53 protein-coding genes and 1 riboswitch (1 of these 54 running past the window's edge) are annotated in these 57,671 nt (G+C 41.6%); of the genes, 4 read left to right on the forward strand and 49 right to left on the reverse strand.

Annotation, left to right across the window (positions count from 1 at the left end):
- Nucleotides 1–146: 146 nt before the first annotated feature.
- The 4 genes from tkt to yneA all read right to left on the reverse strand — a co-directional run bounded on the left by tkt (nt 147) and on the right by yneA (nt 3,672).
- Nucleotides 147–2,153: a transketolase gene (tkt, locus tag DFR59_RS00005; RefSeq protein WP_114743575.1), complete on the reverse strand. Its 2,007-nt coding sequence runs from the start codon at nt 2,151–2,153 to the stop codon at nt 147–149.
- Nucleotides 2,154–2,356: 203 nt separating this feature from the next.
- Nucleotides 2,357–2,590 (reverse strand): DUF896 domain-containing protein, encoded by a 234-nt coding sequence (locus DFR59_RS00010; RefSeq protein WP_114743576.1) that lies wholly within the window; start codon nt 2,588–2,590, stop codon nt 2,357–2,359.
- Nucleotides 2,591–2,644: 54 nt separating this feature from the next.
- On the reverse strand, nt 2,645–3,319 hold the full coding sequence (locus DFR59_RS00015) for a YneB family resolvase-like protein (protein ID WP_114743577.1): 675 nt from the start codon (nt 3,317–3,319) through the stop codon (nt 2,645–2,647).
- Between the two features lie 11 nt (nt 3,320–3,330).
- A complete protein-coding gene (gene yneA, locus DFR59_RS00020; protein ID WP_114743578.1) occupies nt 3,331–3,672 on the reverse strand; it encodes a cell division suppressor protein YneA in 342 nt (113 codons plus the stop codon).
- 158 nt (nt 3,673–3,830) lie between these two features.
- Between yneA and lexA the strand changes: the two genes are divergently transcribed.
- Nucleotides 3,831–4,451, forward strand: coding sequence for a transcriptional repressor LexA (gene lexA / locus DFR59_RS00025; RefSeq protein ID WP_114744219.1), 621 nt, complete (start codon nt 3,831–3,833; stop codon nt 4,449–4,451).
- 51 nt (nt 4,452–4,502) lie between these two features.
- Here lexA and DFR59_RS00030 read toward each other — a convergent pair whose 3' ends face one another.
- The 5 genes from DFR59_RS00030 to hflX all read right to left on the reverse strand — a co-directional run bounded on the left by DFR59_RS00030 (nt 4,503) and on the right by hflX (nt 9,848).
- The gene (locus DFR59_RS00030; RefSeq protein ID WP_114743579.1) at nt 4,503–5,249 is read right to left on the reverse strand and encodes a GH25 family lysozyme; all 747 of its coding nucleotides are present in this window, start codon (nt 5,247–5,249) and stop codon (nt 4,503–4,505) included.
- A gap of 132 nt (nt 5,250–5,381) precedes the next feature.
- A complete protein-coding gene (gene glnA / locus DFR59_RS00035) occupies nt 5,382–6,716 on the reverse strand; it encodes a type I glutamate--ammonia ligase (RefSeq protein ID WP_114743580.1) in 1,335 nt (444 codons plus the stop codon).
- Nucleotides 6,717–6,751: 35 nt separating this feature from the next.
- On the reverse strand, nt 6,752–7,159 hold the full coding sequence (locus DFR59_RS00040; protein WP_114743581.1) for a MerR family transcriptional regulator: 408 nt from the start codon (nt 7,157–7,159) through the stop codon (nt 6,752–6,754).
- 154 nt (nt 7,160–7,313) lie between these two features.
- Nucleotides 7,314–8,582, reverse strand: coding sequence for a methionine gamma-lyase family protein (locus DFR59_RS00045; RefSeq protein ID WP_114743582.1), 1,269 nt, complete (start codon nt 8,580–8,582; stop codon nt 7,314–7,316).
- Nucleotides 8,583–8,594: 12 nt separating this feature from the next.
- A complete protein-coding gene (gene hflX, locus DFR59_RS00050; RefSeq protein ID WP_114743583.1) occupies nt 8,595–9,848 on the reverse strand; it encodes a GTPase HflX in 1,254 nt (417 codons plus the stop codon).
- Nucleotides 9,849–10,038: 190 nt separating this feature from the next.
- Between hflX and DFR59_RS00055 the strand changes: the two genes are divergently transcribed.
- The gene (locus DFR59_RS00055) at nt 10,039–10,653 is read left to right on the forward strand and encodes a trimeric intracellular cation channel family protein (RefSeq protein ID WP_114743584.1); all 615 of its coding nucleotides are present in this window, start codon (nt 10,039–10,041) and stop codon (nt 10,651–10,653) included.
- A 42-nt stretch (nt 10,654–10,695) separates the two neighbouring features.
- Here DFR59_RS00055 and spoVK read toward each other — a convergent pair whose 3' ends face one another.
- The 11 genes from spoVK to mutS all read right to left on the reverse strand — a co-directional run bounded on the left by spoVK (nt 10,696) and on the right by mutS (nt 25,703).
- The gene (gene spoVK, locus DFR59_RS00060; protein WP_114743585.1) at nt 10,696–11,643 is read right to left on the reverse strand and encodes a stage V sporulation protein K; all 948 of its coding nucleotides are present in this window, start codon (nt 11,641–11,643) and stop codon (nt 10,696–10,698) included.
- 300 nt (nt 11,644–11,943) lie between these two features.
- Nucleotides 11,944–12,177 (reverse strand): RNA chaperone Hfq, encoded by a 234-nt coding sequence (gene hfq, locus DFR59_RS00065; RefSeq protein ID WP_114743586.1) that lies wholly within the window; start codon nt 12,175–12,177, stop codon nt 11,944–11,946.
- 28 nt (nt 12,178–12,205) lie between these two features.
- Nucleotides 12,206–13,156, reverse strand: coding sequence for a tRNA (adenosine(37)-N6)-dimethylallyltransferase MiaA (gene miaA / locus DFR59_RS00070; protein ID WP_114743587.1), 951 nt, complete (start codon nt 13,154–13,156; stop codon nt 12,206–12,208).
- 154 nt (nt 13,157–13,310) lie between these two features.
- Nucleotides 13,311–15,692, reverse strand: coding sequence for a penicillin acylase family protein (locus DFR59_RS00075; RefSeq protein ID WP_114743588.1), 2,382 nt, complete (start codon nt 15,690–15,692; stop codon nt 13,311–13,313).
- Nucleotides 15,693–15,813: 121 nt separating this feature from the next.
- Nucleotides 15,814–17,469, reverse strand: coding sequence for a glycerol-3-phosphate dehydrogenase/oxidase (locus DFR59_RS00080; RefSeq protein ID WP_114743589.1), 1,656 nt, complete (start codon nt 17,467–17,469; stop codon nt 15,814–15,816).
- 138 nt (nt 17,470–17,607) lie between these two features.
- On the reverse strand, nt 17,608–19,098 hold the full coding sequence (gene glpK, locus DFR59_RS00085) for a glycerol kinase GlpK (RefSeq protein WP_114743590.1): 1,491 nt from the start codon (nt 19,096–19,098) through the stop codon (nt 17,608–17,610).
- Between the two features lie 18 nt (nt 19,099–19,116).
- Nucleotides 19,117–19,941 (reverse strand): MIP/aquaporin family protein, encoded by an 825-nt coding sequence (locus DFR59_RS00090; protein ID WP_114743591.1) that lies wholly within the window; start codon nt 19,939–19,941, stop codon nt 19,117–19,119.
- Nucleotides 19,942–20,168: 227 nt separating this feature from the next.
- Nucleotides 20,169–20,729: a glycerol-3-phosphate responsive antiterminator gene (locus tag DFR59_RS00095; protein ID WP_114744220.1), complete on the reverse strand. Its 561-nt coding sequence runs from the start codon at nt 20,727–20,729 to the stop codon at nt 20,169–20,171.
- A 139-nt stretch (nt 20,730–20,868) separates the two neighbouring features.
- Nucleotides 20,869–21,009, reverse strand: coding sequence for a hypothetical protein (locus DFR59_RS19980; RefSeq protein WP_158538280.1), 141 nt, complete (start codon nt 21,007–21,009; stop codon nt 20,869–20,871).
- 128 nt (nt 21,010–21,137) lie between these two features.
- Complete coding sequence (gene mutL, locus DFR59_RS00100) at nt 21,138–23,069, reverse strand: DNA mismatch repair endonuclease MutL (protein WP_114743592.1); 1,932 nt, start codon at nt 23,067–23,069, stop codon at nt 21,138–21,140.
- Between the two features lie 33 nt (nt 23,070–23,102).
- Entirely contained in the window at nt 23,103–25,703 is a 2,601-nt protein-coding gene (gene mutS, locus DFR59_RS00105; protein WP_114743593.1) for a DNA mismatch repair protein MutS, read from the reverse strand.
- 188 nt (nt 25,704–25,891) lie between these two features.
- Here mutS and DFR59_RS00110 point away from each other — a divergent pair, with 188 nt between their 5' ends.
- Entirely contained in the window at nt 25,892–26,326 is a 435-nt protein-coding gene (locus tag DFR59_RS00110) for a GNAT family N-acetyltransferase (RefSeq protein ID WP_114743594.1), read from the forward strand.
- A 51-nt stretch (nt 26,327–26,377) separates the two neighbouring features.
- On the opposite strand, the gene DFR59_RS00115 is transcribed toward DFR59_RS00110, so the two are convergent.
- From DFR59_RS00115 to thiW, 3 genes are all read right to left on the reverse strand, one after another.
- A complete protein-coding gene (locus DFR59_RS00115) occupies nt 26,378–26,746 on the reverse strand; it encodes a VOC family protein (protein WP_114743595.1) in 369 nt (122 codons plus the stop codon).
- Between the two features lie 172 nt (nt 26,747–26,918).
- On the reverse strand, nt 26,919–27,461 hold the full coding sequence (locus DFR59_RS00120) for an outer spore coat protein CotE (RefSeq protein ID WP_114743596.1): 543 nt from the start codon (nt 27,459–27,461) through the stop codon (nt 26,919–26,921).
- A gap of 131 nt (nt 27,462–27,592) precedes the next feature.
- Entirely contained in the window at nt 27,593–28,117 is a 525-nt protein-coding gene (gene thiW, locus DFR59_RS00125) for an energy coupling factor transporter S component ThiW (RefSeq protein ID WP_114743597.1), read from the reverse strand.
- Nucleotides 28,118–28,305: 188 nt separating this feature from the next.
- Nucleotides 28,306–28,417, reverse strand: a riboswitch (TPP riboswitch).
- 138 nt (nt 28,418–28,555) lie between these two features.
- Between thiW and DFR59_RS00130 the strand changes: the two genes are divergently transcribed.
- Nucleotides 28,556–28,735: an H-type small acid-soluble spore protein gene (locus DFR59_RS00130; protein WP_114743598.1), complete on the forward strand. Its 180-nt coding sequence runs from the start codon at nt 28,556–28,558 to the stop codon at nt 28,733–28,735.
- A gap of 53 nt (nt 28,736–28,788) precedes the next feature.
- On the opposite strand, the gene DFR59_RS00135 is transcribed toward DFR59_RS00130, so the two are convergent.
- The 26 genes from DFR59_RS00135 to DFR59_RS00265 form a co-directional block, all read right to left on the reverse strand.
- Nucleotides 28,789–29,217, reverse strand: coding sequence for a YlbF/YmcA family competence regulator (locus tag DFR59_RS00135; protein WP_114743599.1), 429 nt, complete (start codon nt 29,215–29,217; stop codon nt 28,789–28,791).
- A gap of 1 nt (nt 29,218) precedes the next feature.
- Nucleotides 29,219–30,763, reverse strand: coding sequence for a tRNA (N6-isopentenyl adenosine(37)-C2)-methylthiotransferase MiaB (miaB, locus tag DFR59_RS00140; RefSeq protein ID WP_114743600.1), 1,545 nt, complete (start codon nt 30,761–30,763; stop codon nt 29,219–29,221).
- Nucleotides 30,764–30,976: 213 nt separating this feature from the next.
- Nucleotides 30,977–31,843 (reverse strand): 2-oxoacid:ferredoxin oxidoreductase subunit beta, encoded by an 867-nt coding sequence (locus DFR59_RS00145; protein WP_114743601.1) that lies wholly within the window; start codon nt 31,841–31,843, stop codon nt 30,977–30,979.
- Nucleotides 31,844–33,586, reverse strand: a complete 1,743-nt coding sequence (locus DFR59_RS00150) for a 2-oxoacid:acceptor oxidoreductase subunit alpha (RefSeq protein WP_114743602.1) — start codon at nt 33,584–33,586, stop codon at nt 31,844–31,846.
- Between the two features lie 127 nt (nt 33,587–33,713).
- The gene (locus tag DFR59_RS00155) at nt 33,714–34,637 is read right to left on the reverse strand and encodes a dipeptidase (RefSeq protein ID WP_114743603.1); all 924 of its coding nucleotides are present in this window, start codon (nt 34,635–34,637) and stop codon (nt 33,714–33,716) included.
- A 149-nt stretch (nt 34,638–34,786) separates the two neighbouring features.
- On the reverse strand, nt 34,787–35,047 hold the full coding sequence (spoVS, locus tag DFR59_RS00160) for a stage V sporulation protein SpoVS (RefSeq protein WP_003211281.1): 261 nt from the start codon (nt 35,045–35,047) through the stop codon (nt 34,787–34,789).
- Between the two features lie 374 nt (nt 35,048–35,421).
- Entirely contained in the window at nt 35,422–36,219 is a 798-nt protein-coding gene (locus DFR59_RS00170) for a TIGR00282 family metallophosphoesterase (RefSeq protein ID WP_114743605.1), read from the reverse strand.
- Nucleotides 36,220–36,341: 122 nt separating this feature from the next.
- Nucleotides 36,342–37,901 (reverse strand): ribonuclease Y, encoded by a 1,560-nt coding sequence (rny, locus tag DFR59_RS00175; RefSeq protein WP_114743606.1) that lies wholly within the window; start codon nt 37,899–37,901, stop codon nt 36,342–36,344.
- 298 nt (nt 37,902–38,199) lie between these two features.
- A complete protein-coding gene (recA, locus tag DFR59_RS00180) occupies nt 38,200–39,246 on the reverse strand; it encodes a recombinase RecA (protein ID WP_114743607.1) in 1,047 nt (348 codons plus the stop codon).
- 245 nt (nt 39,247–39,491) lie between these two features.
- A complete protein-coding gene (locus tag DFR59_RS00185; protein WP_114743608.1) occupies nt 39,492–40,733 on the reverse strand; it encodes a competence/damage-inducible protein A in 1,242 nt (413 codons plus the stop codon).
- A gap of 12 nt (nt 40,734–40,745) precedes the next feature.
- A complete protein-coding gene (gene pgsA / locus DFR59_RS00190; RefSeq protein WP_114743609.1) occupies nt 40,746–41,324 on the reverse strand; it encodes a CDP-diacylglycerol--glycerol-3-phosphate 3-phosphatidyltransferase in 579 nt (192 codons plus the stop codon).
- A gap of 172 nt (nt 41,325–41,496) precedes the next feature.
- Nucleotides 41,497–42,435, reverse strand: a complete 939-nt coding sequence (locus DFR59_RS00195; RefSeq protein ID WP_245948341.1) for a helix-turn-helix domain-containing protein — start codon at nt 42,433–42,435, stop codon at nt 41,497–41,499.
- Between the two features lie 9 nt (nt 42,436–42,444).
- The gene (locus DFR59_RS00200; protein ID WP_114743610.1) at nt 42,445–43,236 is read right to left on the reverse strand and encodes a DUF3388 domain-containing protein; all 792 of its coding nucleotides are present in this window, start codon (nt 43,234–43,236) and stop codon (nt 42,445–42,447) included.
- A 267-nt stretch (nt 43,237–43,503) separates the two neighbouring features.
- A complete protein-coding gene (locus tag DFR59_RS00205) occupies nt 43,504–43,761 on the reverse strand; it encodes a DUF3243 domain-containing protein (RefSeq protein WP_114743611.1) in 258 nt (85 codons plus the stop codon).
- Nucleotides 43,762–43,840: 79 nt separating this feature from the next.
- On the reverse strand, nt 43,841–44,563 hold the full coding sequence (ymfI, locus tag DFR59_RS00210) for an elongation factor P 5-aminopentanone reductase (protein ID WP_114743612.1): 723 nt from the start codon (nt 44,561–44,563) through the stop codon (nt 43,841–43,843).
- Nucleotides 44,564–44,646: 83 nt separating this feature from the next.
- The gene (gene yfmH / locus DFR59_RS00215) at nt 44,647–45,933 is read right to left on the reverse strand and encodes an EF-P 5-aminopentanol modification-associated protein YfmH (RefSeq protein ID WP_114743613.1); all 1,287 of its coding nucleotides are present in this window, start codon (nt 45,931–45,933) and stop codon (nt 44,647–44,649) included.
- The gene (gene yfmF / locus DFR59_RS00220; RefSeq protein ID WP_114743614.1) at nt 45,930–47,216 is read right to left on the reverse strand and encodes an EF-P 5-aminopentanol modification-associated protein YfmF; all 1,287 of its coding nucleotides are present in this window, start codon (nt 47,214–47,216) and stop codon (nt 45,930–45,932) included. The genes yfmH and yfmF overlap by 4 nt, the downstream gene beginning before the upstream one ends.
- Nucleotides 47,217–47,377: 161 nt before the next feature.
- Nucleotides 47,378–48,337, reverse strand: a complete 960-nt coding sequence (locus DFR59_RS00225) for an ABC transporter permease (protein WP_114743615.1) — start codon at nt 48,335–48,337, stop codon at nt 47,378–47,380.
- Nucleotides 48,338–49,387 carry an ABC transporter permease gene (locus tag DFR59_RS00230; protein ID WP_114743616.1) on the reverse strand — a complete coding sequence of 350 codons (1,050 nt, stop codon included), beginning with the start codon at nt 49,385–49,387 and terminating at the stop codon, nt 48,338–48,340. It lies immediately after the preceding gene.
- Nucleotides 49,380–50,915: an ABC transporter ATP-binding protein gene (locus tag DFR59_RS00235; RefSeq protein WP_114743617.1), complete on the reverse strand. Its 1,536-nt coding sequence runs from the start codon at nt 50,913–50,915 to the stop codon at nt 49,380–49,382. Before DFR59_RS00235 ends, DFR59_RS00230 begins: the two co-directional genes overlap by 8 nt.
- Before the next feature lie 245 nt (nt 50,916–51,160).
- The gene (locus DFR59_RS00240; RefSeq protein WP_114743618.1) at nt 51,161–52,255 is read right to left on the reverse strand and encodes a BMP family lipoprotein; all 1,095 of its coding nucleotides are present in this window, start codon (nt 52,253–52,255) and stop codon (nt 51,161–51,163) included.
- Nucleotides 52,256–52,320: 65 nt separating this feature from the next.
- Entirely contained in the window at nt 52,321–53,049 is a 729-nt protein-coding gene (locus DFR59_RS00245) for a GntR family transcriptional regulator (protein WP_114743619.1), read from the reverse strand.
- Between the two features lie 427 nt (nt 53,050–53,476).
- Nucleotides 53,477–55,819, reverse strand: a complete 2,343-nt coding sequence (locus tag DFR59_RS00250; protein ID WP_114743620.1) for a DNA translocase FtsK — start codon at nt 55,817–55,819, stop codon at nt 53,477–53,479.
- Nucleotides 55,820–56,057: 238 nt separating this feature from the next.
- Nucleotides 56,058–56,267 carry a YlzJ-like family protein gene (locus DFR59_RS00255; protein ID WP_114743621.1) on the reverse strand — a complete coding sequence of 70 codons (210 nt, stop codon included), beginning with the start codon at nt 56,265–56,267 and terminating at the stop codon, nt 56,058–56,060.
- Complete coding sequence (locus DFR59_RS00260) at nt 56,264–56,995, reverse strand: ClpP family protease (protein ID WP_425454685.1); 732 nt, start codon at nt 56,993–56,995, stop codon at nt 56,264–56,266. The genes DFR59_RS00255 and DFR59_RS00260 overlap by 4 nt, the downstream gene beginning before the upstream one ends.
- Nucleotides 56,996–57,247: 252 nt before the next feature.
- A protein-coding gene (locus DFR59_RS00265; RefSeq protein ID WP_114743623.1) for a ribonuclease J crosses the window boundary here: on the reverse strand, nt 57,248–57,671 show its end. The gene runs 1,244 nt beyond the window's last position; only the last 424 of its 1,668 coding nucleotides appear in the window; its start codon lies off the right edge, out of view — the gene reads right to left on this strand; the stop codon is at nt 57,248–57,250.

Below are 57,671 nucleotides of genomic sequence, written 5' to 3' on the forward strand. Positions count from 1 at the left end.
CAGACAATGCACTACCTGTCAGCTAGACACTTCCGCCACTGCGGTGTGTCAGGGACTTTCACCCATTAGTCCGATGCGCTGCCAAGCGCACAAAAAACAAGGGCTGCATCAACAGCCCTTGTAACATCTATATATCATCATAAAATTTATTTCTGAAGTAATGCTTTTACACGTGCAACTACGTTCTCAACAGAGAAGCCAAATTCTTTCAATACAACATCTCCAGGAGCTGAAGCACCGAAGTGGTCAATGCCTAATACTTCCCCTTCGTCTCCTGTATAGCGTTCCCAGCCGAATGGAGCGGCCATTTCGATTGCCAAACGCTTTTTCACGTCTTTAGGAAGAACAGATTCTTTATATGCAGCATCTTGTTTTTCGAAACGATCCCATGAAGGCATGCTGATGACAGAAACATTGATTCCTTCTGACGCTAATGCAGTTTGTGCATCCACAGCAAGGCTTACTTCAGAACCCGTTGCAAGAAGTAGCGCATCTGGAGAACCTTTTCCTGCAGGCGAGACGACATATGCTCCTTTTTCTACACCTTGCTGAGCTTTTTCAGCAGAATTCTTTAATGTAGGAAGTCCCTGTCTTGTAAGCACCAAAGCAGTAGGGTTTTCTTTAGATGTCACAGCAATTCTCCATGCTGCAGCGGCTTCATTTCCGTCAGCAGGACGGATAACGGACAAGTTTGGCATTGTACGCAATGAAGGAAGCTGTTCAATCGGTTCATGAGTAGGTCCATCTTCACCAACAGCCACACTATCATGTGTGAAGACATATGTTACCGGTAGTCCCATAAGGGCTGCCAATCGGATTGCAGGACGAAGATAATCCGAGAATACGAAGAATGTACCTCCGAATACGTTCACTCCTCCATGCAGCGCCATTCCATTCATAGCTGCTCCCATAGCGAATTCACGAACACCAAACCAGATATTGCGTCCTTCAAATGTCTCAGGAGTAAAATCTTTTTCCCCTTTGATCATTGTATTGTTAGAACCCGCAAGATCAGCAGATCCGCCGATTAATGTAGGAAGGTTTTTAGCAATTCCATTCATTACCTCTCCACTGGAAGCACGGCTTGCTAATTTTGAACCTTCTTCATAAACCGGGATATCTTTATCCCATCCATCAGGAAGTTTTCCTGAAATAGCTGCTTTTAGTTGTGCGCCAAGTTCAGGATATTCTTTTGAATAGCTCTCAAAAAGATTTTCCCATTCAGCCTGTACTTTCTCCCCTTTTGATACAACTTCTTCTTTAAAGCGGCTGTATACTTCATCAGGAACATAGAAGTCTTCTTCAAACGTCCATTTGTAAGCTTCTTTCGTTAACTTTCTTTCGTCGGCGCCAAGTGGAGCACCATGAACAGCTGATTTTCCGGATTTATTCGGAGCCCCATATCCGATGACTGTTTTTACTTCGATCAATGTCGGACGGTTCTCATCAGCTTTTGCTTCTTCCAATACTTTCGCAATAGCTTCCAGGTCGTTTCCATCTTCCACTCTTAGGTATTGCCAGCCATAAGCTTTAAAGCGGCCTTCAACACTTTCAGAGAATGAACGGTCCAGATCACCGTCAAGAGAAATATCATTTGAATCATAAAGAACAACAAGGCGGCCTAATTTCAAATGTGCTGCCAGGGATGCTGCTTCAGCAGACACACCCTCCATCAAGTCTCCATCACCACAAATGCTGTATGTATGATGGTTGATCACTTCATATTGACCCTTATTATAGACACCTGCAAGATGACGTTCTGCCATTGCCATTCCGACAGCCATCGCAATTCCTTGACCGAGCGGGCCAGTAGTGGCCTCAACACCAGCAGTATGTTTATATTCAGGATGCCCCGGAGTCTTGCTTCCCCATTGGCGGAAGTTCTTGATTTCATCCATGCTTAAATCATACCCGGAAAGGTGAAGCAGGCTGTATAAGAGCATTGATCCATGTCCTGCTGAAAGAACAAAACGATCCCGGTTAAACCATTGTGGATCTTTTGGATTGTGATTCATGAAACGCGTCCAAAGGGTATAAGCCATTGGAGCAGCCCCCATAGGCATTCCAGGGTGGCCTGAATTAGCTTTTTCAATTGCATCGATTGATAGCGTTCTTATTGTATTGACTGATAGTTGATCCATTTTATCAAACATGAAAATACATCCTCTCATTAAGGGAATTCATTCCCTACTATATTAAAACTCTTTTTTCGTTTTCTCAACTAAAACGTCTGACCTCTCAAATATACCAATAATTAGTATTTCTGATCTCATTAATTTTATGTATGGTGAAATACATGTTTTTAATGCACTTATTCCAAAAATGCAAAAAGCCGAGGTCTCCCTCAGCATACGCGTTAATTTAAATTATTTTTATCTTGAATATCGCGGATTTTCTTTGGTGTGACATCTTCTCCATTTGGATCAATCACTCGAACATTTTCAATAGTATTTTTCATGGAAGAACGGAAGGTTTCAAGATATTCCCGGCGCAAACGAGATTGCTCCTTTGCTTCTTCATTTGAAAGACCTATCCCTTTGGATTTCTTCGAAAGTTCATTGATGCGGGCAATCTTTTCCTTTGAAAGCATAGAAAAAGCTCCTTTTCAGTAATTTGGAATACCGACATGTTACTAAAAAAGGGCTCACTTTACAAGCGATTCGTTTGATTCATCATCTTCTATAGATTCAATATATTCTTTATACCTTCTATGGACGGTTGCTTTAGACACATCATAGCCGAACCCTCTCATCGTAGCGGCAATCTCAGCAAAAGTAAGTTTACTTCTCCTTAGGCGGACAATTTCCGAGACGGGAATCTCCTTCTTCTCTCTACCTTCTTCATTTCCTCTATTTTTAAGATTTTTTTGAGGCTTATACCCATTTTCAACTGCCCTTTTCATTCCCCGTTTTATTTTAAGGTTATGAATTTTTCGCTGATATTCCTCTACCATACTTACAATCTGCAGTACCATAGAATCTGACTCTGAGAGCTGAAGTTCACCATTCTGTGCAAGGCAGAAGACTTTCACATCGTCCTTCATTATACAATGCAGCAAAGCGATTTTTGCATTCCCTCTCCCCAGCCTTGTTTCATCCTGAATGAAAATGGCATGAACTTCTTCTTCCTTTATTAGATCTAGCAGCTCTAATATTCCGGGGCGCTCAAGATGATAGCCGCTTTCCTGCTCCTTAATTATACGCAGTACGTTGTAATTCCATTTATTCGCAGCATTTACAAGCTCTTCTTCCTGCCTGGCCAGAGATGTCTCTTGAGTTTCTTTTGTTGTACTGACCCTGCAGTAAATAATCGCATTCATAGAAATCTCCTTTAATTATTTCCGTCCATGGCGATTTCCTTTATTTTAATGGAGTCGCTGACGGGGTTGATTTTCTTTGCTGGTATAACAATCTTATCCCCTGCGTTGATTACGTATGATTTTAACCCATTTTCTTTTTGAACCCAAGAAATAAACTGCGGGACGCTCATATTCTGTTCATCTGCATAATCTTCGGCAATTGTCCATAATGAATCTCCATCATTGATGACAATTTCTTTTCGAATAGTATCTTCATTCCCGGAAAATAGCACAAGGCAGGTCATTCCGAAAAATATCGTCAATCCACATAGAATAATTGTATAAGAGTATTTTTTCCAAATTAATTGAAACATAACTAAATTACCTCCAAGCGAATATATGTTCGTTTAATTACTTTGATTATAGAACGCCTGTTCGATGATGTCAACAATTATTCGAACTTATGTTTGTATTTCCAGGAAGAACATGCTATAGTTGAATTAATAAAATGGATTAAAGCGAGGTGCAGCAATTGACGAAACTATCAAAAAGACAGCATGACATCCTTTCTTTCATTAAAGATGAGGTTCGTGCAAAAGGTTATCCACCTTCTGTCAGGGAGATCGGAGAGGCGGTAGGGTTGGCATCCAGTTCAACTGTCCATGGACACCTTGCAAGATTGGAAGCCAAAGGCCTGATTCGCCGGGATCCGACTAAACCGCGTGCAATTGAAGTATTAGAGCTTGAAGAGAATTCGATTCCAAAGCCTAATGTGGTTACGGTTCCATTAATAGGTAAAGTCACTGCCGGAAATCCTATCACTGCCATCGAAAATGTAGAAGAATATTTCCCTTTGCCAGAACGTTTGGCACCTGCAGATGAACCGGTCTTCATGCTCGAAATTATGGGAGACAGTATGATTGACGCGGGTATCTTAGATGGAGATTTAGTTATCGTGCGCCAGCAAAAAACGGCAAGGAATGGTGAAATCGTTGTTGCAATGACCGACGAAGATGAAGCAACTGTTAAACGCTTCTTCAAGGAAAAAGACTTCGTCAGATTGCAGCCTGAAAATCCTTCAATGGAGCCAATCATATTAAACAATGTCTCTATTCTCGGAAAAGTCATTGGTGTTTATCGCCACATTCACTAAAAAAAGGATGAAATCATTAATGATTTCATCCTTTTTATTTGAAATAAACAATTATTGATCCAACAATCCGAGTCTATCCAAGATCACCGCCAATTGCCCCCTGGTCACTGGCTCATTCGGACCCCATGTCCCGTCAGTATGCCCTTTCATGATTCCGGCCTTTATTGCTTTTTCAATAGACTCCTGTGCCCAATGTCCTTCATAGTCCTTTTTTTGATCGGCCACCGCTTTCAACCCCTTTCCATCATCCAAGTCTACATTTCCTTGGATGCCATTAACTGAGCCCTTCTCAGAATACTGCCAGCAAGTAAATTCTTTCCATCTGGAAAAGGAAGGCTCACTTACATCATAATGTGCAATCCATAGGGGATATTTCGTCAGCGGCTCCAATAAATATTTTTTTTGAAAATAGGAATATGAATATATCATTACCTTCCCCAATGACAATCGGACAGTTTCAAGCCACAAACCGGCAAGCTTTGTCAGCTGCTCCGCTTTCAATCCTGCCCCTGTTGTCTCGATATCGTATACATACGGCAAATCAGCAGGCATGTCCCTCACAGTATTGATGAAATGCCTTGCTTCACTTAGAGTATTTGCTTCGTCTATCGGTCTGGCAAAGTGATAGAACCCTACTCTCAATCCTGCTTTTTTTGCTCCCATATAATATTCTTCTAATTTTGGATCTACATATGAACTACCCTCTGTCGCTTTCAAGTAGACAAATTCGATTCCATCTGATTTTACTTGATTCCAATCATTCACTTGATTCCAATGGGAGACATCAATGCCTTTCATGCCATCTCCTCCATTCAACCTTTTCGCTATATAAGCTTGTATTATAATATGGTTAAACAAGCACTTTAAATCAGGTAACAGTCTATTCCGATAAAAAAAGGCTCCCGGGGAAACCGGGAGCCTTTTCTTTCATTAAAACATTTGCATATATTGTTCTCTTTCCCACGGATGAACTTGAGTGCGGAACATATCCCATTCGATCTCTTTCGCTTCAACGAAGTGTTCAAGGATGTGACTACCAAGCGCAGCTGTCATCACTTCATCTGATTTCAATTGTTCCAGTGCTTGATAAAGAGTAGCCGGCAAGTCTTCAATTCCAGCTTCTACTCTTTCCTCTTTATTCATTACATAGATATTGCGGTCGATTGGTGCCGGAGCAGCCAATTTATTCTTAATGCCGTCAAGACCTGCTTTTAATAAAACAGCCATTGCTAAATATGGATTTGCTGCAGGGTCTACAGATCTCACTTCTACGCGAGTGCTCAATCCTCTTGATGCAGGAATACGGATCAATGGACTGCGGTTTCTTGCGGACCAGGCAACATAGCATGGTGCTTCATATCCTGGCACAAGACGTTTATAAGAGTTTACTGTAGGATTTGTCACAGCTGTAAAGCTTTTCGCATGTTTAATTACCCCTGCAATAAAGTGATAAGCCGTTTCACTCAACTCCAATTTCCCTTCAGTATCATAGAAGGCATTCACTCCCTCTGTGAATAAAGAAAGGTTGCAGTGCATACCGGAACCATTTACGCCAAATAGCGGTTTTGGCATGAAAGTGGCATGAAGGCCATGCTTGCGGGCAATCGTTTTAACGACCAATTTAAAAGTTTGAATATCATCGCATGCTTCAAGTGCATTCGCATATTTGAAGTCTATTTCATGTTGGCCTGGTGCTACTTCATGGTGGGAAGCTTCAATTTCAAAGCCCATTTCTTCCAGTTCAAGTACGATATCGCGGCGGCAGTTTTCGCCAAGGTCTGTAGGAGCCAAGTCAAAATATCCACCGTTATCATTTAATTCGAGAGTCGGTTCACCCTTCTCATCCAGCTTGAACAGGAAAAATTCCGGCTCTGGCCCAAGGTTGAAGTTTGTGAATCCGAGTTCTTCCATTTCTTTCAATATTCTTTTTAAGTTATTTCGAGGATCTCCTTCAAATGGCGTTCCATCTGGATTGTAAATATCGCAGATTAAGCGGGCAACTTTACCTTTTTCCGCTGTCCAAGGGAATACAACCCATGTATCCAAGTCAGGGAAAAGATACATATCGGATTCTTCGATGCGTACAAATCCTTCAATGGATGACCCATCAAACATCATTTTGTTGTCAAGGGCTTTCCCTAGTTGACTTACAGGGATTTCAACATTTTTGATAGTTCCCAAAATATCTGTGAATTGCAGACGAATAAATTTTACATTTTCTTCTTTTGCTAATCTTTGAATGTCTTCCGTAGTGAATTTAGCCATTGAAGATTGCCTCCTTAGAGTTGTCAATTAATTTATTAGTGAAAAAAGCGCGACATGTCACCCTGCCTGAGAGAAGAACGGTTGAATCTTCCTGCATGCTGCAATTCTGATCTCAACAGTTTCCTCAATTCCTCATCAGATAAATCACGTCTTGCTTTTTCAGCATCCTTTTTAGTATGAATCGCTGAATCGGCTGCCGACTTCACTTCAAAGATTTTCTTGATTCCTGCCATATTGATTCCATTGTCTAAAAAATCTTTGATTTCAAGCAGCTTATCAATGTCATTTAAGGAAAAGAGGCGGCGATTGCCTTCAGTCCTGGCAGGGAAAATCAGCTCATGCTCTTCATAATAACGAATTTGCCTTGCAGTCAAATCCGTCAGCTGCATGACAATCCCAATCGGAAATAAAGGCATTGTACGGCGAATATTACTATTGTTCATAGCCCATTGACCCCTTTCTAATCCTTAACTCATGACTTATTATATGCCGTGTTAGATTTGTTGTCAATGGTATGTTAGGTTTTCTTACATAAAAAAAACAAAAAGAAAGGATAGCTTAAAATGGCTATCCTTTTGTCCTTATTATAATTACCTTTTATAAAGCAATTAAACCTTTTTCAACTAATCTGTCCACTGCTGAGCTAACTGCGATTTTCACATGAGAATAAGTAATCCCTCCTTGTACATATGCAACATAAGGAGGTCTGATCGGGCCATCTGCAGTCAATTCTATGCTTGCCCCTTGGATAAACGTTCCTGCAGCCATGATGACATCGTCTTCATAGCCAGGCATATAATTCGGATATGGCGTCACATGTGAATTGACGGGTGAAGCGTATTGGATTGCCTGACAAAACTGGATCATCTTTTCGGCATTATCAAATTGGACAGATTGTATAAGATCCGTCCTTGTGCTATTCCATTTCGGATAAGTGTCCATCCCAAGGCGCTCTAGGAGCGCGGAAGTAAAGACAGCTCCTTTTAAGGCTTCACCCACTACGTGAGGAGCAAGGAAAAATCCTTGATACATTTCTTGCAGGCTGTATAGTGAAGGGCCTGCTTCCGCCCCGATTCCTGGAGACGTCATCCTATAGGAACAGGCTTCAATCAAACCTGCCTTGCCTACAAGATACCCCCCTGTTTTTGCAAGGCCGCCACCTGGGTTTTTAATCAATGATCCTGCCATCAAGTCAGCTCCTACATGGCAAGGTTCCTTATCTTCGACAAATTCCCCATAGCAGTTATCAACGAATACCACAGCATCAGGCTTGATTTCTTTTACAAAACGGATCATTTCCTCAAGCTCTTTTATTGTAAATGAAGGACGCGTTGCATATCCTTTTGAACGTTGGATTCCTATCATTTTTATAGAAGGGGATATCGCCTTCTCCACTGCTTCGTAATCCACTTTTCCATCTTCTGCAAGGGGCACACTGCTGTAGCCGATGCCAAATTCTTTTAATGAACCGACTCCACTTCCCCGGATGCCTACAATTTCTTCAAGTGTATCGTAAGGTTTACCTGTAATATACAACAAGTCGTCCCCTGGTCTTAATATCCCGAATAACGCGATTGAGATCGCATGTGTTCCCGAAATGATCTGCGGACGGACCAATCCTGCTTCTCCACCAAAAACGTCCCCGTATATTTTTTCAAGAGTATCGCGGCCAATATCGTCATATCCGTATCCTGTTGTAGGGATGAAGTGGGAATCACTTACCCGCTTATCTTGAAATGAAGACAGTACACGGAATTGGTTTTCTTCCGCTCTGCGATTGATTTCTTGATGAATCGGCTGAATTTGTTTTTCTATTTCTTCTATGATTGGCTTCAATTTTTCTCCGTGTGTTAAAAATTCAAACATGATGTTCTCCTTCTATCGCTTGTATCGTTTGATTGCACCTGTTATCGGGTGATCCACTAAAGAATACCCCTTTGTAAAATATCTTTGCTCCTCTTCTTGAAAAGACAGCTCCCTCAATATCGTTTCACCTTTTAATTGTGAAAGCAGCTTTCCTTCTGTGGATGGAATCCATGCTTCATATTCTTCCATTAGGCTTATCGCCATCTCTTCCACTTTTATGAGAAGGGCATGGCGGTCATTTTCATCATAAGCACTAATCTTAATTTGCTTTGATTGAGATGAAGGAATGAACCCTTCATGAATTTGATCGATTTTATTATAAACAGTCAACTGCGGCAAATGATCCATATCCAATTCTTTCAGAAGACCATTCACCGTGCTTTGGTGATTTTCATAATCAGGATTGGAACTATCTACAACATGAAGCAAGAGGTCCGCTTCTTTCACTTCCTCTAGGGTGGACCTGAAAGCTGCAATAAGCGTAGTAGGCAAATCCTGGATGAATCCTACGGTATCCGTAAGTAATGCAGTATATCCGCTTGGCATGATCATTTTTCGCGTCATTGGATCCAACGTGGCAAATAATTGATTTTCTTCATAGGAATCAGCTGCGGAAAGTCGATTGAATAAGGTTGATTTCCCGGCATTCGTGTAGCCCACCAATGCAATCTGAAAAGTTTTATTCTTTTTCCTGCGCTCCCTGTACCGATCCCGGTGCTGAACGATTACCTTCAATTGATTTTTTATTTCATCAACTTTCCGGCGAATATGCCTGCGGTCAGATTCCAATTTTGTTTCACCTGGGCCGCGGGTCCCGATTCCTCCACCAAGGCGCGACAGTTCAATCCCTTTCCCGCCAAGGCGAGGCAGCATGTATTGAAGCTGAGCAAGTTCAACTTGGAGCTTACCTTCTTTGGAGCGGGCCCTCTTCGCAAAAATATCCAGTATCAACTGTGTACGGTCAATCACTCTGCAATTTAATTCTTTTGATAAATTCCTCATTTGGCTGGGGGAAAGTTCATCATTAAAAATGATCAGATCAGGCTCCAACTCCTCTTCGAGTATGGACAGTTCTTCCAGCTTTCCTTTGCCAATGTATGTAGAAGGGTGGATACGATCCCTTTTTTGGGAAATGGAAGCAACGACTTCCCCATCAGCTGTTTTCGTCAACGAAGCGAGCTCTTCCATCGAATAGCTGAACCGCTCATCACTCTCGTTCAACTGGCATCCAGCAAGAATGACTCTTTCATGAATTTTATCTTCCAATTAGCATCCTTCTTTCCTGCGATTTACTATTCTTCATCTTATCAAAAACAGGGTAAAAAAACGAATCTTTCTTTTCTTGCTAAAGGTTTCAAAAAAATGGTTGAATTCTTCTAAACACGTGGTAAAATCAGATTTGGCAATCGATAGACATATTTACCTTAGATATTTTGTAAAGAGTAGGAGAAACGCCATGACATGGGAAGTATTAAGCATCATTGGGACCATTGCTTTTGCGGTTTCAGGGGCATTCATCGCTATGGAAGAAGAATATGATATATTAGGAGTTTACATATTAGGGATCGTTACAGCTTTCGGCGGAGGGGCGATAAGGAACTTGCTCATTGGGGTGCCGGTTTCCGCCCTCTGGGAACAAGGGATGCTATTCCAGATTGCAATGCTTTCAATCACAGCTGTTTTCCTTTTTCCAAATGATCTTTTGAAGCATTGGAAAAGATGGGGAAACTTCTTTGACGCAATCGGATTATCTGCATTTGCCATCCAAGGTGCATTGTATGCAACCGAAATGCACCATCCATTAAGTGCAGTAATTGTAGCAGCTGTATTGACAGGGAGCGGCGGCGGAATCATCAGGGACCTGCTCGCAGGAAGGAAGCCGATTGTCCTTCGTTCAGAAATTTACGCTGTTTGGGCTATCCTTTGCGGAGTAGCAGTAGGACTGAAGATGATCGATTCTCCTTTGGAACTATATGGACTATTTTTAATCACAACTGTGCTTCGTGTCCTATCATACACCTACAAATGGAAGCTTCCTAATAGACCTTTCAGAATGAACCACCCTTTATAAATAAAATCATAGCAAAACGCGGCTTCAATCGAAGCCGCGCTTTTATTCGTTATCAGGGAAAATCAAGTCGTTGCTTCTCAGTGTAATAAGTTCATGCCGATCAAAACCATTCTGCATTAATAAACGCATTGCCTGTGCCCGAATGGATTTTTCAATGATATTTCTCACGTAGCGTCCATTGGAAAAACTGGCAGGCGAATAAGAATTCTTGACCTCAAAAAGATGTTCTCTAAGTCTTCTCTCTGCATCATGGCTCAGAACATATTCCTTTTCACTCATCATCCGCTTGCCAATCTCCATTAGTTCCTCAACCGAATAATCCGGAAAGCTAAAAACCAGCGGAAAGCGGGAATGGAGACCGGGATTCAAACTGAGGAAATATTCCATTTCCCTTGAGTAGCCAGCCAGAATTAAAATGAACTCGTGCTGCTTATCTTCCATATGTTTAACTAGGGTATCAATGGCTTCCTTTCCAAAATCCTTTTCTCCTCCACGGCCCAATGAATAAGCTTCATCGATGAATAAAATGCCTCCGAGGGATTTTTTGATTAAATCCCTCGTTTTTTGAGCGGTGTGGCCTATATATTCACCGACCAGATCCGCTCTCTCTGCCTCTATTAAATGACCTTTGGACAGCACATTCATTTTTAAGAACAGTTTTCCGATTAGTCTTGCTATTGTTGTCTTACCTGTTCCCGGATTCCCTTTAAACATCATATGGAGCGCTTGTTTTCCGGCTTTCAAGCCCATTGCTTCTCTTTTTTTATTAATGTAAATCCAGGCATAAACTTCTTTTATCATTTGTTTCATATCTTCCATACCGACAAGTTCGCTTAATTCCAATTCAATTTCACGCAGTGCCGCATGTTCTTGAGAAAGAGATTTTGGCATTAACTCTTTTTTATCAAGAGATTTTACTGCAGTCGTTTTTTGAGAGTTCAATACGATACTGATTTGCCCGTTATTTTTCATACGGATTGGCTGATCCAAAGCATTCACCTCACATTCCAAACATTATACGTCTAAAGTGGGCGATGGGTGACACCCGCCCATAATCTCATTACCTAATTACATATAAAAACGTTAAATTGAAAATGAGTTTTTTGTCATTATGTGCGCTTTCCCAAGAAATATGGACATACTTAAATACGCTGATTTTTAAAGTTCCTTCATTATCCTATTCTGCAAATTTATCATTCATGCTTTTTTCACTTTGACTCATGGTTTACATTTCCCAGTAATATAAAAAAGGCCAAGTCATATTCGACCGGCCCTGTATCGCTGTATTATTTATTGCTGTTCATCAAAATTCAGTTGGACATTGCGCTGTGGAGCAAATGTAGAGATTGCGTGTTTGAACACAAGCTGCTGTTTGCCCTCGCATTCGAATAGTACTGTAAAACTGTCAAAGCCTTTTACTAGTCCACGAAGTTGGAAACCATTCAACAAGAATACGGTCACTAGTGTACCGTCTTTTCGTAATTGATTCAAAAATTGATCTTGAATATTGATAGCTTGTTTCATGTAAAGTCCTCCTCTTCTATCTCTAATATTATCTATTCGATTTTAAAGCAATCTTTCCTGCAATAAAATCAGATATTTTACGGAAATTTTTCTGTGAATCTTTTTGATTTGTAACATCAAACCATTGGACATCCATTTTATTGCGGAACCAGGTCAATTGCCTTTTGGCATATCGCCTGGAATTTTGCTTAAGATTTTCAAGCGCTTCATCAAACGATGAGTTCCCATCCAAATATTCATAAATTTCTTTATATCCAATTGCCTGGATGGACTGGACATCTCGGAGATTTTTCTCATGAAGTCTTTTGACTTCCTCCACGAGCCCCTCCTGAACCATCAGCTCTACACGATGGTTGATACGCTGGTAAAGCATTTCCCTGTCCATGGTCAATCCAACGAGTGCGGTATCATAGAGCATCTCGGAATCTTGACTTTCCTGATATTCAGACATGGTTTTCCCTGTGCACTGATAAATCTCCAACGCCCGGATGACCCTTCTTACATTATTAGGATGAATATTTTTGGCACTATGAGAGTCAATACCCTTTAGGTCTTCGTATAAACCAATATTTCCTTCTATTTGTGCTCTTTGCTCTAATTTCTTTCTGAAGATTTCATCTCCAGGGGTTTCTGTAAATTGATAGTCGTAAAGGACTGCTTGTATGTATAGCCCCGTTCCTCCAACAATCATCGGCATTTTGCCCCGAGAATGAATCTCATCAATTTTATTGCGGACAATCTGCTGGAATTCAGCAGCAGAAAAAGGTTCGCTCGGATCCTTAATATCAATTAAATGATGAGGAATCCCTTCCATCTCCTGCTCTGTAATTTTTGCTGTCCCTATATCCATTCCCCTATATACCTGCATGGAATCGCCGCTGATGATTTCACACCCAAATTCCTTGGCGAGTTCAATGCTCAGTGCTGTCTTGCCTACTGCTGTTGGTCCGATCAGTACGATCAGTTTCTTCTTTTCCAAAAAATTCACTGCCTTTGTTACGTTTTCACCATCGTACCATAGATTTGCCCATCAAAGAATACTTAACTATTATGATCCACTTTTTAAAAAGATAAACCTTCAAAAAGAGGGATATATACATGTCTGCACATCCCTCTTTCTTGATGGGAAAAACTTATGGTTTCAGCGTCAGATCGCGTCCATTCTTAACCTTTCCATCTGTTCTTGTCGTGTGATACTTCCCATTGATCCAATCATCTATTTGATCGTGGTACCATTCACTTTTAAAATGCCCAGACTGTCCGGGTCCGACAATATGGTAGGCCTTCGACATATCTGATGTATCAATGACAAACCTCCAGGATGCGCCATGGTCGACTACACCATCTTCTTCATAGCTGGCAGCTTGGACTGTGACTTGGCTGCCGCCAATAGGGGCCGGCTTTTCATGATTGAAGAAGTAAGCTAGTATACTGGATGCCTGTGAAACAGGATGTTCAAAATAGAGTTTGTGATAATCGCCCCAAGCCCATTTCTTGGGATTGTTTCCATAGTCAGCAGAAAGCTGATCCAAAACGTTTTTCAAGGAATTGGCTAAAAGGTTTTCTATGCCTCCGCGTTCTTTCACCCAGGAACTATCTTCTCCTTTCAACGCTTTCCTTAATATTTCATCGGTTACAGACTGGCTTCCATCAAATAAGTCATACATGTCTACAGGAATTTCTTTCCCGTAAAGTACTTTCGGTATTTCCTTCATCCACAGATTGAAAATAAGGGGAGCGGATGCATCTTTATCATCAACGAAATCCCAGTCCCCAAGGATTTCCACCGCCTGTTCAGCAGTTTTAGATAATTTCACGTCTTTCAAAGCTTCCAAAAACTGAGGGATGAATTCCCTGGCATATAAATTTGTTTTATCCATCTGCAAAGCTTCCATATCTTTAACACTGATTTTATCCTTGCTTTTCAGCACCTCCTGGATTCTCATCTGACGGTATGGCTGTGCCCAAGTATTGCTGATATGGTATGGATAATCGTCGGAAACCACCTTATTGTTAGCAGAAGAAATAAATCCTTCCTCTGGATTTACGGTTTTCGGTAGTTCATCATACGGGATGAATCCTGTCCATTCATATTCATCCGTCCAACCAGGGACTGGAAGAAGCCCATCCCCTTTTTTTCTGATTGGGATTTTCCCATTTGCTTTATAAGCGATCGTTCCATCATCAGAAGCAAACACAAAGTTTTGGGTCGGTGTTTCAAATTTTTTCAATGCTTCTTCGAACTCTGGCCAATCACTTGCTTTATTCATATTTAAAATGGCTTCAAGTTCAGATGAAGGATCGAGAGCTGTCCATCTCAAAGAAAACGCGTTTTCTCCATCAGGCTGATAAGCAAATTCCGAAATAATAGGGCCATGCCTTGTTATGGTGACTTTATATGGAATGGTTTCTTCTCCATTGATGCGGATTGGCTCATCTATTACTTTTGCTTTTTCCCATTGTCCGTTGTATAAGAATTCATTTTTATTTTCCGGATTGCGTTTTTCCATATATAAATCCTGTACATCCGGGCCAGTATTCGTGACACCCCAAGCGATATGGTCATTGTGGCCAAGAATTATACCCGGAACTCCTGCAAAAATGACCCCGCTTACATTCATCTCCTCTGTCTGAAGCTGCATTTGGTACCAGATAGCCGGCGTTGCCAAAGATAAATGTGGATCATCTGCAAGGAGCGGCTTGCCGGATTCACTCTTTTCACCGCCGACTACCCAGTTATTGCTCCCATTGAATTCAGGTGGAATGACACTTGCAGCAAAACTATTTTTGACATCCAAATTCGTGCCTTTTATTGCAGATATGATAGTGGGGGCATCATTTGGATAGGATGGAAATAATTCTTTTGCTTTGTTTTCAGGCAGATTCTTTAGCGCCCAATAACGGAATGCCTGCCCCTGCCAGTGGCCACCTAAATCAAATGCCATATATTTTCCGATTGTTAGGGAATCAACCGGGGTCCATTTTTCTGGTTTATAGCCCAGCAAAGTAAATTCAACCGGCAGCTTCTTATCTGCTGAAGCTTCTTTTATATATGCATTTACACCTGCCGCAAATGCTTCCATGACAGACTTTGCATTGGACGAATAGTTAGGGTAAGATGCCTCTGCAGCTCTTCTAAGACCTAAAGTCCGAAAAAATTTATCACGATCGATTGTCGCTTTGCCGATTACTTCACTTAATCTCCCTGAAGCCTGCCTTCTGCTTAAATCCATCTGAAAGAGTCGATCCTGTGCTTGTACATATCCTTGAGCCATAAATAAATCATGTTCATTATCCGCTTTCAAATGAGGAACTCCATTTTCATCCCGAATCACTTGTACAGCAGCATTTAATCCTTTGATATGGATTGTGCCGGATATTACAGGAAGAGACCGGGATGTGTAAACGTTCACAAAAACAATTGCACTCATTCCAATCAAAAATATGATTGCTGCGGCCCATATTCCAATATTCCTTAACGCCCTTTTTCTTTTCTTCTGTATGACTGCCTCCATACTCTGCTTATTCCCCCTTCTTTTCTATTTAATTTATTTGCTATGGAAATGGAAAATCCTTCTTCTTAGAGACTTCATCAGCAAAAAAGAAACCCCGACCTAAGTCAGGGCTTCTTCATGATTATTGAATATCAACCGGCTCTACGGCATCCTTTAATTCTTTTTCTAACTCGGCTGTATATTGTGCAAACTCTTCCTTTTTCCATCCTAATGATTTTCCCATATGATCAATGACTGGTTTCTTCCATTCATTCACCCAGCTGCGATCAAAGAACAGCGCGCCTGTCCGGCGAATAAAGAAATCTACAGGCTTGTAAACCATTTCATGATCAATGGCATACTGCAGTTCTGCATATATTTTTGAAGGAAGATTCGTTTTATTGGTTTTAACATATTTTAAAATGATTTCGGCGTTTGTTCCATATTTTTGTGCAATTTCCCTTCCTACCTCTGCTGGCAATCCGACCGCTGCTGCTTTGGATTCAAAAGATTCAACGTACCTTTCCATTTGTGCTGAACCTCCAAAATCTCCTCCGGATATTGGAAGGTGCTTAGTTTGGCATCCTTTATAACGCGGGCTGCCAGATTCAGTAATTCTTTCAGCTACCAGATTGACTACTGTTTCTGCCATTTTCCTGTAGCCTGTAAGCTTTCCGCCTGCAATTGTGATGAGTCCGCTTTCTGCTTCCCATACTTCATCTTTCCGTGAAATTTCAGAAGGATCTTTGCCTTCTTCATATATAAGCGGCCTTACGCCAGCCCAGCTTGATTCCACATCCTCTTTTGCTACTTTCACTTCAGGGAACATAAAATGAATCGCCTTTAGGATATAATCGCGATCCTCTTTTGTCATTTTAGGATTCGCTTTGTCCCCGTCAAAGAAAGTATCAGTTGTACCGACATACGTTTTGCCATCCCTCGGAATGGCAAAGACCATCCTCTTGTCCGGGGTATCAAAATAGATCGCTTGCTTCAACGGGAACTTTTCTTGGCTTATGACAAGATGTACTCCCTTTGTAAGGCGAAGCTCCTTATTATTTTTAGCATAGTCATTACCCCTAACTTGATCGACCCATGGCCCAGCGGCATTCACAACCTTTTTCGCCTTGACAGGGAATGCTTCTCCGCTAAGAAGATCTCCAATATGGACTCCGATGATTTGTTTATTTTGATAAATAAATTGATTTGCTTTGGCATAATTCAATACATGCGCCCCTCTTTGGACCGCTTCCTTCATGACTTCTATGGTAAGTCGGGCGTCATCTGTACGATACTCGACATAATAGCCTCCCCCTTGCAGCCCGTCTTTTTTGACTAACGGTTCTTTTTGAAGTGCAGCTTCACGGCTCAGCATCTTTCTTTTTTCGGATTTTTTGACCCCTGCAAGAAAATCATATACTCGAAGCCCTACTGAGGTACTGAATTTACCAAATGTTCCTCCTTTATGGATTGGAAGAAGCATCCATTCGGGAGTCGTAACATGTGGTCCGTTTTCATAAACAATGGCCCGTTCCTTTCCGACCTCCGCGACCATTTTCACTTCAAATTGCTTTAAATACCTGAGTCCTCCATGAACAAGTTTCGTGGAACGGCTGGAAGTTCCTGCTGCAAAGTCCTGCATTTCGACCAGCGCGACTTTCATCCCCCTTGTCACTGCATCCAAGGCAATCCCTGCACCAGTGATCCCTCCTCCTATGACAAGCAAATCGTAAGCATCCGTTTTCATTTTTCGCACTGTTTCACTGCGATTTATATTAGAAAATGTTTGTTTGTTCATTTACCTAACCTCCTAGTTGTCTTTACGGCAAACAAAAAGAGACCACTAACTGACATTATGGAATGGGTGCCATAATGCAGTGTGGTCTCTCCTGTTCTCCAACCGAATTATTAACTTGATATTATTGTAGCATATATTTTATTTAAATGCCATAGCTGCATGCACAGCTTTTTTCCATCCGTTATATAAACCTTCTCTTTCATCTGCTGCCATGTCTGGCTTGAAAGATTTATCTAAATTCCAGTTTGATGTGATTTCATCCTTGCTGTCCCAATAGCCTACTGCTAGACCAGCTAAATAAGCTGCACCGAGAGCAGTGGTTTCATTGACCTCCGGACGTTCAACGGGAACATCCAGCAAATCACTTTGGAATTTCATTAAGAAATTATTCTTTACTGCTCCACCGTCTACTCTCAAGGTTTTTAAAGCAATTCCGGAATCTGCCTCCATCGCTGTCAATACATCTTTAGTTTGATAAGCCAGCGATTCAAGAGTTGCACGGACAAAATGCTCCTTCGATGTTCCCCTTGTCAAACCAAAAATTGCTCCGCGGACATCGCTGTCCCAATATGGCGTACCTAATCCTACAAATGCCGGAACAACATACACACCGTCTGTGGACTCGACCTTTTCAGCATACCCTTCGCTATCCTTTGCATCCTTCAGCATTCTTAATCCATCCCTGAGCCATTGGATGGCAGAGCCGGCGACAAAGATACTTCCTTCTAATGCATATTCCACTTTCCCATCAATGCCCCAAGCGATGGTTGTCAATAGCCCATTTTCAGATTTAACAGCATTTTCGCCAGTATTCATCAGCATAAAACAGCCTGTACCGTAAGTGTTTTTTGCCATCCCTTTCTCAAAGCACGCCTGACCGAACAATGCCGCCTGCTGATCACCCGCAGCTCCAGCAATCGGGATTTCCTTGCCGAAGAAATGATGTGTAACTGTTTTTCCGTATATTTCAGAAGATGGCTTCACTTCAGGAAGCATGGATTTTGGGACTGAAAGGATTTCCAAAAGTTCGTCATCCCATTTCAGCTCATGGATATTGTACATTAATGTCCTTGACGCATTTGAATAATCCGTCACATGCGCCTCGCCTCCTGAAAGCTTCCAGATCAGCCAAGTATCAATGGTTCCGAAAAGGAGTTGTCCATCCTCTGCTTTCTGACGCGCTCCATCTACATGATCTAGTATCCATTTAACCTTTGTACCGGAGAAATAGGCGTCAATCAAAAGACCCGTCTTCTCACGGAATGTATCGCTGTATCCTTTCTCTTTCAACTCATCACAAATCTCAGACGTTTGGCGGGACTGCCAAACGATTGCATTGTATACAGGATTTCCGGTCTCTTTATCCCATACTACTGCGGTTTCCCGCTGATTGGTGATTCCGATTCCAGCTATTTGTTCAGGTTTCACTTCAGATTCAGATAAAACGGTTGCAATGACTGCCAGCACAGAGCCCCAAATCTCATTTGCATTATGCTCCACCCAGCCTGGTTTCGGGAAGTATTGCTTGAATTCCTTTTGAGCAACATGGACAACCTCCCCTTTTTTATTGAAAAGAATCGCTCTTGAACTTGTAGTGCCTTGATCTAATGAAAGAATGTATTTTTCCATGATAAAATCCTCCTCAATTTATGCAGTCAATCTTTTTTCTTTAATACTTTCTTTTTCACCTTTATCTAAAAGAAGAGATACTGCCAATACTACCAGTATTACAGCTAATATCCACCAAAGTGCCTGTGTCATCTTTCCTTCGAATACCGCTTTGTAGAATACCCCTCCAAAGGATCCCCCGAGCGCCGGTCCGACAACAGGAATCCAAGCATATCCCCAATTGGAAGATCCTTTCCCATGAATCGGTAAAAGGAAATGTGCTATTCTTGGCCCAAGATCCCTCGCTGGGTTGATCGCATATCCTGTCGTCCCGCCAAGAGATAATCCAATACTGACAATTAAAAATCCTACAATAAATGGATTTAGGCCATCAGTAAACTTATTCGCTCCGATTGATAAAATTCCTACCACAAGAACAAAAGTACCAATCATTTCACTAAGTAAATTAGAAAAATAATGCGGGATTGCTGGTCCAGTTGCAAATACACCAAGTTTGACTCCCGGGTCATTTGTGGCCTTCCAGTGAGGCAGATAATGCAGATAGACAATTGCTGAACCAATCATAGCTCCAAGGAATTGCGCCAGGATATAGCTTGGTACATCCTTCCAAGGAAAATCTCCTTTAAATGCCAACCCCAGGGTTACAGCAGGATTTAAATGAGCACCGCTATATTGACCGACTGCATATACTCCTACGGCAACGGCGAGCCCCCATCCCATCGTAATGACAATCCATCCTGAGTTTTGTGCAAATGATTTTTTCAAATTCACGCCAGCGCAGACTCCTGCACCCAATATGATTAAAATGGCTGTTCCAACCAATTCTGCTAAAAATGGCGACATACTAATCCCCTCCAATAAGTAATACGAGCTGCTTGATAAATTTGATTGCTTGTCCGTTAAAAGGCAATAAAAAAGAGAGAAACACACAGCTTGCCCACTAGTAAGGCAATGTGTGATTCTCTCAATTCTCTATCACGGACTATTAACTTGCTTTTATGGTACATCAGAATGAAAACGTTGTCAATTCATTAATTAAAGGTTTTATTCACAAAAATTAACAGCGTGACTTAGGTACCGCTGAATTTGTCCCAAAGTAGTCGATTAGATGTCGTAACGGCTGAAGCTCCTGCTGCTATTGCCTGTTCGACTTCATCAACGTGATCGATCAGTCCCCCGGCGAATATTGGTTTGCCGGTCCGCTCGTGGATTTCTTTAATTACTTTAGGGATTACACCAGGAAGCACTTCGACATAATCAGGGTCTGTCTTCGCTATTAGCTTGATGCTTCTTTCCAATGCATGAGTATCGAGAATGAATGCCCTTTGCGTGGCATACACTCCTTTTTGCCTTGCTTTTGTTATGACGCTTCCTTTAGTTGAAATCAACCCATATGGCTTAAGTTCCTGGCAGATATATTCAGCGGCAGCTTCATCACTGCTTAATCCATGAATCAAATCGACATGGCAGAACATTTTCTTATTATGTTTTTTCGCATGGCTGTATACGCTCTTCAGCATTCCGACATGCAAATCCAAAAAGACTCCATATGTATATGGCGAGTCGATCATTTTTTCAAAATCTTTCATTGACCGGATGGCAGGAATTATTTTTTGTCCGTGAAAACTCATATCTATCACCCTAACATTATTGAATTTTCTACACCTCATCATACATACATCGGTCCGGAATATCAATTTTTTCATCAGCTGGATGCAATAAAAATAAGGATGCATTTTTTCATGCATCCTTACTTTCTGTAAGTACTTTTTATGAGTTGTCATATGTATGTTTTTGCATTTTGCTTGCCAGCCAGTAAAGAAAATCAATTTCTTTCGCATATAATGGCCTTTTGAGTTCTGATTCCATTTCTTTTTTCATTAAGAAGAAATCAACCTTTTTTTGAATCACATACCCACCCCGCATGATTGCTTTCTACTAATTAATTTACTATAACATTTGTATGTTTTCCATAATTTTCTGAATTAATTTAGAAAAGCGGAGCTGATTAGCCAGCTCCGCTTTTATTTTTTTGCAATTTACATTATTCTTTTAAACATTTTCTCCATTTCATATACGGAATAATGGATGATGATCGGTCTTCCGTGCGGGCATGTGAATGGATCTGAGGATTTTCTAAGTGTATCGAGGAGTGCTTGGATTTCATCATTCCGTAGATGATGGTTGGCTTTGATGGAAGCTTTGCAGCTCATCATGATGGCTGCCTCTTCCCTCAGCTTTTTGACATCCACTTTTTTCATGGATAACAGCTGTTCAATCATTTCCTCAATGATTGCTTGTTCTATTCCCTTTGGGAACCATTGAGGATGGGAGCGTACGATATAGCTGTTTTGACCGAATGATTCAAGAAAGACGCCTACTTTCTCCAGCTCCTCTTTAAACTCCTCTATTTTCATGCATTCATTCAATGAATATTCAAAGGTTAAAGGTACAAGCATCTCCTGAAGTTCGTTTTCCACCTGTCCTACCTTATCACGAAAGTATTCATATTTAATCCGTTCCTGCGCCGCGTGCTGATCAATGATATATAACCCCTTATCATTTTGAGCCATGATGTAGGTTCCGTGCATCTGTCCAATTGGATACATGGGCGGGACCCTTGATGATTCAGCATGTTCCTCACTTTGCTCCGGGGAGGGTACATGATCATATTCTGCTTCAGGGATCTCTTCTTCCGTCAAATCTTCATTGAGGTAATCATACTCAGAATGAACCGTTTCTTGTACAACCCCTTCATTGATAAGAGGCTTCTCAGGATCTCTCGTAATATCATTTCCTGAAATAGGATGGATTTGGGTGTGTTCCTTTACCTGTTCCTTGCCACCATCTTCTGGATCTGCCCATTGCAAAACAGACTGGTTTTTCTGTACTGGCTTCACATTCTCTAAATGATCCAGCTCCAAATAAGTCTGCTCGCTTTTTGGTTTTTCTTTTTTCGATTGAATCAATCCGCTTGGAATGAGCGCCTGTTTTTTGAAACCTTTTTTTATGGTTTCTGAAATCAGGGTATTCAGCTCCAGCTCTTTACTCAGCCTTACTTCCATTTTAGATGGATGGACATTAACATCTACAAGTATAGGGTCCATTTCGATATTCAAAACGACGAGTGGATATCGGCCGATTGGAAGAAGGGTATGATACCCTTCCTGGATAGCCTTGACAAGCGGATAATTCTTAATGAATCTCCCATTGATCATAGTAGAAATATAATTCCTTGAAGCTCTTGTAACCTCTGGAAGGGAAATAAATCCCTTCACTTTGAAGTCCAATGATTCTGCTTCGATGGGAATCATTTTCTTCGCCATATTCAATCCATAGATCGCCGCAAGCACCTGCCGCATATCTCCATTTCCATTTGTTTGAAGGAGCTGACGTCCATTATGTCTCAACCTCAAGGATACCTCAGGGTGGGCCAAAGCAAGGCGATTGACCAAATCCGTGATGTTCCCCAGTTCCGTATGAATGGATTTCATGTATTTTAATCGGGCAGGCGTGTTAAAGAACAAGTCTGAGACAGTAATATCAGTCCCTTTCCTGGCTGGTGCTTTCTCATGTACTTTCAAACGGCCGCCTTCGAGATGGATTCTTGTCCCCGATTCGTCCCCTGTACTCGTAATCATCTCAAAAGAAGAAACAGATGCTATACTCGGAAGGGCTTCGCCGCGGAAACCGAGGGTCCTGATACGGAATAGATCATTTTCATCTTTGATTTTGCTTGTGGCATGACGTCTGAAGGCTGTGAGTACATCATCTTCCTGAATGCCGTCGCCATTATCAATGATCCGGATTTTACTAAGACCGGCTTCCTCGATATCGATTTCCACCACTTTACTATTGGCATCGATGGCATTTTCAACAAGCTCCTTTACGACTGAGGCAGGACGTTCCACTACTTCTCCTGCAGCAATCTTGTTGGATAATGCATCATCCAATTGAATGATCTTCCCCATATTTCCACCTCCAATAAACAGTCGTCTGCTATTTTATTTCAACTTTTTCTGCAATTCAAACAATGCATTCATTGCTTGCAAAGGATTCATTTCTAAAAGGTTTAATTTCATTAGTTCATCAGCAATTTTCTTTTCTTTTGATGCTGCTTTTGATTCAACGGGTGGAGAAAAGAAGGAAAGCTGATCATTTTCCTGAATATATTCCTCCCGCACTGTCATTTTAGCCTTAGGAGCAGGTTTTCCTTCATCGCTTTGATTTTCCAGCTGCATCAAAATATCATTTGCTCTATTGATCAATTCTTTCGGCAGCTCTGCCAATTCTGCCACGTGAATTCCATAACTCTTATCTGCCGCACCATCCTTGATTTTGTGAAGGAACACCACTTTGCCGCTTTGCTCTACCGCACTGACATGGACATTTTTTAATTGAGGCAAGTCCTCATCAAGGATCGTTAACTCATGGTAATGGGTGGAGAATAATGTCTTAGCCCCGATTCTATGATGAATATATTCAATTATTGCTTGTGCGAGGGCCATTCCATCATAGGTGGAAGTTCCCCTTCCGATTTCATCGAAAAGAATGAGGCTGTCCTTAGTGGCATTCGTGATGGCATTCTTTGCTTCGAGCATTTCCACCATGAATGTACTCTGCCCGGAAATCAAGTCGTCTGCTGCCCCGATCCTAGTGAATACTTGATCAAAAATCGGAAGAATCGCTTCCGATGCCGGTACGTAGCATCCAATTTGAGCAAGAATGGACGTCAGGGCAACTTGTCTCATATAGGTGCTCTTACCCGACATATTAGGACCTGTGATGAGAAGCATTTCTTTTTCTGCATCCATATAACAGTCATTTGGAACGTATTCCTGTGCATTCATCACTTTTTCAACGACAGGATGGCGGCCATCACGAATGATGAGCTTTCGTTCGCTAGTGAATGATGGTTTCGTATAATGCCTCTGTTCGCTGATGGTGGCAAAACATTGAAGTACATCAAGTTCACTTACCGTCTGAGCGAGTTTTTGCAGCCTTGGGATATAGGACTTCACTTTTTCCCTGATCTGCAGGAAAAGGTCATATTCAAGCTCGGTGCTCTTTTCGGTGGCTTGAAGAATCAATGCTTCTTTTTCCTTCAATTCCGGTGTGATAAAGCGCTCGGCATTTGTCAACGTCTGCTTCCGCTCATATCGGTCCCTATCATCATTCAATAAATGAAGATTGGCACGAGTAACCTCAATATAATAGCCAAACACGCGATTATAGCCTATTTTCAAGGATTTGATGCCTGTTCGTGCCCTTTCCTGCTGCTCCAGCTGAGCAATCCAATTCTTTCCGTTGCGGCTGGCATCTCTATATTCATCCAGATCTTTGTGATACCCATCTTGGATGATTCCACCCTCCTTGATTGATAATGGAGGATTCTCAATGATCGCATGATTAAGGAGCTCTGTCAGGTCTTCAATAGCATCCAGTCTTTTTGCCATTTGCTGTGCTTCTGGATAAGCCAGCATCTGAACAGTGGATTGGATAGAAGGAATTTTCTCAAGGGATTTTCTTAGCTGAACGAGATCTCTCCCATTCACATTCCCGAAAGCAACCCTTCCGGCAAGTCTTTCGAGATCGTATACTTCCTTAAGATTCTCCCGAAGTTCCTGTCGTTCAAAATATTGTTCCAGCAGGACTTCAACCATATTCAATCTGGAGGAAATTTCAGCTTCGCTTATAAGGGGACGGTCTATCCATTGCTTTAAAAGCCGGCCACCCATCGCTGTCATCGTTTCATCCAGAAGCCAAAGCAATGAGCCTTTTTTCCCTTTTGCCCTAATCGTTTCAGTCAACTCTAGATTTCTTTTAGAGTAATAATCTATTTTCATGAAATTTGGCAGCTGGTATGTCTTTACAGGCTGAAGATGGTCCAAGCTGCGCTTTTGTGTCCTCTTTAAATAATTAAAAAGCCGGGCAGTTGTTTTTTTCAGCGCTTCTTCAACTTCTTCTTGGAATAGCTCGTGAAAATCAATGGGCAAATCCGTATCATCTTCAAGAGAAAATGTGACAGGCATCCTCTCCATTATTTTCTTTTCGATTCCTTTATCAAAATTGGCGCCGACAATGATTTCTTTGGCACCTGTTAAAGATACTTCATTTAAAAGCGCCTCTTCACCATTTATTATTAGGGTCGCTTTTGTTTCTCCTGTGGACAAATCGTTATATACAAATCCATAGATTCCTCCATCAAATGCTGTTATGGAGGATATGTAGTTATTCTCCTTCTCAATTAATCCTTTACCTTCCATCAACGTCCCAGGCGTGATCAATTGAACTACTTCTCTCCTAACTACTCCCTTTGCCTGCTTAGGATCTTCGGTCTGTTCACAGATAGCCACTTTGTAGCCCTTTTCAACCAGCTGTTCAATATAAGCTGGCGCAGAATGATAAGGAACCCCACACATCGGGATGCGTTCCTCACCCCCGCCATCCCTGCTTGTAAGAGTGATTTCAAGCTCTTTTGAGGCCTTTAAGGCATCTTCAAAAAACATTTCATAGAAATCGCCTAACCGGAAAAATAAAAAGGCATCTTGATAATCTTCCTTTATTTGCAAATATTGCTGAACCATTGGAGTAACTTTAGCCATGAGTAATCTAATTCCTTTCCGAACATTCTACTGAACTTACATTATATCATATCTGCCTCCTTATTTTGAAAGGAAGGTACTGCATGTTTTCTGCCAAAAAGGAATTATAGGGAAAAGGTCGAATAAATCTTTATGGTGCTAGAATTTCTTTTTGGTTACTAGAATTAATGTAAAAGGAGAATGGTGGCATGGGGCATTTTTTTACCTTCAAGTTGAATGAGGAGCAAGTAGAGGATCTGTACAATCTTTACCAGCAGGCATGGTGGTCTGGCAATCGGAAGATGGAAGACATCCGTACGATGCTCGGACATACAGAAATGCTTTTTGGAGTGTGTGATTCAAATTCCGGGAAATTGATCGGTTTTGCCAGGGTCTTGACCGATTTTGTTTATAAGGCACTCCTCCTTGATGTAATCATTGATGAAGCATTCCAAGAAAAAGGAATCGGCAGATCCTTGCTCAACCATATCACTTCCCATCCTAAATTAAGCCACGTTGAGCATCTCGAACTATATTGCCAAGCTGATAAAAAAGAGTACTACGAAAAATGGGGATTCAAAGAAATCATGACAGATCTTACATTCATGAGGAAAACAACCACATCCGTTCCACCACTTCATTAATAAAAAACGAGGACGTTTATATGAACGTCCTCGCTTTTAAGCCACAATGGTTTAAAGCATTTCCAAAAATTCAATTTTGTTGCCGAAAGGATCATTGATCGAAAAGCGAATCCTGCCTTCAATAGGCTCGTCCTCTTTAATCACCACTCCTCCAACTTCCAAACGCTTTCTTAATCCCAGTAATCCTTTAACCAAAATTCCAGGATGCGCTTTTTTGGCAGGGAGAAAATCTTCTTGCACCCCAATATGTATTTCTTGATACCCGCATTGGAACCAGCAGCCGCCACTTGCCCGCAAATTCTCCGGTTTTGGAATTTCAACCATTCCTAATAGTTCACCATAAAAATGTCTCGCTTCCTCTTCACAGCCTTTAGGACCCGCAATTTGAATATGATCGATGCCGCTATATGAAAATGACATATCTCCACTTCCCTTTCTTACATTCTTATCCTCAGTTTACCTCTTTTTCATAAGTATTTCCCTAATGAAATTTGAATCACTACTCATAAGTAAAGCTTTAACAGCAGAAAGGCCCGGAAGTTAACCCGGGCACATTTCAAGAAAAAAACTAGGAAGCATAACTTCCTAGTGGTTATTCCTCTTCGCTTCCGACTAAAAAGTCCGGGCTGAGATCTTCAAATTCTTCATCATCCAAGTCATGGCCCCATTCATCATCACAATCGCAGCCTTCTGGATGGATTGCGACACAGACCTTTGTCTCCCCGATTACTTCTACAAGGAACTCTCTTTCAACATGGACAATGATTTTATTGCCATTTGGCGAAATCACTGCTTCACAGCAATTTGGCTGCTGCAGGACGCGAACGCAAATTTCTTTATCATCCAAGCAATCTGGATCACGGTATTTCAGTTTGATTACGTCTGTATATTCTACTCTCTCTGTCACAACGGATGTTTTGGAATTATCATTGTGGGAATACCAAACGTTAATTTCATAAAAACCGCGAACTTCCACTGTTTTACCAACCTTATGGGCTTTATACGTATGGTTGATAATCCAGCAGCCTAAGATGCTCGATGGATGGTGCGGTGGGCTGATCGTATGATTGGACTGTGTGAATTTACGTCCCTTCGCTACGACCGCCTTCGTGATAATCTCTCTGTATTCTGCCATTCGAGCGAACCCTCCTCATTCATTTTCACTTCATCCTATGCTTACCAATAGACTAGTGTGCCAATATTTTTATGAAGAATTTTAGGTATTTGTGTAGTAATAATTCAGTTTATGCCACGAATGACGTAATGTTACGAAGGAAATTCTCTTTTGCCTTTCTGAAGATTGAAACGCTTTATTAAAATCGGATTTCTCATCAGGATTCTAAGAAAAAAGGCACCAATCAATCCACCTGTGACAGAACTTAAAAGAAATGAAGGAATAAATCCAAACAAGGCAGCTTGCTTTCCCAAAAGCCAAATAGAAATAGGGCAGCAAACAATAGCACCTAAAATTCCGGTTCCTGCTGCTTCACCCAAAAGAGCGTATGTGATTTTTCCACTCTTCTTAAAGAGAAGTCCCGCTAATAAGGCTCCGAACATGCTTCCTGGAAAGGCAAAAATAGTTCCTGTCCCCATCATGTTCCTTAAGAAGGATACGATAAAAGCTTGTGCAAGAGCATACCACGGTCCAAGGAGAACACCAGTTAATACATTGAGCAGATGCTGGATAGGGAAGGCTTTTGCGGCACCTAAAGGAATGTAGAATACATTTCCGGTTAATGCGCCAAAAGCTGCCGTCATCCCTGTTAACGCAATTTTGGTTGTTTTATTCATTTATAATTCCTCCTTCAAATTATTCGATCACCGAAGAAGCCAAAGGTTTTAAGGCAGAAAAAAAAGACCCCAAGCAGGAGTCTAGAAATGTTTGTACAATCACAAAATACCTTGAACGTTGGAAACATCTGTGGTGAATTCACCACATTCATTAGCATTCCAAACGTCATGAGTATTTTTCAATGTCATAACATCTATTCCCACTTCCCTACGCTGGTTCTAGCCAGATCAGGTTATAAGGGTCAAGGACATCAAGAGTCCACTCTCAGCCGGCTGCTTCCGGCTCCCCCAGTGATCCAATTCTATTCAATTCAAATAAACTATAGCATATTTATCTCATAACCTGAATCAAATATTTCGATTTAAATCACAATAAAATCAGCATATTTTTAAAAGAATTTCAAACAATAACCTGAATACATATAAGGAGGAAAAAGAATGGACCAGAATCGTGTAAAGCAAATACTTTCTTCATCTGCAGATATCGTTGTGAAATACAATGGAACATCCGTTTGGATCGACAACCTGCACGAAGACGGCAGGACGGCTACTGTGCACCTGCGGGGGCCGTTAGAAGAACGTTCTGATGTGGACATTAACGAATTGACCGAAGAATAAATCAAAAAAAGCCAGGAAGAAATATTCCCCTGGCTTTCTTTGTCTTTATTTTATTAGCAGCTGCCAGGTGCAGTATTTTTCACCTGTGAACCTGTTTGACCATAAAGAAGATCTCCGCCAGTCGATTCAATGATTTCATTCGTCACTGTATTCGAAATGGCTGATGACACCATCTGAAGCAATTCATTAACTTCCGTTTGAGACTCTTTAAATTCCTGTACAATCGGAATCTCATCGATTTCCTTTTCAATAGCTTCAATTTTTGCTTCTACCATTTTCAGAGCATTGGTCTTGCCGTAATGCTGAAAATTAACCGCTTGCTTCTGAAGACTCTTGATGCTTGCGATCATTTCCCTTACTTTTTGATTTTCATTGATTTGCGCCTCGGCACGCTTGAAGAAATCAACTTCTTCTGTTTCTGCAATCATTTTTGCTAATTCCGTTGCACGGTTTACAATATCGCCTTTTGTATATTTCGCCATCCTATTTCACCTCTGCCGTTTCTAATTCTTCAATCATTTCCCCATTTAAGGACCATGTTTTCACATCTGTGATTTTCACTTTGACAATTTTGCCAATTGCCGTTTTAGGGGCTTTAAAGTTTACAAGTTTACTTCTGCGAGTATATCCGGCTAATACATCCGGATTATTTTTACTCTCACCTTCAACCAACACTTCGACAACGCGGTCTTTGTATTTTTTCAAAGCTTCTGCTGACATCTCGTTTACGACAGTATTCAAGCGCTGCAGCCTTTCCTTTTTCACTTCCATTGGAACATTATCATTCATTTTCGCTGCCGGTGTTCCCTCGCGTGGAGAATAAATGAATGTGTAGGCAGCTTCGAATCCTACTTCACGATATAAAGACAGCGTTTCTTCAAACTGCTCTTCTGTTTCATTTGGATACCCGACAATGATATCGGTCGTCAATGCTACATCAGGGATTGCTGCTTTGATCTTGCGGACGAGTTCAAGGAATTGCTCTCTTGTATACTTGCGAGCCATGATTTTCAGCACATCTGTAGAGCCGGATTGAACCGGCAAATGGATATGCTCCACTAAATTCCCTTTATTCGCCAGAACTTCAATCAAGTGATCGTCAAAATCACGTGGATGGCTTGTTGTGAAACGGATTCGCGGAATATCAATCTTACGCAGCTCGTCCATTAGATCTCCAAGACCATAGTTTATGTCATCGAAATCTTTACCGTAAGCATTTACATTTTGTCCTAGCAAAGTAATTTCCTGATACCCATGGGCTGCGAGCATCCTGACCTCTTGAATGATTTCATCCGGTCTGCGGCTGCGTTCTTTACCGCGGGTATATGGAACAATGCAGTAAGTGCAGAACTTATCGCATCCATACATGATGTTAACCCACGCTTTGATATTGCCTCTGCGGACCTTCGGAAGGTTTTCGATGACATCGCCTTCCTTGGACCATACTTCCACAACCATCGCTTTAGACATATAAGCTTCTTTTAAGATTTGAGGCAGCCTATGAATATTGTGTGTACCAAAAATCATATCAACATGCTGATGCTTGCTGAGGATACGGTTGACGACGGACTCTTCTTGAGACATGCATCCGCACACGCCGACTAATAGATCCGGGCGCTCCTGTTTCAAAGATTTTAAATGGCCTATTTCGCCGAAAACCTTATTCTCTGCATTTTCACGAATAGCACATGTATTCAAAAGGATGACATCTGAATCTTCAGTCGTTTCACTCGGCTCGTATCCCAATGCCATGAAAATCCCTGCCATAACTTCCGTATCATGTTCATTCATTTGGCAGCCATAGGTCCTGATATAAAATTTCTTCCCATTTCCCATTCCCATATATTCTTCTGGGATATTAAAGTCTTTGAAATATTTAATCTCTTCTTTTCCACGCTTTTTTGCATCTTTTAAGGAAGGTGCAACATAAACAGATTGGAAGTACTTGCTGTAGTCCTTTTCGGATTTTTTGTCCGAAGGAGTAGTGTCCTTCACTTGCTGACCTTGTAAACGCTGTTCTTCATTCATGTAAATAATACTCCTTTCCATCAAGACAAAGCATCTATTCACCATTCATTGTGAGATTCGCCTTACATACATTATAAAAATCTTACAATCAAAAAAACAAGTATACACGCACATTACATAAGTATACGTGTTTTCCTCGCAATTAACAATAAAAGAAAAGGCCCGGCAATCCATAAAATTCCTTTCGGAACAGGCTGCCGGGCTGCTTATTTCTTACATGAATTCTTTTAACAGTTCATTGAAGTGGCCTTCACCGAGCATAAGGTCAGCTTTAGTTAAAGCATCCTCGCTGTATCCGGATACAAGCTCCTGATAAGAAGGCTGGCTGGTGTTTTGATAGATCAAACCTGTTACAAGACCATCATGCTTCATCAATGTGGTCATTGCAAGTTCACGGTTCGCCGTATCATACCCTTCCACATCGCTGAGTTTTGTCAGGTTTTCTTTGAACCAGTCATATGTGTTGACTTTGTTATAGGTCACACAAGGACTGAAGACATTGATAAGAGAAAAACCTTTATGATTGATGCCTGCTTCAATCAGGGCAGTCAATTCTTTCAAATCTGTCGAAAAGCTTTGGGCCACAAATGTAGCTCCGGCAGTCAAGGCCATTTCCATCGGTGCTAGTGCATGTTCAATGGCACCCTCTGGAGTGGACTTAGTCTTAAATCCGGCTGCAGACCTCGGGGAAGTCTGCCCTTTCGTCAATCCATAGATTTGATTGTCCATAACGATATAAGTAATATCGACATTTCTGCGGATGGCATGGATGGTATGTCCCATTCCAATGGCAAAGCCGTCTCCGTCTCCTCCAGAGGCAATGACAGTCAAATCCTTATTCGCCATTTTAACCCCTTGTGCGATAGGAAGGGAACGCCCGTGAATTCCGTGGAGGCCATAAGAGTTAATGTAGCCGGAGATGCGGCCGGAACATCCGATTCCGGAAATTACGGCCAATTGCTCCGGTTCCAACCCTACATTGGCTGCTGCCCGCTGAATGGCAGCTTGCACTGAGAAATCCCCGCATCCGGGACACCAGTTGGGTTTCACATTGTTTCGAAAATCTTTAAACGAAGACATCTAGAACAACTCCTTGCATTCAGTGTGGATTTCATGCGGCAGGAATGGGTTTCCATCATATTTCACAATACTGCGGATCTTATTGTGATTGCCTGCATTCATCTTGATGATATTAGCAAGCTGGCCTGTCGCATTATTTTCAATCACTGCCACTTTTTTGGCGGATTGAATCAATGGCATCAATTCATCTGCAGGGAAAGGCTGAATCAATCGAATTTGTGCATGATTGACTTTCAACCCATCCTTCTCGAGACGGCCTTTTGCCTCTTCAATGGCACCACGCGTAGAGTTGAAACCAATGACTAGCAGATCAGCTTCCTCATGTTTGGCATCTGTATAAATCGGGTTATCAAATTGGATGTTTTCAATCTTCCTCATGCGTTTATCCATTTGATGCTTCCTATTTGAAGCCGCTTCTGATGGCTTCCCGGTTTCATCATGTTCCACACCTGTTACATGGTGAATGCCATTTTTCATTCCCGGGATGACGCGCGGAGATACTCCATCTTCCGTCACTTCATAGCGTTTGAAATAGGTTTTATCGTTCAGTTCTGCAAGATCTGCTTCATTTTGAATTAATTTCCCCCGTCTGATTTCAACTTTACTGAAATCAAGAGGCTCTACTGTCTGCTTACCCAATGAAAGCTGCAAGTCAGACAGGACGATTACAGGGCATTGATACTGTTCAGCAAGGTTGAAAGCTTCAACTGTATCATAGAATGCCTCTTGTACGGTACTTGGTGCTATCACAATCTTAGGGATTTCACCGTGGGTCCCATAAAGCATTGCCATCAAGTCCGATTGCTCCTGTTTCGTCGGCAGTCCTGTAGATGGTCCGCCTCTCTGTGTATCCACAATCACCAATGGCGTTTCTGTCATGCCTGCCAATCCAATCGATTCCATCATCAGGGAAAGTCCAGGTCCGGCAGATGCGGTGAATGCCCGCACACCCGCATAGTTTGATCCGATAGCCATCGTCGCAGCAGCAATTTCATCCTCTGTCTGAATGACCGTGCCTCCGACTGAAGGCAATTTTTTAATCAAGTATTCCATGATTTCAGATGCCGGTGTAATCGGATAGGCTGCCATCAGTCGCACGCCCCCTGCCAATGCACCTAAAGCAATCGCATCATTTCCGATCATGAACATGCGCTTTTGACCGTCCGCTTTTTCAAGCTCCATGATGCCAGTCTGTTCGCCAAGCTTTTCTTTCATGACTTCTGCGCCTTGTTTGATCGCTTCCATATTTTTCGCAACAACCGCTTCACCCTTGCGCCCAAAGATTTCTTCTACCACTTCTTTGAAAAGGGAGATATCAAGATTTAAAATGGTGCATGTCGCTCCGATAGCCACCATGTTTTTCATTAATGAAGTACCCAATTCAGATGCTATTTCTGTAAATGGAACTGCAAACATCTGTGCTTCTGTATCCTCAGGTTTTTGCGGATCAAATTTTGCATCTGCAATAATGATACCTTTGCTGTGCAGCTCTTTATAATTGACATCGATTGTTTCTTGGTCGAAAGCAACTAAAATATCCAAATCATCTGCAATGGCACGTACTTGCTTCGTACTTACGCGGATTTTATTATTGGTATGGCCGCCTTTGATTCTGGATGAAAAATGGCGATACCCGTATAGATAGTAGCCAAGACGATTTAAAGCAATGGAGAAAATTTCACCTGTACTCTCAATACCCTCACCCTGCTGACCGCCTACTTTCCAGGAAAGCTGTTGAATCATCTATATAACACCCCTCTTAATATCAATCGGTTCATATTTACTACCGTATTAGTGTATCATTTTTCTTTTTAAATCACTAGGATATACCACCAGCTCCCCTACCGTTTGTCCCATTTTTCTCCCCGGCTTATTGCGGAAACCTCTCCGCAAAATTATAAAACAGGAACCCTTCGACTTCTTCTGAGGTAAAATGTTTTTCCAATTCATTAACCAATGAAGCATAGTCCTTATAAGAAGACAGTCCTTTGATAGTTTTGTCGATTCCGTCAAAATCCGAGCCGAATCCGATGTTCTTCACACCGCCGAGACTGCAAATATAATCTACGAGTTTTAAAATATCATTAATTTTTGCATTTCCATCCTGAACCACAAATTCCGGAACAAAAGTTACACCTATTACACTATTTCTTTCAATCAAAGCCTTGATTTGATGATCCCTCAGATTTCTTGGATGGGGACAAAGTGTATAAGGGTTCGAATGAGAAGCAATCGGAAACTCCGCTAACTGGAGTACATCCCAGAAGGCTTTCTCAGATAAATGGGAAACGTCTGTCCATATCCCTAATTGATTCAACCGTTCCACGGTCTGCCTGCCAAATTGGGTAAGCCCACCGCCTCTAGACTCCATTGCGCCATCTGCAGCAGCATTGGCGAAATTCCAAGTCAATCCGACAGAACGGACACCGAGGCGGTAAAGTGTGTTCAATTTAATCAAATCTTCTTGAATTGCCTCACATCCTTCAACTGTAAGCACGGCGCCGATTTCATTCTCCTTTAGTGAAAATATATCCTCCCTATTGAGGATTAGTTTCATCTCTGAATTGGGAGCAAGAATTTTCTCATAAAAAATATCAATCATTTCAATCGCAGCTTGAAAACGCATCATCGGATGAATGCATGGAGAAATAAAAATGGCAAAGCACTGCACCTTGCTTCCTGTTTTCAAAAGCTGTTCATATGTAATGTGCAGGGTGCTGCCAGTTTGAAAAGAAATACCTGGATACTTCAACATTTGTGATAAAACGTCGCAATGTGCATCAAAGATTTTCATTTTAGATTCCTTTCTCTTAATAGACTGTTACTTCCATGATAAAGAAAATCCTCCAGAAAATCTTGTACAACTTGGCAATATATCAAAAAAGAGCCTGCTTGCTCCTTCTGCAAACAGGCCTTTCCTATCGTTTGAGAAGGAATTTTCGTCTATCTGGGTTCCACGATTAACTTGATAGCCGTTCGTTCTTCTCCATCAATTAAGATGTCTGTAAAAGCAGGGATGCAAATTAAATCGACCCCGCTTGGGGCTACAAACCCTCTTGCAATCGCTACCGCTTTTACAGCCTGATTCAGAGCACCGGCACCAATCGCCTGAATCTCTGCTGCACCTCTTTCCCGAAGAACACCTGCCAACGCCCCTGCTACAGAATTAGGATTAGATTTTGCTGAAACTTTTAATATTTCCATTTCATAGTTCCTCCTTGTCATTTCCCCATCTCGAATGTTCATTCAGTGAACATCTGAATATAAAAGATTCCAATGCTACTATATTCAAGAAAAAAGAAAACTATTCCAGCTTGGACAAAGAAAAGCGGAGCCGGCTTGTTCAAAGGCGTAGAGACTGGAGCGCAGCACCACGAGATAAAGGAATCACGATGAGCCCCTGCGAATCGATGTTGACTTATCGTAAGCGCGCTGAGGGAAACCTCCCAACCTCTAGCCGCTGGAGCTGGATCGGGAAAAGCGCAAGCGCCCCGATAGCCCCGACCAGCATAAGACGGAACTCGAAGGAAAAAATACAAAAGGCCGCCCTGAAAAAAAGGCAGCCTTTTGTACACGTATTATGAAAAAAACGGATGATCTTCGTTGATCAGTATTCTTTCTATTTTGCTTGCTTTCCCGGTAGCATCGTCCAAATCAATGATGCAGGCGCTCAATTGCTTTCTGCCCTCTTTCGGTACTTCAAAACGAACCGGCATACTTGTAAGAAATCTTTTTAAAACAGATTCTTTTGTCATCCCTAAAATTTCGTCATAAGGACCAGTCATGCCGACATCGGATAAATACGCTGTACCCTCAGGCAGCACCCTGTTATCAGCCGTCTGGACATGTGTATGAGTTCCGACCACCGCCGTCACCTTGCCATCAAGGAACCAACCCATCGCTTGCTTTTCACTGGTTGCTTCTGCATGGAAATCAACAAAGATGATATTCGTCCTCTTTTTGGCTTCTTCTACTAATTCTTCCGCTTTTAAAAATGGGCAATCAATTGCAGGCAAAAATGTTCTTCCCTGCAGGCTGATAACAGCAATTTCATGCTGGTTGAATTTAGAGTACACGATGCCTTGCCCAGGGTTCCCTTTTGGGAAATTGGCAGGCCTCACCATGTTTTTCGCTTTATCGATGAATTCAAAGATCTCCCGGTTATCCCATGTGTGATTACCTAATGTCACAACATTGGCTCCGGATTCTAGAATCTGGCGATAGATTTTCTCAGTAATCCCCTTGCCTCCTGCGGCGTTTTCTCCATTCACAATCGTAAACTGTGGACGGAATTTTTCTTTCAACCTCGGCAAATACTCTTTAATCATGTCGCGGCCGGGAGAACCGACAACGTCTCCTACGAATAATAATCTCATTTTACTGCCCTTTCTAAACTAAATTTCTATTCCATTATTGTATCACAAGAAGTCGATCATTAGTCTCTCGTGCATTTATGTACATTCAGCCAAAAACAAAAAAAGCGGTGAAAATCACCGCTTTATTTCGCATATTCAACTGCTCTTGTTTCACGGATCACAGTTACTTTAATGTGACCTGGATAATCAAGTTCTTCTTCTATCCGTTTCCGGATATCACGCGCTAATCGATGGGCTTCTAGATCATCGATTTGTTCTGGCCTTACCATAATGCGAACCTCGCGCCCTGCTTGAATAGCAAATGACTTTTCTACACCCTCGTAGGATTCTGAAATTTCTTCCAGCTTCTCTAAACGGCGGATATAGTTTTCAAGCGTTTCACTTCTTGCTCCTGGACGGGCTGCTGATAGAGCATCAGCTGCTGCCACTAGAACGGCAATGATAGACGTCGGTTCTGTATCACCATGATGGGATGCAATGGAATTGATTACAACTGGGTGTTCTTTATACTTCGTTGCCAATTCCACTCCGATTTCTACATGGCTTCCTTCAACTTCATGGTCAACTGCTTTACCAATATCATGCAGCAATCCTGCACGACGGGCAAGGGTTTCATCCTCACCAAGTTCAGCTGCCAATAGCCCTGAAAGAAATGCCACTTCCATCGAATGCTTTAAGACGTTCTGGCCATAGCTTGTACGATATTTCAATCGTCCAAGAATCTTGATTAAATCAGGATGAAGTCCATGAACTCCAACTTCAAATGTTGTTTGTTCACCGATTTCACGGATATGTTCATCAACCTCGCGTCTGGCTTTATCAACCATTTCTTCAATACGCGCTGGATGGATGCGTCCGTCCTGAACCAGTTTCTCAAGTGCGATTCGGGCAGTTTCACGACGGATAGGATCAAATCCTGAAAGAATAACTGCTTCAGGAGTATCATCAATAATTAAATCGATTCCGGTCAAAGTTTCAAGTGTACGAATATTCCGGCCTTCTCTACCAATGATACGGCCTTTCATTTCGTCATTTGGAAGGGTAACGACAGATACAGTCGTTTCTGCCACGTGCTCTGCAGCACATCTTTGGATAGCTAGTGAAAGTACTTCTTTCGCTTTCTTATCAGCATCCTCTTTCGCCCTGTTCTCACTTTCCTTCACCATAATGGCGATATCGTGAGCCAATTCATTTTCCACTCGATCAATAATAATCGATTTAGCTTCGTCGCGAGTCAGACCCGAGATACGCTCAAGTTCAGCTTTCTGTGATCGTACCATATCGTCCACTTTGCTTTCCATCTCTTCAATATGTTGTTGTCTTTGCCCTAAAGAGTCCTCTTTCTTCTCAAGCATCAATTCTCTCTTATCGAGTGATTCATCCTTGCGGTCAAGGTTTTCCTCTTTTTGCAATAAACGGTTTTCTTGCTTCTGCAATTCATTTCTTCGTTCACGAAGTTCTCTTTCAGTTTCTGTACGAAGTTTGTGATTTTCATCCTTTGCTTCCAGAAGGGCTTCTTTTTTCAAAGATTCAGCTTCACGCTTAGCGTCTTCTACAATTTGCTCTGCGGCATTCTTTGCCCCTGAGATCTTTGCTTCAGCAATGGACTTGCGAATTAAATAGCCAACAACTACACCGACGATTAGGCCAAGCAAAATGGAGATGATTGTAATAGGTTCCAACTCTTTCACCTCCTCTTGCTATGAACTTTTGTCATCATTCAAAAAATGTCGGCTGCTACATTGTTACAAAGGTTTCAACATACAGCGTCAGGCTTTCAAATTTTCATTCGAAAAAGTTAAAAAATATACATTATTAATTTTAAAGGTGCTAAAAATTATTGTCAAGGCTTGGGAGAAAAAAGAGAAGCTTGAAATACCAAGCTTTATCAATATTGCAAACGTTTACTGCCCACTCTTGAAGTATACGCGCTTCTCCATAAAGAAAAAGCGGTCGAAAAAATGACCGCTTTTATCTCTATTATTCGTCAAGAAGTGCAAACTCTTCTTGGTCTTCATCCGCAGATGCTGTTTTTACTTCATCCAGATTATAATGATCGCGAATCTTCATCATTAATTCGTGGCGAAGTTCAGGATTCTCTTTTAGGAATTGTTTCGCATTTTCACGGCCTTGTCCTAAACGCTCTTCATTATAGGAATACCAGGAACCGCTCTTTTGAACGATATCCAATTCAGAACCCATATCTATGATTTCGCCTTCTCTTGAAATCCCTTCACCATACATGATATCTACTTCAGCTGTACGGAATGGAGGGGCCACTTTATTTTTTACTACTTTTACTCTTGTTTTGTTCCCAACCATATCGTTTCCTTGCTTCAGTGTTTCTGCACGACGCACTTCAAGGCGTACGGAGGAGTAGAATTTCAACGCTCGTCCACCTGGAGTCGTCTCAGGATTTCCGAACATAACGCCGACTTTTTCACGGATTTGGTTAATGAAGATTGCTATGGTTTTAGATTTATTGATTGCTCCAGAAAGTTTACGGAGTGCCTGTGACATCAAACGTGCTTGAAGGCCGACGTGTGAATCACCCATCTCCCCTTCAATCTCTGCTTTTGGAACCAACGCTGCAACAGAGTCAATAACCAGGATGTCGACTGCACCGCTTCGTACAAGTGCTTCTGCAATCTCAAGAGCCTGCTCGCCTGTATCCGGCTGTGATAAAAGAAGTTCATCGATATTAACGCCTAATTTTTGGGCGTAGACAGGATCGAGGGCATGCTCTGCATCGATGAATGCAGCTTGTCCACCTTTAGCCTGGACCTCTGCTATTGCGTGGAGTGCTACAGTTGTTTTACCTGAACTTTCAGGTCCATAGATTTCAACGATTCTTCCTCTAGGATATCCGCCGACTCCCAAAGCGACATCAAGTGCCAGAGATCCACTAGGCATAGTAGAGATCCTTCGGTCTGTCTGTTCACCCAACTTCATGATAGAACCTTTACCAAATTGCTTTTCTATTTGTTTTAACGCCATTTCAAGTGCTGCTTGACGATCATTAGCCACTAGATTTCCTCCTTTATATTTACAGGTATCCAGCACGTTTGCTGAATAACGTTTATCTCAATTAACCTATCTTTACTATAAACGTTTTGGTTCAGTTTTACAAGCAAAAAATCGAACATTCATTCGCTTTTTTTAGGGTAGTAAAATGCGATTATAATTTCTTGATTAATAGAATTTCAATGGTTGACTGAAAACTAGGCGACTATTTACGTATGAAAATAATAAAAAGAGGGAAATCCCTCTTTTTATTTATCCGCCAATTCCCTCAGCAGGAAATGGCATCCATATTTAACTGTCCTCATTATGATATTATTCCTTGACCCTTGCAGCTGCACCTTGAAGGCCCGTGGCGCGGCACCTGCAAAGGACACGCCGATCCAGACAGTCCCTGGAGGGTTCCCTTCGAGCGGTTCGGGGCCGGCTGCACCGGTAAAGGAAATGCCGATATCCGTATTGAATTTCTTTTGGATTCCGACAGCAAGTTCGACTGCACACTCTTCGCTTACCGCTCCATACTGATTGATGGTGGATTCAGCAACGCCGACCTGCTCAATTTTCGCCTGATTGGAATAGCATATGACTCCCCCATTAAAAACAGAGCTGGCGCCATCTATAGAAGTGAGTTCTGATTGAAATAACCCACCTGTCAAACTCTCTGCACAGGCGATTGTATAATTCTTCTTTTTCATTAAAGCCGAGAGCTCTATCATCAAGGAAGATTGGCCATAGCCATAAAAAAATTCGCCTGTCCTTGCTAAGATTTGCTGCTCCACTTCATCCAGCAATTGCTGCGCCTTTTCACCGGAAGGGTCTTTTGCCGTCAAACGAAGAGTAACTTCTCCGTCAGCTGCAAGCGGAGCGATTGTCGGGTTGGACTGCCCATCGATCAAGTCCATGATTTCTGTTTCAAGTTGAGCTTCTCCAATCCCAAAGAACCGAAGAACTCTGGACTCGATTTTCACCATTTCCTCTAACTGCTCAGCAAGCTTTGGCATGCCGAACTCCCTGAACATCGGTTCCATTTCTTTCGGCGGACCAGGAAGGAGCATATAGCGATGAGTGTCTGTTTTGTAAAACATCCCCGGTGCCATTCCATTCAAATTCGGAAGAACATCTGCCCCATTCAGAACCAGTGCCTGCTTTTTATTATTTTCAGTCATGATTCGATTTGTTTTCTTAAAATATTCCACTATCGAGTCTAATGCTTCTTCATCAGACACGAGTGATGTATTAAGATGGGAAGCAATGGCCTCTTTAGTCAAATCATCTTTTGTAGGACCGAGGCCGCCTGTGAAGATGATCAAGTCAGCCCTTTTCTCCGCTGTTTCTATCGCTTTCGTCAACCTCATCGGATTATCGCCGACGACAGTATGATAATAAACGTTTATCCCAAGTTCGGCTAAGCGTTCGGAAATAAACTTTGCATTTGTATTTACGATTTGACCCAGTAATAACTCAGATCCAACGGCAATGATTTCAGCATTCATTTCAAGAACCTCCTACTTGGAGTTAATTAGCACTCGTCTGTTTTTGTAAAAATAATCCCATCCGGACCATACCGTGAATATTAAGGCCACCCAAAGTGCAAATAAATCGAAACGGAATGAAACTGCTTCAAAAATTACGTTATGAAGAAGCAATGCTGAAATTGCAATAATTTGCGCCCAAGTTTTGACTTTTCCAAGCATATTTGCTGCAACAACTTCCCCCTCGCCCGCTAAAATTAAACGCAGGCCGGTTACTGCAAATTCACGGCTGATAATGATAATGACAATCCAAGAAGCTGCTGCATGTAATTCAACCAATACAATCAGCGCCGCGGAAACCAACAATTTATCTGCCAACGGGTCCAAAAACTTCCCTAGATTGGTCACTAAATTCAATTTCCTAGCATAGTAGCCATCAATCCAATCAGTAGTTGAGGCAATGATGAAAATCAGCCCCCCTACTAAATGGGTGACAGGCATTTGCGCACCTAAGAAATGAACTTCACCCCACGAAAATGGTACAAGCATGATGATCATAAACAAAGGAATCAATAAAATCCTTGATACTGTTATTTTATTTGGTAAATTCACAATAAATCCTCCATCTCACTAATCGTATTGATACTTGAAAAAAAATAGTCATCAAATGATGACTTTTTCAGAACGATGATCGTCATACTTCTGAATAAAAGAGAAGAATCTCTTATCATTGTTATTTCCTTCACCCTTTTTTTCCATTCATAACAGGAACACAGCACCGGCTTTATTGACCAGGTGCTGCATGTTGAAGGGTAATGTTCTGTGTGATTTGATCCGTTGGCGGCACAGCAAATTCAACTTTTTCATCATTGACGTAAATTTCCGTACCTGTTGAATCCCCAACACGGATGACAACCGTTTGCTCATTGGACAAATCAAGCTCTTTGCTTTGTGCATTACTCAATAGTCCTTGGAATAACGCTGCTCCACTGGCATTTTTCACGCTTACCCAAGTCTTTCCGTTCGCTGTCGCAGCTACTTTCAACTTGAATTGCTCAGCATTTTCCACTTTATAGGTCGTATTGCTTCCGGAAGCATTCACTACGGAGATTTTTTGCTGAGTGTCCTCTGTCTTCTGCTGATTTTCCTTGTCATTTGAAGTGCTGTCTTTTTTCTCATCATCAGAAGTTGAAGCACTCTTATTACCGGAATCTTTCTTATCATTTTTACTGTTATCTTCTTTTTTTACATCATCATTTAATTTTGACACTACGGTTTTATCGGACTTGCTGCCGGCATTCTCATTATCAGTGCTCACATAATGCTGTACAACGAACCAGATCAATGCGACAACACCCACTGCGAAAACAGCTGCCAAAATCTTTGGAATAAAATCCAGGAACTTTGAGCTTGTGCCCGAAGATACTGTCTTACGGGTCTGCACTCTGGAAATATGCCCGGGAAGCTCGCTGCTTTGAACGGAAGGGATATCGCTCGCATACTCTTCGAACAGCGCATCCGGCTCAAGACCAACTGCTTCTGCATATTGTTTGATGAAAGCACGGACGTAAAACTTGCCCGGCATCATATCATAATTACCTTCTTCAATTCCTACCAGATACCTTTTCTGTATCTTTGTCAACGTCTGCAAATCATCCAGGCTAAGGCCTTTGGATTCCCTTGCTCCTTTTAATCTCAATCCTAATTCTGTCAATACAAACACCCGCCATTACTAAAAATCGAATCCTCCAAATTCGGATTCCTGAAAGAAGTTGCTTTTTTGCACTAAATCATATGTAATTTCTTCATCCGGATCGTTTCTCAGTTCAATGATATAATCAAAATCTTCAATTGAGTATTCTGAATTCTGAACAAAAATGTCCGGATGCTCGATAACCTTGACAGCCGGAAGCCGCATAATTTCCCTTACAAGCTGCCAATGTTGTTCGTTTGCCCTTTTTGTTGAAACGATGCCATCCAGGATAAAAATGTTATCTGAGCTGTATTCATCTTCAATCAACTTATTACGAATTGTCTGCTTCAATAATGTAGAAGAAACGAATAGCCATTTCTTGTTAGCACATACACTTGAGGCCACTACAGATTCGGTTTTGCCCACCCTTGGCATGCCGCGGATCCCTACTAATTTATGTCCTTCCTGCTTAAACAATTCAGCCATGAAATCGACTAGGAGCCCAAGCTCATCACGAATGAAACGGAATGTTTTTTTATCATCCGCATCCCTTTGGATATACCTTCCATGGCGCACTGCTAGACGATCACGTAATTTTGGCTCTCGAAGCTTGGTGACATTTATGGTCTCCATGGTTTGCAGGATGGACTCAAGACGTTCAATCTGCTGTTCACTCTGGGCAAGTAGCAAAAGGCCGCGCCTTCCTTCGTCCACGCCATTGATTGTGACAATATTAATTGAAAGCATTCCAAGCAATGAAGATATGTCCCCTAATAAACCAGGACGGTTGATTTGGATTTCATATTCCAAGTACCACTCTTTACGGTCCATTTAAACCCTCCCAAAACAAAAGCACAGGCTCAATAAAAAATGAAAGCTTTGTGCACTCTAAGCATTACATGAAGCATTTAAAAGACGATGAAATCAAAAAATAAAATTCGACAATATCTATAGTGTCTATAATATATGATTTTCTAATAAGATGAAAGAAAAACCTAGGGGCATTTCCGATTTCTAACTGATTGAATCCCCAATAGGCATCATATCCTGAATCTAGACACAAAAAAAGAGAGGATAGTCCTCTCTTTGGGTTATGGATTAGCGTGTTCCGTTATTTTGGACAAGCTTTACCATCATGCTTGCGATAGCATGCTGTTCTTCAGGAGTTGCTACTGACCAAAGATCTGCCAATACTTTCTCCTGATCATTCTTCGGATCCACTTCTTTTGCCAGGTAATCCCCGATTTGGTAAGCCAAATCTGTCACCGCTTCATTATGCATCCCTTTATCTTCAGCCTGATGCAAACGGTCTCCCAAAAAGTTCTTCCAACTATCCCAGCTATTTAAAACAGACATGGTTATGAACCTCCTTTAGATATGTTCAAAAGTTATTTTGCTACCGGAAGTTCAAAATATGCATCCATGTAAAAATAAATTAAGTATACCAGCCCCCATTGATTGAGAGCACTTGGCCAGTGATGTAGGAAGAACGGGGAGACAAAAGGAAAGACACTGCATCCGCCACTTCTTCCGGCTTCCCGAGCCTCCCGGCAGGTATTTCCTCTTTTAGCTGCTCTATATCCTCATCAGTGAATCCCTTCATCATATTTGTATCAATTGCACCGGGAGCTATGGCATTGACCCTCATTCCATTCATCGCAACCTCTTTGCTGAGGGCTTTCACGAAAGAAATTTGAGCTCCCTTTACGGTCGAATAGAGAACTTCGCATGCAGCTCCTGTCTGCCCCCAAATCGAACTAATCACAACGATGGAAGATTGTTCATTCCTCATTAATTTAGGCAGACACATTTGTATGAGCTTCATTGGACTTTTAATATGAATTTGAATCAAATCATCCATTTCCTTTGGTGTTGTATCCATAAAGAGACCGTAATGTGAAGTACCGCTCGCATACACAATGGCATCGAGCTGGAATAAACTCTCGACTAAACGATCGACGCCTTCAGGACTCTCCAGATCAGCTGAAATTGGAATCGCTTCAATTAAATAGGGTTCCAACTCCTTCATTAACTCGATGCATGCTTCTTTGTTTCTGTTATAGTGCAAATATAAATTCCAGCCGTCTTCTGCCAATCGGTGAGCAGCCTTCCTGCCCATTCCTCCGCTCGCACCTGTTATGAGAGCAAATCTTTTCATTCATTTTCCCACTTTCTTTTTTCTTTAGTATAACTTAACAAAAACAACCACGGGATAGGTTGACCCGCGGTTGTTTTTCAAAATTATTTCGGCACTACCTGACATACCGTCAATCGTTCCTTGTCAATAAAACGCTGGGCTTCTCTTTTTACATCTTCGAACGTAATGGATTCTAAGGTTGGAACTACATCGAAAAGATCCATTTCATTGAAAGCATACCTGGTAAATTGATTAGCGATATATTCAGGGGAATTGATTGCCCGCAGGAAAGCCCCCGCCTTCTTTTTCTTGGACCTTTCCAATGCTTCTTCGGAAAGAAATTCTCCTTCTTTCGCTTTTAATAATATATCTTCAATTCTTTCTGCCAGCTGGTCTGGTTTTTCAGTATCTCCGCCGATCATCGCAAAACCAAAGCCGGTTTCCTGCGTATAGTCATAATAGAACGTCTCATCAATTAGACCTTCATTATAAAGATCGAAGTAATTTTTGGCGCTTTTTCCAAAAAGCATGTCTAAAAATACATTGATGGTCAATTCATTTTTTAACATTTCTTTTCCTTTTTGGTTAACATCAAGGGCTTTAATGCCCACCAAACATTTGGAAGACTGTACGTTCATTTTCAGGACTTGCTTCTTTTCAGCTACAGTAGAAGGCTCATCTTCAAACTTCCTTTGAATTTCCTTTGGTTCTTTGAAATCCTTCTTATTCTGATTATCCCTGATCATGTTCATCGTATTTTCCGCATCCACAGGTCCGACAACAAATAGAAGCATATTGCTTGGGTGATAGAACGTATTGTAGCAAAGATATAATAAATCTTTGGTAATTGGAGCAATTGACTCAATGGTTCCGGCTATGTCGATTTTGACCGGATGATTATGGTACATGTTCTGAATCAGTCCAAAGTAAAGCCTCCAGTCAGGATTATCATCATACATGGTGATCTCCTGGCCTATGATTCCTTTTTCCTTTTCAACCGTTTTTTCTGTAAAATAAGGATCCTGAACAAAATCAATAAGGGTAACCAAGTTCTTTTCTACATCTGAAGTGCTTGAAAACAAATAGGCTGTACGGGTAAAAGAAGTAAAAGCATTAGATGATGCCCCTTGCTTGCTGAACTGCTGAAAGACATCCCCGTCTTCCTTCTCAAATAGCTTATGCTCAAGGAAATGGGCAATTCCGTCGGGTACTTTTTCAAAGTCATCCCCATCCAGCGGAACGAAATGGTTGTCTACAGAACCGTAGTTGGTCGTAAAAGTACAGAAAGTTTTATTGAATCCGTTTTTCGGCAGAATGTAGACATCCAGTCCATTATCCATCTTTTCGTAGTATAAGGACTCCTGCAGCTGATCAAAGTCTATTTTCTTCATTGCGCATCCTCCTCATTTCCGGTAAGGAAGTAAATGGTGTCAAGTTCAATTTTCTTCGCAGCGTTCACGATTTCATCTTTCGTTGTTTTATCCACTTGCTTCAGCCAATCATCAATTGTGATACTCTCTTTTGAAATTACATTGTGATAAAGTACTTCGACAGATCCTCTAGCTGTATCAATGGTTTCTAGGAGCTGATTTCGGATCACAGCTTTAGTTTGAGTGATCTCATCCTCAGTAAAATCACCATTTTTCATCGCGTCCATTTGCTCATGGATGATTTTCACCGCTTGATCGTAATTTTTGTTATCAATTCCGGACATAACCATTAACAGTCCCTTATGACTCTCAACCAAACTAGCCGCATAATAGGCAAGACTTGCCTTTTCCCGTACATTGATGAATAGCTTGGAATGAGAAAAGCCGCCAAAGATGCCATTAAAAACAGTAAGAGGAAAATAATCTTCATCACCGAAGGTAATATTTGTCCTGTAGCCGATATTAAGCTTCCCTTGTTTTACATCTTGATTTTCCTTAATTTCCTTAGGCTCCCCATGTTTCTCAGAATCCCTGGATTTCTCAACCGTTAGTGGTGTACGGCCTTCAAACGGAAACAGTTTCTGGCAAATAGTTTCCACGTTCGTTGCATCAACATCGCCAATCACATAAAAATCCAATTCATCTTCTTTAAGGGCTTTGTTGTAGTATTGAAAAAGTTGTTCAGATGTAATTCCATCTACATCTTCCTTTTCACCATTTGCATGAAGTGCAAATGCTTCTCCTTTGCACATTTCCTCTACGAGTCTTGCGTTTGAGTAGCGCATCTTATCGTCATAAACCGATTGTATCCGCTGTTTTAAATTTCTTTTTTCTTTCTCAACCGTTTCATTATGGAAGGATTGATTCTCCACGTTAGGATTGAGGATGACCGATGCCAAAAACTCCATTCCCTTCTCCATTAAAGGGGAGGAATCCTTCAGAAACTTTTCATTTGCCACTTCCAATGTGAAGCTGATGATGTGGTATTCCCCTTTCTTGGCGAGATCCACATAAAAGCTCGCGCCATATAATTCATCCAAATAGGCCCGCAATTCCGTCGTTGTCTGATAATCTTTAGTACTGCTTTGAAGGACCTGAGGAAGGAGCGCACGTTTTGTCACATCGTCCTTCGTCAATGGTGCCTTCCATTTCCATACGAATGTATTTGTTTTATATTTATCCGTCTTGATTACATGCAGCCGATATCCTTTTTTATCTTTGATCGATTCATTGATTATTGTCATCCATGATCCTCCTTTATCCTACATACGTTTAGGCATTGATTAGTTTGCTGTTCATTTATTCTTACTATACATGTTTACGAATCTCCCTTTCAACTTTTGCCAATTGAGGCAAAATAAGCAGAAAAAAAAGAACCCGGAGATAAACCGGGTTCTTACTTGTATTATCTTTTCCCTTTTACATATGGAGTTCCGAGCGCTTTTGGTGCATCCGCTCTTCCGATGAATCCTGCCAGTGCTAAAATAGTAAGCACATATGGAGCAATCAGAAGATATACACTTGGAATGTTCTCTAACAGAGGAAGACTCTTTCCGACAATGCTCAAAGACTGGGCAAAACCGAAAAACAGTGCCGCTCCCATTGCTCCAAGTGGATTCCATTTACCAAATATCAAAGCTGCAAGAGCCATAAACCCTTGACCGTTGATCGTTGCATGTCCAAAATCGGATGAAATTGATTCGGCGTATACACCACCGCCGATGCCTGCTAAAGCTCCGGAAATCATTACACCGATATAGCGCATTTTCGTTACATTGATTCCCATCGTATCTGCTGCCATTGGATGTTCCCCCACTGAACGGAGTCTAAGTCCGAATGGTGTTTTAAAGATGATGAACCATACAATGAATGCGACGATAATTGCAAAAAAGGATGTATAGTACGTGTTCGCAAAGAAAATCTTCCCTATAACAGGTATGTCTGACAGAACCGGAATATCCACTTTTCTGAAAGCATTTTGGATCATATCCGTTTGCCCTTTTCCATAGATAAGTTTAACAAGGAAAAGTGTCAATCCGACAGCAAGCAGGTTAATGGCAACACCTGATACAACCTGATCGGCTCTGAAACTGATAGAAGCAACTGCATGAAGCAAAGCGAATATGCATGCAACAATCATGGCAGCTAAAAGGGCAAACCACTTGACTGAGCCGCCGAGCTGGTCAGAAAACGTAAGGTTGAAAACGATCGATGTAAATGCACCGATGACCATCAATCCTTCAAGTCCGATGTTGACGACACCGGAACGTTCTGAAAATGCTCCCCCTAAAGCCGTAAAAATAAGCGGAGCCGCGAATAGTAGCGCAGAAGGGACAATAATTGATAGTATTTGAATAAAATCCACTTATTTCCCCTCCTTTTTGCTGATGCGCTCAATAAACCAGCGGATCATATAACTTGAAGCAACGAAGAATATAATTAAAGCAATGACAATATCAACAAGTTCAGTCGGAACACCTGATTCCATTGGCATATTGAGAGCCCCTACTTTTAAGGCACCGAATAGCAATGCACCGAAAATGACACCTACTGCAGTGTTTCCGCCGAGCAGCGCAACCGCGATTCCATCGAATCCGATTCCTGTGAATCCAGATTTGATTGACGCGTATCCAAAAGTCCCTAACCCTTCCATTGAGCCTGCAAGACCTGCAAATGCTCCGGAAATGACCATTGATAGAATGATATTTTTATTAACGCTCATACCTGCATACTCAGAGGCATGCTGGTTGAAGCCTACAGATCGCAGCTCATAGCCTTTAGTAGTCTTCTCCAAGAGGAACCACATGATAAAGACACATGCAAGTGCAATCAGAATTCCCCAGTGAAGACGGGAATAATCAGTCATCTGCTGCATTGCATCAGAGAATGCTAATGATGCAGAATCGTGGATTTTGTCGGTTTTATCGCTGTGATCTGAAAGGACAGTACGAATGAAATAGTTCGTCACATGAAGTGCGATATAGTTCATCATGATTGTGACAATAACTTCATGCACTCTGAATTTTGCTTTTAAAAATCCAGGGATGAAGCCCCAAAGCCCGCCTGCAAGGGCAGCGGCAATAACAGCAAGAGGCAAATGGATGAATTTAGGTGCATCAAATGCCACCCCTACCCAAACTGATGCCAGCCAGCCGACAATCAGTTGTCCTTCAACCCCGATATTGAATAAACCGGTTCTGAAAGCAAACGCTACAGCCAAACCTGCCAGAATGTATGGGGTGATCTGTCTGATTGTTTCACCGGTGTAATAAAGTTCTCCGAATGCACCATTCCATAGTGATGCATATCCATCTACCGGACTGTATCCACTTACAAGCATAATGATTGCGCCAGCAATTACTCCCAGCAGAACGGCAATCAGTGGTATCAATATATTCATATATCGCTTAGCCATTCGTTTGTTCACCTGCTTTCACGCGCTTAGAACCAGCCATTAATAATCCTAATTCCTGCTCTGTAGTAGTCTTTGGATCTACGATTTCAATGATCTTGCCTTCATAAATAACGGCAATTCGATCACTGACATTCATGATTTCGTCTAACTCAAAAGAAATTAGCAGAACGGCTTTTCCGTTATCGCGCTGCTCAATCAATCTTTTATGAATAAATTCAATGGCACCTACATCCAATCCGCGAGTAGGCTGTGCAGCAATAAGCAATTCAGGGTCGCGGTCGACTTCACGTCCGATAATGGCTTTTTGCTGATTTCCCCCTGATAATGCACGTGCAGGTGTGAATTCACTCGGCGTACGCACATCAAATTCCTGGATCAATGTCTTGGCCTTTTGATAAATGGCTTTGTAATTCAATACGCCATTTTTTGAAAATGGTTTCTGATAATACGTCTGGAGAACCATATTTTCACCAATTGGAAAATCAAGTACAAGTCCATGTTTATGGCGGTCCTGCGGAATGTGTCCAATCCCGGACTCTGTAATTTTTCTTGGCTTCATATTCAGAATATCTTTCCCAGCGAGTTTGATTGATCCGCTTTCAGCCTTCATTAATCCTGTGATGGCTTCAATTAATTCTGATTGTCCATTGCCATCAACCCCTGCAATTCCGACAATTTCTCCAGCTCTTACATCCAGGTTCAAATTATTGACTACGGAGACGCCGCGCGAATCCTTTACAGTCAAATCCTTGATTTCAAGTACATTCTCTTTAGGAACAGCATCTATTTTGTCCGTTTTGAATGTGACTTCACGTCCAACCATCAAACTTGCCAATTCGATTGGATTCGTTTCAGACACATCCAGCGTCCCGATCCCTTTCCCTTTTCGGATAACAGTTACACGGTCGCAAACTTCCATAATTTCTTTCAATTTATGTGTAATCAAAATGATCGACTTGCCTTCATTGATCAAATTCTTCATGATTTGAATCAATTCTTTGATTTCTTGAGGAGTAAGTACAGCTGTCGGCTCATCGAAAATCAAAATCTCAGCCCCGCGGTATAAGGTTTTAAGAATTTCAACCCTTTGCTGCATCCCTACAGAAATTTCAGAAATCTTCGCTTGAGGATCTACGGAAAGTCCATATTTCTCTGAGATCTCCCTCACGTCTTTTTCTGCCTTCTTTATATCAATTCGTCCTAGGGCTTTAGGCTCTTTACCTAAGACAATATTTTCCGTTACGGTAAATGTATCGACAAGCATAAAATGCTGGTGGACCATTCCGATTCCAAGATCATTTGCAATATTCGGATTCGTAATCTTGACAGGATTTCCTTTTACTTTAATTTCTCCTTTTTCTGGCTGATAAAGGCCGAAAAGGACATTCATCAAGGTTGATTTACCGGCTCCATTTTCTCCTAGTAAAGCGTGAATTTCTCCCTTTTTCACTTGGAGGGTGATGTTATCATTAGCAACGATGCCCGGAAATTCCTTGCGAATATTAAGCATTTCAATTACGTGTTCCACCCTGGTCACTCCCTTATTTAGAGCTGTATATTTTTAAGAAGATCAAGTAGTTAGAGGTCAGACTTCTTAAAAAAAAATAGGAAAAAGGAAATCGAGTATCCTTTTTAAAATCCTAAATAGAAATAGGAACGGATCTCTCTTTCAAATCTCTATTTAGCATTCTACAATCATATTCCATAGGTAGAATACAGGCGGGCAGATGCCCAGCCCGTTTATCCTACAGTTTATTTCGAAAGATTGGCAGATTACTTGCCAGCGTCAAATTTAGCAAACTCATCAGGAGTAGCTGGAACTTTCACTTCTCCATTGATGATTTTGTCTTTCCACTCTTTTACTGCCTTAAGAACATCTTCAGAAAGATTATCTTGTGTTGGAGCAATTCCTACACCGTCTTTATCCAAACCATACTCGATAACTTCTCCACCAGGGAAGTTCCCAGCTTTTGTTTTTGTAGCTAAGTCTTTAACCGCAACGTCTACACGTTTAACCATTGAAGTCAATGTTACGCTCTTTTGCTCACCGTTCACTTCTACTTTACCTTCATCAGCTTGGTCTTTATCTACGCCGATAATCCAGAAATCTTTGTTAGGCTCTTTTGTTTTGCGGTCTTTAGCTTCTTTGAATGCACCGTTTCCAGTTGCACCGGAAGCATGGAAGATTACATCGACATTAGAAGAAAACATTTTGGAAGCGATTTGCTGTCCAACGTCAGCTTTATCAAATGCACCAGCATACTGAACATCTACAGTTGCATCCGGGTTAACAGATTTAACACCTGCTCTGAATCCAGATTCGAACTTCTCGATCAACGGCATTTGAACTCCGCCCAAGAAACCGATTTTATTTGTTTTTGTAGTCAAACCAGCTACAACCCCAACAAGGAAAGAACCTTCTTGCTCTTTGAAGTTGATGCTTGCTACGTTTGGTGCATCTACAACAGAGTCAACAATTGCGAATTGAGAATCCTTGCGTTGTTCAGCGATTTCTTTCACTGCATCAGCCATCAAGAAACCGATACCGATTACTAGATCGAATTTTTTACGCACTAATGTGTTTAAGTTAGTGGAATAATCAGAATCAGAAGAAGATTGAAGATAGTCATATCCGTTTGTGCCTTTTTCCATTCCGTTTTCTTTACCGAATTCTTGAAGGCCTTCCCATGCTGATTGGTTGAATGACTTATCGTCTACTCCGCCGACATCAGTAACCATTGCTACAGTAAATTGATCTTTTCCTTCTTTGCCGCTTTTTCCTTCTTTATCGCTTGATCCACAAGCACCAAGAAGTGTTCCAGCCGCTAAAACTAGTGATAATGCAAGTCCTAACTTACGCTTTTTCACTAAGATTCCCCCCTAATAATGGTTGATGATTTAGTAAGAAATGTGATGAGCAGGGCGTTTGGGTTCTAATTGATGCGCTTACGCACAACATGGAAACTGAACTTGTCCGCTTTGAAATAGTTCACAGAATAGAGAATGGGCTCGTCGTTTTGATCATAATGAAGCTGTTTCAAAACAAGAAGCGCTGTTTCCGGATCACATTCCAGTATAGGAGAAATTTTATCATGGTATCCTATTGGTTCAATCTGAGCGACTGCATGGGTAATTTTTCGGTTAGCCTCTTTTTCAAAAAAAGTGAAAATAGACCCATCCTCATGCGTGAAGTCATGAGGGAAAACGCTTCCAAGCACCTTATCAGTGCAATAAACCACTGGTTCCCCATTTGCTGTCCGGACCCTTTCGATCACGACCATTTCCTCATCCATACTGCATGAAAATCGCCGAATATCATCCTCTGTTGGTCCTTGTGATGTAGAGCTTAAGAAGATGGTTCCGGGTTCCATCCCAGCCTGTTTGATCATGTTGGTCACACTATTCAGCTGTTCGATTCCCGATGTAAACAGTGGCTTCGCATTTACAAAAGTTCCCACACCGTGCCGCCTTATAATCACATTTTCTTCTTCTAAGATTCTAAGGGCTTCTCGAAGTGTTGCTCTGCTAACACCTAATTGCTTAGCAAGATCGAATTCAGAAGGAAGTTTTTCTTTTTCTCTATACACTCCTGCTGAGATATCGTTTTTAATTCGATCGATAACTTGCAAATACAAATGTCTACTGTCAGATTTAATCGTCATTGGATCCCCCACCATATTTTCTCAAGACATCAGACCTCTGATGTATTTCATTCCTACTAATCGAAAATACTATAACACTTTTTCAACTATAAATAAATAGGAGAGTAAGATTTTGTCGAAAAAACTTGTCCTAATTCCACTAGACTGAATCTTCACTGCGAAGGTTTGGAAAATACAGTAATATAAAGCCTTTTCATTTAGGTCTTACATCAAAAATTACCTCTCAAATGTCGATATTAAAAGAATTTTCAGATAAAAAATATATTTAAGAAAACGATTACAATAGTATGTCACATTCCAAAATTAGACGATAGATGTCTGACCTCTTACAACTAAATCTTCTCTCATTTCACCAAAAACTAAAAAAAGTACAGGAGTTTATTCCTGTACTTCTCTCAATGTGTCATGTTAATAAGACTACGTATTTTTATGATGTATGTTCTTCGGAGGATTTGGCAATCAATACCGTCCTTGGTTTACTGCCCTCATAAGGTCCTACAACACCTCTTAATTCCATTGCATCAATCAGCCTGGCTGCCCTGGTATAGCCGATGCGGAATCTTCTCTGAAGCATTGAGACACTCGCTGTCTGCATATCTGCAATCAGTTGAACTGCTTCATCATACAATTCATCATCTACTTCCTCTGACGTCTCTGGGATGTCATCAGGAATCATTTCCTCCTGGTACTGAGCTTTCTGCTGGGAGATGACAAAATCAACTACTTCCTCCACTTCGTCATCTGACAAGAAAGCACCTTGTATCCGAACGGGCTTGGAAGCTCCGACTGGAAGGAAAAGCATATCTCCCCTCCCAAGAAGTTTCTCAGCCCCTCCCATATCCAGTATGGTCCTGGAGTCTGTCATCGAAGAAACAGCAAAGGCGATGCGGGATGGGATATTTGCTTTAATGACACCTGTGATGACGTCAACTGATGGACGCTGGGTTGCTATGATGAGATGGATGCCGGCTGCACGGGCCATCTGCGCCAAGCGCGTGATAGCATCTTCGACATCGCTGGATGCAACCATCATTAAATCTGCAAGCTCGTCTACAATTACTACAATGTATGGGAGCATCGGCTGCTTTTCCCCGGATTCTGCATTATGCCTTTTTACATATTCATTGTATCCTTCAATATTCCTCGTCCCCGTATGGGAGAAGAGTTCATACCTCCGCTCCATCTCGTTAACTACTTTTTTCAATGCCTGCGAAGCCTTCTTAGCATCTGTCACGACTGGAGCTAATAAATGAGGAATGCCGTTGTAAACATTTAATTCTACCATTTTCGGATCGATCATCATCAATTTCACTTCATGTGGTTTTGCTCTCATTAATATACTGGTGATGATTCCGTTAATACACACACTTTTTCCGCTTCCTGTTGCACCTGCAACAAGTAGATGGGGCATTTTATTTAATTCAGCCAAGACTGCTTCACCCGTAATATCTCTTCCTAATCCGATTTGCAGTTTTGCTTCCGGCTTATTATTTTCTTTTGAATCCAACACTTCCCTCAGGGAAACCATTGCAACTTCAGAATTAGGGACCTCGATTCCAACGGCAGATTTACCTGGTATCGGAGCTTCAATCCGTATATCTTTTGCAGCAAGCGCCAATGCCAAGTCATCATTCAGGCTGACTATTTTACTTACCTTTACACCGACATCCGGATGCACTTCATATTTTGTGACCGCCGGACCAAGATGTACTTGGGTTACTTTTGCCTTTACACCGAAACTTTGGAAGGTTCTTTCCAATTTGGCTGCATTGGAATGGATCAATTCATATTCATTGGATTGATCAGTTGCCCTCGGCATCTTCAATAATGCTAAGGAAGGCAATTGGTAATCCAGGTTCTCGACCTCCGTAAACGTAATGGGAGGTGCGCTTGCATCTTCATCGGAGCCCTTTGCTGCAGGTGGGTTATCGTTTTGATTTGAAGGCTCTTCTTTAGGTGATGCCCCGTAAGCCTTGTCAGCAAAACTGGAAATAAGAGGCTCTGATTTCTCTGTAATAGGACTTGGAGATTGTAATTCGTTTTCAACTGAATTCTCCGCCGCTGGTTCTTCCTTCTTCTTCTTCTTGGTCTTTTCTTTATCGTTTGTTTGTTTTTTTACTTTTCGTTCATCAGACCATTCCTTCATGTCCTCAATGAATACATCCCATTGATTCTTCATGAATTCTCCGATCATTTTTGCGGTTTTTCCGGTAAGGTCCCCGATTGACTTGCCTGTAATCAGAATCAAGCCAATCAAAATCAATACTATGGCAACAAATTTTGTTCCCTGCGAGTCAAAAAGGAAATGAGAAGCCGCAAACAGAACAGCGCCTATCATCCCTCCTCCAAGATCTGCGGAGCTCGATTCCCCTCTTACTTCCATCCAGAAAAGCTCCCACGTATTCGTAATGACGCTTGGATTCTTAAAGGGGCCTGATTTTGCCAAAAGCCCAAACAGTTTGAGATGGCTTAACAGCAGCATGCTTGCTTGAAGAGTATAAATGCCCACGAGCCTCCGTTTAAAGAAATAAGGCCATTCTCTCTTCACCATGAAGTAGAAGGCTAATCCCATGATACCGATCAGGGCTGACATATACCATTCCCCTAAAAACAGTCGAAAAAATAAAACAACCGCTTTCCCCACTGCTCCAAGTTTGATGATTGAAATTACACTGAGTGCAATCAAAAGGATTCCAATCAATTCATATTGGAGGGTCTTTTTTACCTCGGTTCTTCTTTTCGTTTTCGTTCTCTTTTTCTTTTTTGCCATTTCAAAACCACCCAATATTCCCATAATATGTATATAGGCCCGCTCCCTTACTAATAAAAAGACGCAAGGCTGACCCATCAATTCCTTTCACCCTTGCGATCCTGGTGTCCGGTTAAATCGAAGGTCAGCCCCATGTATGTTAAACAGCGCCTAAGAGGCGAAGCCTTTTTCTGTTCATTAATCCACTTATATTATAGCATATTGTTTCCAGTGCAGGAAATGGTTCTATCATACGGAATTATTGGTTATTGATGTATTGCCCTGGTTCACATTCAGGAGTCAGGTAATGCGAAGGGTCGCTGCTCATGATCCTCATGACACGGTACCCTTGGTCACATTTCTGCACCATCAGGGGGATGCCATTCCATGTAATCATCTTAGTGGAATCGAATGTGTTTTCACCCGGTGGAAAAATTAATTCCTGCGGCATAGAAGTGTACAGAATCATTGAATCATCCCTTCTTCCTTGTCACCGCTTTTTAAATCTATTAATTCATTCAATTTTTTCATTGCTTTCCCGATGCCCCCGACCTCATCAATCAGGCCATATTCCACTGCATCAGCCCCTACTACATTTGTTCCGATATCCCTTGTCAGATTCCCTTTAGCAAACATGAGGTCTTTGAACTTCTCTTCTGAAATCTTGGAGTGTTTGGTGACAAAGTTCACTACGCGGTCCTGCATTTTGTCCAAGTATTCAAACGTTGCAGGGACACCTATGACGAGACCTGTCAATCGTACTGGATGGATGGTCATCGTCGCTGTTTCCGCAATGAACGAATAGTTGCATGAAACGGCTATCGGTACACCAATGGAGTGGCCGCCTCCCAGCACAATGGATACAGAAGGTTTTGAGAGGGATGCAATCATTTCAGAAATGGCAAGACCTGCTTCAACATCCCCTCCAACTGTATTTAGAAGCACTAATATGCCTTCAATTTTAGGGTTTTGTTCAATCGCCACCAACTGGGGAATAACATGTTCATATTTGGTCGTCTTATTTTGTGGAGGCAGCTGCATATGGCCTTCAATCTGACCAACTATTGTCAAACAATGGATTTTGGAATCCTGTGAAAGCTGAGGCACATTGGTTTGGCCAAGCTGCTGAATTTTTTCCATTAAACCCGAAGGCTTATCTTTTTGATCCTGATCCTTCTGAGGCTCTGATTCATTCATTTTGAATTCCATAAATTTTAGCTCCTTTGGACATATGATATTGTTAGTATCCTCCCACACCCTGATTTCATTCTTTGAGCTATAAAGTTAAAGAACAAAAAAAGATGCCGCGTGGGCATCTTTTTAACCGTCGTCCAGCTCCATCGCCTAGCCCCTCGAGGTCATAAGCCGTACCTCTACGGAAATCAGGATTTCCTTCGAGTTCCGTCTTATGCAGGTCGGGGCTGACCAAGGCGATTCCGCTTTTGTTCTTTAAACTTCCATAATAATCGGAAGGATCATTGGTCTGCGCTTTGTCTTTTCAAATAGGAGGTAGTTCAACTGATCGCGGATATCCTGTTTGATGTTGGACCATTCATATGCATCCCTTGATAAATAGGATTCCACAATCTCTCTTACAAGTTTAGTCGATTGTTCCATCAGCTTTTCTGATTCTCTTACATATACGAATCCCCTGGAAATGATCTCAGGACCAGATGCGATCGTTTTCTCTTTTTTGCTCAATGTGACAACAACGGTAAAAATCCCATCCTGGGAAAGAAGTCTTCTGTCGCGAAGAACAATATTCCCGACATCTCCGACACCGATTCCATCTATCAAGACATTCCCAGCAGGAACCCTGCCTGAGATTTTCATTTTTTCATTCTTATATTCAATAACTTCACCTTTATCAGGG

The organism is Falsibacillus pallidus (assembly GCF_003350505.1).
Lineage (GTDB): Bacteria > Bacillota > Bacilli > Bacillales > DSM-25281 > Falsibacillus > Falsibacillus pallidus.

Excerpts from the sequence above, each read along its gene's own strand:
- mutL (WP_114743592.1), bottom strand. The coding sequence starts at position 23,069 with ATGGGGAAGATCATTCAATTGGATGATGCATTATCCAACAAGATTGCT.
- DFR59_RS00230 (WP_114743616.1), bottom strand. The coding sequence starts at position 49,387 with ATGGCTAAGCGATATATGAATATATTGATACCACTGATTGCCGTTCTG.
- DFR59_RS00030 (WP_114743579.1), bottom strand. The coding sequence starts at position 5,249 with ATGAAAGGCATTGATGTCTCCCATTGGAATCAAGTGAATGATTGGAAT.
- glpK (WP_114743590.1), bottom strand. The coding sequence starts at position 19,098 with ATGGAAAAATACATTCTTTCATTAGATCAAGGCACTACAAGTTCAAGA.
- tkt (WP_114743575.1), bottom strand. The coding sequence starts at position 2,153 with ATGTTTGATAAAATGGATCAACTATCAGTCAATACAATAAGAACGCTA.
- DFR59_RS00250 (WP_114743620.1), bottom strand. The coding sequence starts at position 55,819 with ATGGCAAAAAAGAAAAAGAGAACGAAAACGAAAAGAAGAACCGAGGTA.
- DFR59_RS00120 (WP_114743596.1), bottom strand. The coding sequence starts at position 27,461 with ATGGCAGAATACAGAGAGATTATCACGAAGGCGGTCGTAGCGAAGGGA.
- DFR59_RS00055 (WP_114743584.1), top strand. The coding sequence starts at position 10,039 with ATGACATGGGAAGTATTAAGCATCATTGGGACCATTGCTTTTGCGGTT.
- glnA (WP_114743580.1), bottom strand. The coding sequence starts at position 6,716 with ATGGCTAAATTCACTACGGAAGACATTCAAAGATTAGCAAAAGAAGAA.
- DFR59_RS00205 (WP_114743611.1), bottom strand. The coding sequence starts at position 43,761 with ATGTCTGTTTTAAATAGCTGGGATAGTTGGAAGAACTTTTTGGGAGAC.
- DFR59_RS00095 (WP_114744220.1), bottom strand. The coding sequence starts at position 20,729 with ATGAGTTTTCACGGACAAAAAATAATTCCTGCCATCCGGTCAATGAAA.
- yfmF (WP_114743614.1), bottom strand. The coding sequence starts at position 47,216 with ATGACAATAATCAATGAATCGATCAAAGATAAAAAAGGATATCGGCTG.
- DFR59_RS00110 (WP_114743594.1), top strand. The coding sequence starts at position 25,892 with ATGGGGCATTTTTTTACCTTCAAGTTGAATGAGGAGCAAGTAGAGGAT.
- DFR59_RS00015 (WP_114743577.1), bottom strand. The coding sequence starts at position 3,319 with ATGAATGCGATTATTTACTGCAGGGTCAGTACAACAAAAGAAACTCAA.
- mutS (WP_114743593.1), bottom strand. The coding sequence starts at position 25,703 with ATGGCTAAAGTTACTCCAATGGTTCAGCAATATTTGCAAATAAAGGAA.
- miaB (WP_114743600.1), bottom strand. The coding sequence starts at position 30,763 with ATGAATGAAGAACAGCGTTTACAAGGTCAGCAAGTGAAGGACACTACT.
- yneA (WP_114743578.1), bottom strand. The coding sequence starts at position 3,672 with ATGTTTCAATTAATTTGGAAAAAATACTCTTATACAATTATTCTATGT.
- DFR59_RS00200 (WP_114743610.1), bottom strand. The coding sequence starts at position 43,236 with ATGGACCGTAAAGAGTGGTACTTGGAATATGAAATCCAAATCAACCGT.
- yfmH (WP_114743613.1), bottom strand. The coding sequence starts at position 45,933 with ATGAAGAAAATAGACTTTGATCAGCTGCAGGAGTCCTTATACTACGAA.
- DFR59_RS00185 (WP_114743608.1), bottom strand. The coding sequence starts at position 40,733 with ATGAATGCTGAAATCATTGCCGTTGGATCTGAGTTATTACTGGGTCAA.
- DFR59_RS00155 (WP_114743603.1), bottom strand. The coding sequence starts at position 34,637 with ATGAAAATCTTTGATGCACATTGCGACGTTTTATCACAAATGTTGAAG.
- DFR59_RS00040 (WP_114743581.1), bottom strand. The coding sequence starts at position 7,159 with ATGAACAATAGTAATATTCGCCGTACAATGCCTTTATTTCCGATTGGG.
- DFR59_RS00075 (WP_114743588.1), bottom strand. The coding sequence starts at position 15,692 with ATGGAGGCAGTCATACAGAAGAAAAGAAAAAGGGCGTTAAGGAATATT.
- DFR59_RS00260 (WP_425454685.1), bottom strand. The coding sequence starts at position 56,995 with ATGAATGAATCAGAGCCTCAGAAGGATCAGGATCAAAAAGATAAGCCT.
- DFR59_RS00135 (WP_114743599.1), bottom strand. The coding sequence starts at position 29,217 with ATGGCGAAATATACAAAAGGCGATATTGTAAACCGTGCAACGGAATTA.
- DFR59_RS00170 (WP_114743605.1), bottom strand. The coding sequence starts at position 36,219 with ATGAGATTATTATTCGTAGGAGACGTTGTCGGTTCTCCCGGCCGCGAC.
- DFR59_RS00090 (WP_114743591.1), bottom strand. The coding sequence starts at position 19,941 with ATGTCGCCATTTTTAGCAGAATTGGTTGGAACAGCCATTTTAATCATA.
- DFR59_RS00130 (WP_114743598.1), top strand. The coding sequence starts at position 28,556 with ATGGACCAGAATCGTGTAAAGCAAATACTTTCTTCATCTGCAGATATC.
- thiW (WP_114743597.1), bottom strand. The coding sequence starts at position 28,117 with ATGAATAAAACAACCAAAATTGCGTTAACAGGGATGACGGCAGCTTTT.
- DFR59_RS00115 (WP_114743595.1), bottom strand. The coding sequence starts at position 26,746 with ATGTCATTTTCATATAGCGGCATCGATCATATTCAAATTGCGGGTCCT.
- DFR59_RS00150 (WP_114743602.1), bottom strand. The coding sequence starts at position 33,586 with ATGATTCAACAGCTTTCCTGGAAAGTAGGCGGTCAGCAGGGTGAGGGT.
- ymfI (WP_114743612.1), bottom strand. The coding sequence starts at position 44,563 with ATGAAAAGATTTGCTCTCATAACAGGTGCGAGCGGAGGAATGGGCAGG.
- spoVS (WP_003211281.1), bottom strand. The coding sequence starts at position 35,047 with ATGGAAATATTAAAAGTTTCAGCAAAATCTAATCCTAATTCTGTAGCA.
- DFR59_RS00245 (WP_114743619.1), bottom strand. The coding sequence starts at position 53,049 with ATGACGATTAAATCTGACAGTAGACATTTGTATTTGCAAGTTATCGAT.
- DFR59_RS00145 (WP_114743601.1), bottom strand. The coding sequence starts at position 31,843 with ATGTCTTCGTTTAAAGATTTTCGAAACAATGTGAAACCCAACTGGTGT.
- DFR59_RS00255 (WP_114743621.1), bottom strand. The coding sequence starts at position 56,267 with ATGATTCTGTACACTTCTATGCCGCAGGAATTAATTTTTCCACCGGGT.
- DFR59_RS00010 (WP_114743576.1), bottom strand. The coding sequence starts at position 2,590 with ATGCTTTCAAAGGAAAAGATTGCCCGCATCAATGAACTTTCGAAGAAA.
- hfq (WP_114743586.1), bottom strand. The coding sequence starts at position 12,177 with ATGAAACAAGCTATCAATATTCAAGATCAATTTTTGAATCAATTACGA.
- DFR59_RS00045 (WP_114743582.1), bottom strand. The coding sequence starts at position 8,582 with ATGTTTGAATTTTTAACACACGGAGAAAAATTGAAGCCAATCATAGAA.
- DFR59_RS00080 (WP_114743589.1), bottom strand. The coding sequence starts at position 17,469 with ATGAACAAACAAACATTTTCTAATATAAATCGCAGTGAAACAGTGCGA.